Raw genomic sequence first — 54,850 nt, 5'->3', positions numbered from 1 at the left:
TCGCAGGTGGTCGGCACGATCGACTTCGACGAGTCGGTGGACGCCGCCGCGGTCGCCAAGGCACTGCGTGCCAACGGCATCGTGGACACCGAGCCGTACCGCAAGCTCGGCCGCAACCAGCTGCGCATCGCGATGTTCCCGGCGATCGACCCGGCGGACGTCGAGGCGCTCACGCAGTGCATCGACTACGTGGTCGAGGCGCTCTAGCACCCGGCACACCGACGACGAGAGGGCCACCGCACGCGTGCGGTGGCCCTCTCGTCATTGCCGCGTGGCTGCTGCCGGAGTGTTGCAAGGGTGCCGCCGGAGTGCCGCCGGACTGCCCCCGGCGGGAGGCCCGCCGGGGTGCCGCCGCTACCGGTTGACCAGCGAGCCGACCAGGACGACGACCAGCAGGAGCACCAGGGTGCCGGTCACGATGCGCATGCGAGTCTTGGGATCCACGGTCAACGAGCGTACCTCCGGCTCACCCCCGGCTAGACGCCGAGTCCGGCCCCGCCGGTGGCGTCGATGTTCTGGCCGGTGACCCACCGGGAGTCGGCGGAGGCCAGGAAGGCCACGATGTCGGCGATGTCCGACACCTCGGCGACCCGCTTGAGCACCGACTGCCCGGCCGTCCGCTCCCGCGCCGCCGGGTCCTCCAGCCACGGGTTGACGTCGGTCGGGACGACGCCGGGCCGCACCGCGTTCACGGTGATCCCGCGCGGCCCGAGCTCCTCGGCCAGGGCCAGGGTGAAGGTCTCCAGCGCGCCCTTGGTCATCGCGTAGGCGATGGCCGACGGGAAGGCCACCCGGGTCACGGCGGACGAGACGTTGACGATCCGCCCGCCGTCCCGCAGGCGCTCCAGGCCTCGCTGGACGACGAAGAACGGCGCCTTGGCGTTCACCGCGAACACCTCGTCGTAGCCCGTCTCGGCCAGCTCGTGGACCCTCCCGAACAGGCCCATGCCCGCGTTGTTGACCAGGACGTCCAGCCCCTCGGCTCCCCCGCCGTGGCCGGCCCCGTGCTCGGCGCCGTACGCCGCCAGCCCCTGGTCGAAGGCCGCCCACAGCGCGTCGGCGTCGCCGGGCACGCCCAGCTCGGCGCCGATGGCGAAGGCCCGTCCGCCCGCCGCCTCGATCGTCCGCACGACCTCCTCGGCGGCCTTCCCGTTGCGGCCGTAGTGCACGGCGACCAGCGCGCCGTCCCGGCCGAGCCGCTCGGCGATGCCCCGCCCGATGCCCCGGCTGCCACCCGTCACCAGTGCCGTCTTCCCTGCCAGCGCGCCCATGGCCACGCCCCCTCACTCCGGTCGACTCCTGCAGCGATCTGTTTCTGTAGTGATCGCTAATGAATGGAACCGTAGCACGGCTTCTGTAGCGCTCGATATAAAATCTGGCCATGACCAGCACGACGCGCGGGCGCCCCCGCTCCTTCGACCGCGAGGCCGCCCTCGAACAGGCCCTGCGGCTCTTCTGGGAGCGCGGCTACGAGGCCACCTCGGTCGCCGACCTCACCGCCGCCATGGGCATCCGCCCGCCGAGCCTGTACGCGGCCTTCGGCGACAAGCGGACGCTCTTCGCCGAGGTCGTGGCCCGCTACCAGGAGACGTACGGCATCCACACGGCGCGCGCCTTCGCGGAGGAGCCGACCACCAGGGCCGGCGTCGACCGGATGCTGCGCGAAGCCGCCGCCGTGCTCACCGACCCGGCCCACCCCTGGGGCTGCCTGCTGGTCGGCTCGACGGTCAACTGCACCTCGCCCGACGTCGTGCAGGCCGTCCGCGAGCAGCGCGAGGCCAACGTGCGCGACCTGGAGTCCCGGATCCGCGCCGACGTCGCCGCCGGCCTGGAGCCGGCCGGCACCGACCCGGCCGCGCTGGCGCAGTTCATCGCGACCGTCGTCCACGGCATGACGCTGCGCGCCCGCGACGGCGCGAGCCGGGCGGAGCTGGAGCAGGTCGCGGCCGTCGCGATGCGCGCCTGGCCGTGATCAGTCGACCGCCCAGCGCGCCAACGGCCAGGCGCGGACGGTCTCGTAGTGCGCGAAGCCGCCGTCCAGGTCGCTCTTCATCAGGCGCAGTTCGGCGGCCTCCCACTCCGGCCCCCGGTAGTCGGCCAGCGCGGCGGCCAGTCCCTCCAGCTCGGCCGCCGCGACCCGCTGGACGGCCCTCCGGTGCCCGCGCGACGAACCGGCCCGGGCGAGCGTGAGGTGCGGATGGAAGGCGAACGCGTCCACCTCGCCGGTGACGTCCGCGGTGGCCTCGTTCACGGCCTCGGCGAGCCTGCGCAGCGCCCAGGCCTGCCCCTCGACCCCCGCCCAGAGCACCCGGTCGCCGAACCGGCCCGCACCCGCGAGCCGCAGCCGGTGCGCCGGGTGGGCCTCGGCGACGGCGGCCAGGGCCGTCTCCAGCTCCGGCAACCGGTCCTCCGGCACCTGCCCGAGGAAGGCCAGCGTCAGGTGCCAGCCGTCGACCGTGGTCCAGCGCAGCCGGTCCGCCCCGGGCAGCCCGCGCACCGGCGCCACCGCGTCGGAGAGCCCCTGCAACGCCTCGACCGGCGGGAGCACCGCCACGAACAATCTCATGGTCTTATCTTCCGCCCTTCCGCCGAGCCGTCGTCTGCACTAGAACTTTCTCCATGAAGATCCGCAACGGGGGCCCCGAAGACGTGCCCGACCTGCTCGCCCTGCTCGACGACGCCGTGGCCTGGCTGGCCGGCCAGGGCCGCACCGGCCAGTGGGGCGACCAGCCCTTCTCCACCCTCCCGGCCCGGGTGGAGCACGTCGAGAAGTACGGCCGCGAGCCGTTCCTGATGCGCCTGGCCGTGGACGACGAGGGCCGCACCGTCGGCGCGTGCGTCCTGTCCGAGGAGCGGGGGCAGTACATCCCCGCCGTGGACGAGCGCGAGCTGTACGTCCGCAACCTGGTGACCGACCGTACGCGCAAGGGCTCGGGCATCGGCGCCGCGCTGATCGCCGACGCGCTCGACGAGACCCGCCGGCGCGGCATCGGCCTGCTCCGGGTGGACTGCTACGGCGGCAACGACCGCAAGCTCGTCGGCCAGTACCGGGCCCTCGGCTTCACCGAGACCGAGTCCTTCGAGGTCGAGCAGCCGAACGGCGTGTGGGTCGGCCAGGTCCTGGAGATCCGGCTCTAGGGACAGCGTCCGGGTACACCTCAGGCCTCGGGGGCGTCGCCGCACCCGAGGCCTGACGATTCGTCAGCAGGCCGGAGCCAGCTGGGACTTGGAGGTGGCACGGGTCCGCGGCACGACGGCCACCACCCGGCCGCCGCGGCCCGGGTGCAGGTCGAAGCGCACCTTCAGGTCCGCGCTGCGGGCGAGCACCAGGCCCACCGCACCGGCCGCCAGCGCGGACACCAGCCCGCAGGCCAGCAACCCGAGCCGGGGCCCGTACGAGGCGGTGACCCAGCCCACGATCGGCGCGCCGATCGGCGTGCCGCCGGTGAAGACCAGCACCAGCAGGCCCATCACCCGGCCCCGCATCTCGGGGTCGGTGGCCAGCTGCAGCATCGAGTTGACCGAGGTGTTGAAGCTCAGCCCGAACACCCCGATCAGCGTCAGCAGCGCCGCGAAGGTCCAGTAGTCGGGCGCGAACGCGGCCACGACCTCCAGCGCGCCGAAGCCCAGCGCCGCCGCCACCAGCCGGCGCAGGCGCGGCGCGCCCCGGCGGGCCGCGAGCAGCGCTCCGGCCAGCGAGCCGACCGCCATCGCGGTGTTCAGCAGGCCGTACTGCCCGGCGCCCACCTTGAAGGTGTCGTGCGCGAAACCGGCCAGCAGCGTCGGGAAGTTGAAGCCGAAGGTGCCGATGAACCCGGCGAGCACCATCGGCCAGAGCAGCTCGGGCCGCTCCTTCACGTACCGCAGTCCCTCGCGCAGCTGCCCCTTCTCGCGGGCGATCGGCTCGGTCGGGCGCAGCTCGCTCTCCCGCATCGCGAGCAGTCCGCCGATCACGGCGGCGAAGGACAGCGCGTTGACGGCGAACGCCCAGCCGCTGCCGACCGCGGCGATCAGCAGGCCCGCGACGGCGGGGCCGACCAGGCGCGCGGTCTGGAAGTTGGCGGCGTTGAGGCTGACCGCGTTGGCGAGGTCCTTCGGGCCGACCATCTCGGACACGAAGGCCTGCCGGGTGGGGTTGTCCACCACGGTGACCAGGCCGAGGAGCAGGGCGAACGCGTACACGTAGTACGGCGTCACGATGCCGCCGACGGTCATCACGGCGAGGCCCGCGGCGAGCAGGCCCATCGCGCCCTGGGTGTAGATCAGCAGTCGGCGCTTGGGCATCCGGTCGGCGAGGACGCCGCCGAACAGGCCCAGCAGCAGCATCGGCAGGAACTGCATCGCGGTGGTGATGCCGACGGCGAGCGGGCTGCCGGTGAGGCTGAGCACCAGCCAGTCCTGGGCGATCCGCTGCATCCAGGTACCGGTGTTGGACACCACCTGGCCGGCGAAGTAGTAGCGGTAGTTGCGAACGCGCAGTGAGGAGAACATCCCCCGGGGCCGCGTGAAGGTGGCACCGGTCGGGGATGCGGCCGCGTGGCTGCGGCCAGGAGCGGCGGGGTCGTCCGCCGCGGTGCGTTCGTCGGGGTCGTCGTCGCCGTTGCCCGGCAGCCCCGTGGGGGCGGGTGCCTGGCTGTCGGCGGCCGCGGCGGTGGCCGCGGCGGGGTCGGTGGTCGGCTCGTCGGTACGGATGGCGGCGGCGGCTGCGGCCGGCGGTGTCACGGTGTTCTCCCCTCGCGGCGCGACGGCCCGTACAACGGCCGTCGCGCTCCTGGTGTTCGTGGTCGGTCCTGCGGTGATGCGGTGCTCCTTCTTCTCCGACTGGCAGGTCGGACTGGGCGTGCCTAGAGGTGTGCGAGCTTGTAGAGCACGGGCGCGGCCTCCCGGAGGACGGCCCATTCCTCCTCGTCGAGCCCTTCGGCGAGCTCGGCAAGCCAGGCGTTGCGACGCCGGCGGCTCTCCGCCAGGATCGCCTCGGCCTGCTCGGTGCTGCTGACGACCACCTGGCGGCGGTCCTCGGGGTGCGGCTCGCGCCGCACGAGCCCCTTCTCCTCCAGCATCGCGACGATCCTGGTCATCGAAGGGGGCTGCACGTGCTCCTTCCGGGCGAGCTCACCCGGCGTGGCCTTTCCGCACCGGGCGAGGGTGCCCAGCACCCCCATCTCGGTAGGGCTCAGCGACTCCTCGACCCGCTGGTGTTTGAGCCGGCGGGAGAGGCGCATCGTGGACGATCGCAGCTGGTTGACCGCTGCGAGGTCCTGCTCGGACATCTCGGGCATGGTCGTTAGCTTACGTCATTACTCTCGCTAACGAAAATTGGTTACCGCCCTCCCCACCCTCCCCGCGGTCCACCGCCGCGCCGGAAGATCGCCCCGGTGCCATATTGGACATAGGTCTCGACTCCCAGAAGGGCCGACCAGACATGTCCGACCTCGCCGCCGACCAGGCCGCCCCGAACGGCACCGGCTTCGCCCGGCTCGCCCTGGTCACCATCGACTGCGCCGACCCGGTCGCGCTGGCCGGGTTCTACGGCGAACTGCTCGGCTGGGAGACCCGCCACGCGGACGAGCACTTCGCGATCCTCGACAACCCCGAGGGCGGCAGCCCGCTGGCCTTCGGACGGGTCACCGGCTACCGCCCGGAGCCCTGGACGGAACCGGACGGCGGCAAGCACTTCCACCTCGACTTCTACGTCGACGACCTCGACGAGGCCATCGGCCGGGCCCTGGAGCTCGGCGCCACCGAGCCGACGTACCAGCACGGCCGCACGCTCAAGGTGCTGATCGACCCAGCCGGCCACCCGTTCGGGCTAGCCCCCCTGGACTAACCCACGAACGGGCCCGGCGGACCTGCGCAGAGGGTGTCAGGGATTGGTGCCAAGATCATGCAGGCCCCGTAAAGGCCCACGCTGACCTGGGACTTCACGAAAACGCCGAACCTTGTGCGGCCGCCGGGCAGTGGTTACTGTCCCGGTTGTCAGGGCCCCGTTGTCAGGGGCACCACATGTCAGGGGCACCATGCCAGGTCTCCCCCCGGCGGACCCCGTCCGTGCCCACTGCGCACGCCTTCCCACGCGCCCCACCGGCCGTCCCGTTCCTCCCGGCAGTCCCGCGTCCGCCCGAGCCCTGGCGCCCTCTTCCCCCCTCATCCGTCCAGGGAGCTGTCATTGGGTGAGATCCACCATGCCGACCACGGCTGGATAACACCGGCGGTCTCGTACTTCGTCGCCTGCCTCGGCTCGTTCGTCGCCCTGCGCAGCGCCCGCTGGGCGCTCGTCTCCCAGGGCCGCACCCGGGTCAACTGGCTGCTCTTCGCCGCCACTTCGCTCGGCGCCGGAATCTGGTCCATGCACTTCATCGCGATGCTCGGCTTCTCCGTCAGCGGCGTCGACATCACCTACCGGCCCGGGCCGACGGTGCTCAGCCTCGTGGTCGCGATCGTCGTCGTCGGCGTCGGCCTGTTCACCGTCGGGTACAGCAGGCGCCCGGTGCTGTCGCTGCTCGCCGGCGGCCTGACCACGGGCCTCGGGGTCGCGGCGATGCACTACCTCGGCATGGCCGCGATGGTCCTGCCCGGGCACGTGCACTACGACCGCACGACGGTCGGGCTGTCCATCGGCATCGCGGTGTTCGCGGCGACGGCCGCGCTCTGGGCCGCGCTGAACATCCGCGGCACGCTGGCCGTCCTGGCGGCGGCGCCGGTGATGGGCGTCGCCGTGTGCGCGATGCACTACACGGGCATGTCGGCGCTCTCCGTCGAACTCGACTTCTCGCAGAACACCCAGGGCGGCGTGATGGCGCTGGAGTTCATCTTCCCGCTCGGGGTCGGGCTCGGCTGCTACGTGTTCTTCGGCGCGCTCGCCTTCGCGGTGTCGCCGAGCAAGAGCGTCACCCAGCCCGTCGTCGTCGGCCACGCCGCACCACTGGCCGCACGCCGGCGCTGAGCGCTCGCCGGCTCTGAGTGCTCGCCGACACTCAGCGCACGCACGGCGGAGGCCGGGCCCGAACCCACCGGGCCCGGCCTCCGCTTTCGCGTCCCGCTACTCGGGCCCGCCGAGCAGCCCGGTCAGGTGCTCCGGCGTGGCCACCGGGCACACCTTGCGGACGAAGTCCCGCCGCAGCCCGTGGTACGGCTCGCCCGCGCGGTAGAAGTTGGCGTGCATGCGCCGGAGCTCCTCCGCCCGGCAGTCGGCGAGCGGGCGCTCCTCGTCGTCCGCGGCCAGCCGGCGCTTCTTGTCGACCAGCCGCGCGGTGAGCTCCGGCGAGGCGGCGAGGCGGGCCGCCTCACGGACCGTCCAGCGGCGGAAACCGGCCGCGTCCCCGCCCTCCGTGCGGTCCACCAGGCCGATCCGGCGGGCCTGCTCGGCCCCGACCGGCAGCGCCTCGGTGGTCAGCCGCTCCGCCCACTCGGCGCCGACCCGGCGCGGCAGGGTGTACGTCCAGTACTCGGAGCCGTACAGGCCCATCAGCCGGTAGTGCGGGTTGAGCACCGCCGACTCGCGGCACCACACCTCGTCGGCGGCGATCGCCAGCATCAGCCCGCCCGCGGCGGCGTTCCCGGCGAGCGCCGAGACGGTCAGCTTGTCGGTCGTGGTGAGGATCGCCGTGACCAGGTCGTCCATCGCGTTGATGTTCTCCCACGACTCCAGCGCCGGGAAGGACGCGCCCTCGATGACGTTGAGGTGGATGCCGTTGGAGTAGAAGTCCCGGGCCGCGCCGAGCACCAGCACCGAGGTGGGCCGGTCGGCGGCCGCGCGGTAGGCGGTGAGCAGGCGGCGGCACTGCTCGGTGCTCATCGCCCCGCCGGTGTGGGCGAATTCGAGGAAGCCGACGTCGCCGTCCTCGTGGTAGCGCAGCTCCGACCAGGTGTCGCGGCGGGCCGCCTCGGCCGGGGTCACCGGCACCTCGCGGACGCGGTGCAGCTCGTCGGCGAGCACCGTCGCGGCGGGCAGCTTGAAGGTGGCGGGCCCGCCCGGGGTGCGGCGCGGGCGCAGCTGCGGGATCCACACCGCGCCGTCCACGGTGGCCCGGCAGATCGCGCCGTCGCGGGTCGCGAGCACCTCGCCGGGCACGGGGCCGCGCAGCTCGTCCTCGGGGTGGCCGCCGTGCAGGAAGAAATCGCGGCCGTACAGCTCGTCGAGCACGCCGGGCTGGGAGTCGGCGGCGCGGAGCTTGCGGAGCACGGTGGCGGTGTCGTCGGCGGACCAGTCGATCCGGCGCGCGTCCTGCCGCAGGAACGGGCGCAGCCGGCCGCGCACGTCGGGCCGGTCGTAGTCGAGCGGTTCGGGGGTGAACAGCCCGCCCTCGTGACGCTGGACGGCCAGCAGGACGGCCTCGACGGCGGCGTCGGCCACCTCGTTGCGGTACAGCTCGCTCTTGCCGCACGCGGGGACGGTGAACTCGACCGACGCCCAGATGTCGCCCGCGTCCATCTCCCCGACGGCCTGCAGGACGGTGACGCCCCAGCGCTCGGCGCCCTCGGTGATCGCCCAGTCCAGCGAGGACGGGCCGCGGTCGCCCTTGGGGCCGGGGTGCACGATGAGGACGGTCCGGGCACGCCAGACGTCCTCCGGGACGGCCTTGGTGAGCATCGGGCAGACGATCAGCTCGGGATCGGTCCGGTCCACCGCGGCCCGCACCTGTTCGTCGCCGAGGGCGAGCTGGACGGCGACCTGGTGGCCGCGCCCGCGCAGTTCGGTGTGGACGCGCTGGGTCAGGCTGTTGAACGCACTGGCGATCAGGAGAATGCGCAAGGGGGCCTCCGACGGGGACTGGGGGTCGCGCGCGGAGGCGATGAAACCAGGGCATGGACACGTAATGATTACGGTCGGCCCGTCCCCGCCCGACCCTCACGCACCCTGCACACCTGTGGCCCCGGCATGGCGCACGCTTCGCGGGATCTCCCCAGCCCCTCCCCGGAGTTGACCTCCCGCGTTCGCCTCCGTCGGGTTAGCGGGGAAAGGCCCGGCGGGCCCGCCAGGTGGTGTGCTCGCGGGAGACCGCGTCCTCGGCCTCGGCGGCCAGGCGGGCCCAGCGGGTCTCCGCGTCCGGCGCCCGGGGGTCGAGGTCGGACAGCTGGTTGCCGACGTTCTCCAGCTCGCGGGCGGCCAGCTGGTAGGCGGCGGCCAGCGGGCGGAGCTGCTTGAGCTGCGTCCAGGCGATGATCGACGCGGCCGCGGCGGAGCTGGCGCCGAAGACGTGCACCTGCAGCGCGCCGGTCGCCTGCGCGATGGCCGCCGCCGCGCCGATGATGATCAGCACCGCGATGCCGAGCCCCCACGACACGGCCTGCGACTCGCACGCCTCGGCCCGGGAGCGGTACCAGGTGCGCTGACTCTCGACCCGGGTGCGCAGGTAGAGCGTCCGCCGGGCGGTCAGCGAGCCGGCCCTGGCCAGCCGCATCTCGGGGGTGATCTCGGGGACGGTGCCGGGCGGCACGATCTCCGGGTCCTCGAAGGCCCGCATCACGTCTTCGAGCTGCAGCAGGTAGCCGCGGTCCACGTCGGGCGAGTCCGCCTCGCCGTCGAACGGGCGGGCGCGCACCGAGTACTTCCAGGCGAGCGTCTTCACCGACTCGGCCGCGGCCCTGGCCTCGTACCAGCGGCCCTGCGGGTTGCTGCGGCGCAGCCGGGACCAGAAGTAGCCGGCGACCAGGAAGGCCACCACCGAGAAGAGCGGCGCGATGTCGCCGTCGCCCGCCTTGTCCGGGCCCGGGAACGAGCCGATCACGGCGGCGATCACCAGCATCGCGATCAGCCCGCGGTACCACCGGAGCGTCTCGCGCTGTCCGTCCAGCGAGGCCTTGTCCGCCGTCCAGAACAGGTCCGGCAGCAGCTTGGCCTCGTCTCCCCCGGGCGGATCCTGTTGCACCATCGGTCGAGCCCCCTCCCCGTCGCCCCGTCCAGGCAGTATGCCCCCGGCCAACTCCGGTACACAGTCACATTTTTGACACCTTTCCCACGCGTCCGATTGTCTCCCTCGACCGGTAACCGATATAACCGGTTACATGCCGCTGCACTGGAAACTCGTCGTCGACTGCGCCGATCCGCTCCGCCAGGCCGCCTTCTGGGCCGCCGCCCTCGACTACGCGGTCGAGGACAACAGCGCCCTGGTCACCCGCCTCCTCGCGGCCGGCGCCCTCCCCGCGGAGGCCGTGACCGAGTTCGAGGGCCGCCCCGCCTTCCGCGCCCTGCTCGCCGTCCGCCACCCGGACGACCCGTTCGACCCGGCCACCGGCACCGGCCTGGGCCGCCGCATCCTCTTCCAGGCCGTCCCCGAGCCCAAGGAGACGAAGAACCGCCTCCACCTCGATCTCCACCCCGGCCCCGGAGCCCGCGAGGCCACCGTCACCCGCCTGCGGTCCCTCGGCGCCACCGTCCTGCGCCACGTGAAGGAGAACGGCGGCGAATGGACGACGATGGCCGACCCCGAGGGCAACGAGTTCTGCGTCCAGTAGCCCGGCCGAAACACACCGCGGCCCCGCCCTCCACGGAGGAGGGCGGGGCCGCGTGCGGGGCGTACCGCGCTCAGAGCAGGCCGAGGGCCGGCATCAGGTAGTTCAGTCGGCCGTACCGCCCGGCACGACCCAGCGAGTGGGCTGCCCGGTGATGGACGCGATCATGTCGTAGTCGCCGTCGTAGTGCAGGACCGTGACCCCGTGCCGTTCCGCCGTCGCGGCGATCAGCAGGTCGGCCATCGACAGGGCGCGATGGTTCCCGCGGAACAGCGCACGACGCTGGATGTCCTTCGCCCGGTCCCAGACCTCATCGGTGCACGGCAGGTAGTCGAACCCCCGGAGCAGGTGGCTCAGCCGGTCCGCTTCCGCCGCACTCCGGGCGCTGTGCAGGACCTCCATCTCGACCGCGGCGCTCACCGCGAGGAGCGCCCGCTGCGAGAGATCGTCGAGAACCGGCCGCACCGCCGGTTTGCCCCAGCGCGCCAGGGCCGACTTGTCGATCAGGTAGCGCTCTCGGGTCACGCGGCAGCCGACTTGCCCGGCTCCCCGAGGAGGTCGAACTCCCCGTTGGCGATGGCATCGGCCAGCTCTATCCGCCTGGCCAGCTTCACGGCCTCCAACAGCGCCGCATTGACCGTGGCGACCTTCGTCGTCGTGCCGAACAAGCGCTGCGCCTCGGCGAGAAGGTCATCGTCGAGATCGATCACCGTGCGAGCCATGGCCTTCTCCCTCGATCGACAACAAGAAAACGATATCAGTCCAGGAACATTCTCGATATCGAACACGGCCCCGCACCCAAGGGGTGCGGGGCCGTCGGAAACCCGGCGAAGCAGGCTCAGAGCAGGCCGAGGGCCGGCATCAGGTAGTAGAAGGCGAAGACGCCCGCGACCGCGTACATCGGGATCGGGACCTCGCGGCCGCGGCCCGCGGCGATGCGCAGGATGCAGAAGGCGACGAAGCCGAAGCCGATGCCATTGGTGATGCTGTAGGTGAAGGGCATCATCACGATCGTCAGGAACGCCGGGATCGCGATCGTGTAGTCGGCCCAGTCGATCTCCTTGATCGAGTTGGCCAGGATCAGGAAGCCGACGGTGACCAGGGCCGGGGTGGCGGCCTGCGCGGGGACCATGGTGGCGAGCGGGGTGAGGAAGAGCGCCACCACGAAGAGCAGGCCCGTGACGATCGAGGCGAAGCCGGTCCTGGCGCCCTCGCCGACGCCGGCCGTGGACTCGACGAAGCAGGTGTTCGCGGACGCGGAGGTGGCGCCGCCGGCCGCCGTGGCGATGCCGTCGACCATGAGGATCCGGTTGATGCCCGGCAGGTCGCCCTTCTCGTCGAGCAGGTGGGCCTCGTCGGCGACGCCGAGGATGGTGCCCATCGCGTCGAAGAAGCACGACATCAGCACGGTGAAGACGAACAGCGCGCCGGTCAGCACGCCGACCTTCTCGAAGCCGCCGAACAGGCTGACCTTGCCGACCAGGCCGAAGTCCGGGGCCGCGACCGGGTTGCCGGGCCACGCCGGGACGGTCAGGCCCCACTTGAGCGCCGGGATGTCGGCGAACTTATCGATCACGACGGCGACGGCGGTGCTGACCGCGATGCTGATGAGGATCGCGCCGGGCACCTTGCGGATCACCAGGACGAGGGTGAGCAGCAGGCCGACGACGAACACCAGGACCGGCCAGCCGAGCAGGTGGCCGCTGCCGCCGAGCTGGAGCGGCACGGTGGTGTGGGCGGCGTCCGGGATGCGGCTGACGAAGCCGGAGTCGACCAGCCCGACGAGGCTGATGAACAGGCCGATGCCGATCGCGATGGCCTTGCGCAGCCCGAGCGGCACGGCGTTCATGACCCGCTCGCGCAGCCCGGTGGCGACCAGCAGCATGATCGCGAAGCCGGCCAGGACGACCATGCCCATCGCGTCCGGCCAGGTCATCCTGGGCGCGAGCTGGAGCGCCACGATGGTGTTGACGCCGAGGCCGGCGGCCAGGCCGATCGGCACATTGCCGATGACGCCCATCAGCAGGGTGGTGAGACCCGCGGTGAGGGCGGTCGCGGTGACCAGCTGGGCGCTGTCCAGGTGGGTCCCGTTCAGGTCCGTGGCGCTGGCCAGGATGATCGGGTTGAGCACCAGGATGTAGGCCATGGTGAAGAACGTGGCCACGCCGCCGCGGATCTCGCGCGGCAGGGTGGAGCCGCGCTCGCTGATCCGGAAGTAGCGGTCCAGGGCGCCGGAGGGCGGCTCGGGCGCGGTGTCGGCGGGCTCGGGCGACTCGGTGGTCGGCTGGACCACAGGCATGCGTGCGTCCTCTGTGGGGGGCGGAGGAGGGGGGTGAACGCCCTGGTCGACGGTGGCCGGGCGCAGAACTAAAAGTATGGTTTCCGGATCGAACCCGCGCTATCTTCGCGCGTAGAGCCGCACGCGGCCCCGAGCGGACGCCGGATGGCCCCCGCCGGACCCGCGCCCCGTACGCTAGGCCCCATGCCCAAGACCCCGCTGCACCCCTCCCCTCCGCCGCTGGAGGCCAACGACGTCGCGATCGTCGGCGGCGGCACGGTGCTGTGGTTCGTCGCCTTCCTGGTGCTGCTGCCGTTCCAGGGCACCCTCTCCGACCACGGCCACGGCACCTGGCCCTGGGTCTGCCTGTCCGGCGGACTGCTCGGCCTGATCGGCCTCTGGTACTGCCGCGCCCGCCGGGACGCGATCGCCCGCAGCCGCGCCGCCGAGGCCGCGGCTGCCGCGCACCCCGAAGGGACGGGCCCGGACGGGGCCGCGTAGACCCCGGCCACCCGGTCGGACCGAATAGGCCTTTAGTAGCACGCATCGGACATAAGGCACCCGTAGAGTCGGTGCCATGACGCAGCCTGCCCACTCCGCGGAAGAGCAGCCCGGCGACGGCGACCGCCCCGACGGTGCGCACCCCCTCGGCCTGCTGCCCGGCCGGCGCGGCGGGCTGAGCGGCGCGGAGGTGGCCGAGCGGGTCGCGCGCGGACAGGTCAACGACGTCCCGGTGCGCTCCAGCCGCTCCGCCAAGGAGATCGTCCGGGCCAACGTCTTCACCCGGTTCAACGCGATCATCGGCGTGATGTTCGGGATCATCCTGGTCGTCGGCCCCATCCAGGACGGCCTGTTCGGCCTGGTCATCGTCGCCAACACGGCGATCGGCATCATCCAGGAGCTGCGCGCCAAGAAGACCCTGGACAGCCTGGCCCTGATCGGCGAGGCCCGCCCGCAGGTGCGCCGGGACGGCACCGTCCAGCAGATCGGCGTCGGCGAGATCGTGCTCGACGACACCGTGCTGCTCGGCATCGGCGACAAGGTGATCGTCGACGGCGAGGTCACCGAGGCGGACGGCCTGGAGATCGACGAGTCGCTGCTGACCGGCGAGCCCGACCCCGTCCTCAAACAGCCCGGCGACCAGGTGATGTCCGGCAGCTTCGTGGTGGCCGGCGCGGGCGCGTTCACCGCGACGAAGGTCGGGCGCGAGGCGTACGCGGCGCAACTGGCCGAGGAGGCGAGCCGGTTCACGCTGGTGAAGTCGGAGCTGCGCACCGGCATCAACAGCATCCTGCGGTTCATCACCTACCTGCTGGTCCCGACCGCGATCGGCCTGATCATCAGCCAGCTGGCCGTCGAGGGCCGGGACTGGCGCGAGGCGGTGCGCCGCATGGTGGCCGGCATCGTGCCGATGGTCCCGGAGGGCCTGGTGCTGCTCACCTCGGTCGCCTTCGCGATCGGCGTGATCCGGCTCGGGCGCAAGCAGTGCCTGGTGCAGGAGCTGCCCGCGATCGAAGGGCTGGCCCGGGTCGACACGGTGTGCCTGGACAAGACCGGCACGCTCACCGAGGGCGGCATGGACGTGATCGACCTGCGCGTGATCTCCGACGGCGTGCCCGGGGCGGTCGGGCCGCGGACGATCGAGCACGCGCTCGGCGTGATGGCCGGGGCCGACGCGCGGCCGAACCCGTCCATGCAGGCCGTCATCGCCGCCTACGGGGACGGCTCGCGGACCATGACCGGGGCCGCGGGCGGTGCGAACGGCTGGCGCGTGATCGAGGCCATGCCGTTCTCCTCCGCCCGCAAGTGGAGCGGCGTGCAGCTGCTGGAGCCGCAGGGCGGCGAGGCCACCTGGCTGCTCGGCGCCCCCGACGTCCTGCTGCCGGCCGGCCACCCGGCGCTCGCCGAGGTGGACGAGCTGGGCGCCAAGGGCCTGCGGGTGCTGCTGATCGGGCGCAATCCCGTCCCGCTGGACTCCCCGGACCCGGCGGCGGGCCTCACGCCGCTCGCCCTGGTGGTGCTGCAGCAGCGGCTGCGCGAGGACGCGGCGGCCACGCTGCGGTACTTCGAGGGGCAGCAGGTCCGGGCGAAGGTGATCTCCGGCGACGCCGCGGTCTCGGTCGGCGCGGTCGCCGCCCACCTCGGCCTGCCCGGCGCGGACCAGCCGCTGGACGCCCGCACGCTGCCGACCGAGCCGGAGGCGCTCGCCGACGCCGCCGATCGCACGAGCGTGTTCGGCCGCGTCACCCCGCAGCAGAAGCGCGAGCTGGTCGGCGCGCTGCAGTCGCGCGGGCACACGGTGGCCATGACGGGCGACGGCGTCAACGACGTGCTCGCGCTCAAGGACGCGGACATCGGCGTGGCGATGGGCACCGGCAGCGACGCGACCAAGGCGGTCGCCCAGATCGTGCTGCTGAACGACTCCTTCGCGACGCTCCCCTCGGTGGTGGCCGAGGGCCGCCGGGTGATCGGCAACATCGAGCGCGTCGCCGGGCTGTTCCTGGTCAAGACCGTGTACTCGGTCCTGCTGGCGCTGCTGGTGATCTTCACCCACTCGCCGTACCCGTTCCTGCCCCGGCACTCGACCGTGCTGTCCACGCTCACCATCGGCGTGCCGGCCTTCTTCCTCGCGCTCGCCCCCAACAACGAGCGCGCCCGCACCGGCTTCGTCAAACGCGTGCTGCGGCTGGCGATCCCGGGCGGCGCCATCGCGGGCACCGGGACGTTCGTGGCCTACGCGCTGGCCAGGGCGAACCACGCGACGGACCTCAAGGCCGACACCAGCGTGGCCACGCTGACGCTGTTCCTGATCGCCATCTGGGTGCTCGCCATCGTCGCCCGCCCGTACAACTGGTGGCGCCTGCTGCTGATCGGCACGATGGGCGGCGCGTTCTCGCTGGTGCTGCTGGTCCCGTGGCTGTCCGACTTCTTCCAGCTCCGCCTGGTCGGCATCCGCGACCCGTGGACGGGCGTCGGCATCGCGGTGATCTGCTGCATGGCCCTGGAAATCGCCTGGCGCTTCATGAAACGCCGCGGCTACGAGTGACGCGGCGTCCTCGTCCGGCCTAACATGCCCCCGAGAGGGGGTGCCGGATGGCGCGCAGGGGTGGGGAGTTGGAGGCGTTCATCGCCTTCCTGGGCGGGCTGCTGGCGGTCACGCCGCCGGCCCTGGCGATGACGGTCCTGCACGTGCTGCCGAGGTCCGAGCCGTCGCTGCGGGCCGCCGGGATGCTGACGCTCGGCGTGGTCTGGCTGACCGTCACCGTCACGCTCTACCTGCGGCTGCGGGCCCGCCCCGACGGACGGACCCGCTGACACCGGACAACGGACTCGGCCGTGCCCGGCCCGCTCGGCCTGCCCGCCCCGCTCAGCCCTCGAAGTCCCGTGCCGCGGACAGCTCGTAGGCCCGGTCCGGCTCGCTGAGCGCGGCCAGCACCTCGAACCGCCGGTGCCACTGCCCGACCGACCAGGCCAGCCCGGCCGCCAGCCCCTCGGGGGTGGCCGCGTGCAGCAGGCCCGGCACCGGCGGCACCTCGAACTCGTCGTCCTCGTCGCCGGCCTCGGCCGTGTCCGGGTCGTACGGCGGCTCGGGCGCGTCCGCCCCGCGGTCCAGGCGCCAGTCCACCGCGGCCTCGTTGCCGTCCGGGCCGACGACGAGCAGCTCCTCGTGCTCCTCGTACGCCACCGGGCAGCCGGGCAGCAGCTCCCGCACCACGGCCGGCACCCGGTGCAGCACGCCCTCGGAGAGCACCCGCCCGCCCGCCACCTCGCTGGCCAGCGACACGTGCAGGCGCTCGGCGAGGTCCGCCGCGAGCGCCGGGGCGACCGGCAGCAGCGGGTGGGAGTGCAGGAGCTGGACGAGGTCGGGGGCGTCCGCGACGACCGCCTCGGTGGCGTCGACGACCACCGTGTGCGCCGGGCGGCGGCCGGTCTCCGGGTCCAGCGGCGGCAACGCCCGTACGACGTCCAGGGCTTCGATCCGCCCGGCGTCGACCCGGGCCAGCGCGCTGTGGATGCCGTGCAGCTGGCGGTGGCCGACCTCGGCGTCCGGGTCGGTGAGCCGGTCCAGGACCTCGTCCGGCCCGTGCGGTTCGGCGAGCAGCGCGGCGAGCGTCGTCCGCACGCCGAGGGCGTGCAGGAACTGCTCGTCCAGCGTGGTGCGGGCCTCGTCGTACAGGCCGCGCAGCAGCGGGTCCGCCCCGGCGGCGCGCAGGCCGGCCGGCTCGCGGCCGTCCAGCACCGGGTGGTCGCGCAGCCACCACGCGGTGTACGGCGGCAGGTCGGCGTACGAGCTGTTCGGCAGCAGGGTGCGGACGGGGTTGACGACGGCGTCCCGGTACGGCGGGCGGGCGAGCGCGGCGAGCGCCTCGGGCCAGGCGTCGTCGTCGATCAGGTCAAGGTCGCGGACGGCCAGCAGCTCAGCGGCCACCGGCGGCACGCCCACGGTGTCGCCGTCGTCGGCGTGCAGGGCGTCGAGCGCGTCCTCGGCCCACTCGGCGAGCCCGTCCGGTGCCTCGTCGAGCAGGCCGGTGGGGTGGCCGCCGGCCGCGCGGTCGGCCGGGACGGTCGGGTCGAGGCGCTCCAGGTCGTCCGGGTCGAGCACGACGTCCTCGGCCCGGACCAGGACGAAGTCGGCCAGCACGCCGACCGCGCCGAGCACGTCGGGGCCCCAGCGCTCCAGCAGGTCGTCGTCCACCCAGCCGGCGTCCTCCTCGCGCGCGAGGGCCGCGAACGGGCTGCCGGGGAGCACGAGTTCGCCGGCCCGGGCGGGCTCGCCCTCGTCGTCGAGCAGCGCCAGCCGGGCCAGCCACGGGTGCTCGCCGACGGCCGGGGCTGCGGCCCTGACCAGCGCCAGGACGGCGTCGGCCAGTTCGAGGGCGGCGTCGAGGTCGTCCTCGGCCACCTCGAAGGAGCGGGCGACGGCGGCCCGCACCTCGGGCGTGTCCAGCACGCCGGCCGGGGTCGCGGTGCCGGCGCCCAGCTTGGCCAGCAGCGGGTGCGACGCCTCCGGGTGGGCGAGCCGCAGGTCGAGCGCGGCGAGCGCCCCGGCCAGCGACTCGGGGTAGCCGGGGAAGGCCGCCCAGTCGGCGGCGTCGGAGGGCAGCAGGACGCGCCGCGGCCCGGTGACCGTCCGGCCGTCGGCGAGCGGGACGGGCAGCGCGCCGAGCGCCTCCGGGTCGGCCGCGCCGAGCGCCGCGTACAGGTTGCACCACCAGGCGGGCTCGCGGTCCAGGCCGCCGAGCTGGTCGACCACCTCGGCGAGCGGCACCCGGCGCACGTTCAGCACGCGCAGCTCGGTGCGGCGCTCCAGGCCGGCCGGCAGCAGACCGGGGAAGATCGGCGCCAGCGCCTCGACCACCGAGCCGTCCGCGCCCTCCAGCAGCGTCGCGTCCCGGGGCCGCAGCGCGGGCGTGCCCTCTTCGACCGGCGCCGGGTGCGGCAGGAACGGCGTGCCGGGCAGCCGCTGGAGGATCGCCCCGCGCAGCTCGTTGTCCAGCGCGCCGTCGCCGAGCGGACCGGGCACCAGGCCGAGCGAGCCCAGGTCGCCGCCGCGGGCGCGCAGCAGGTCGGCGTAGCTGTCGGCGGCGCGCTCGGTCAGGAAGGCGGCGAGCGGTCCCGGGGCGACGTGCCGGCGGGTGGAGTCCAGCGGGTACGAGGCGATGAGCAGCGCGGGCAGGCCGACCGGCTCGTCGCTCGGCGTCGGCGCGTGCAGGACGGGCAGGACGCCGGGCAGCTGCGGGGTGCCGTCCTCGGCCACCGGGACGGCCCAGGTGACCGTCCAGTACGGGCGGGCGCGCTCCTCGGTGGGGCGGTCGACGAGCAGCTCGGGATCGAGCCGGCCGGAGGCGCCGACGGTCTGCCAGAGCGTCTGCCGGGGGCGGCCGCCCTCGTCGTCCGTGACGGTCACCTCGGTGACGCCGTCGGGGCGCGGCTCGGAGGCGGTGCGGGTGAGCGTGCGGGTGCCGTCCGGGGTCTCCACGACGATCTCGGCGAGGCCGGGGAGGGTGAGCAGCAGCGCGTCGTCGACGGCGAGCAGCAGGCGGCGCGTCAGGTCCTCGGCGGCGGCGTCGCGCAGCGGCAGCACGACCACCGTGTCGTAGCCCTCGGGGGCCGGGCCCTCGGCCGCGAACGGCAGCCGCAGCAGCGGGACGTGACCGTCGCGGCGGCGCAGCTCGTCGGCGAGCGAGGGCTGAGCCTCGGCGAGCGCGCGGGCCTCGCCGAGCGACCAGCGGACGCCGCCCGCGGCGCCGAGCACGGCGGGCTCATCGGTGACGGCGAGGACGGCGGCGAAGCCGACGCCGAACCGGCCGACGCTGGGCGCCTCGCCGCGCTTGGAGGAGGCGCGCAGGGTGGACAGCGACTCGACGGCGGCGGCGTCGAGCGGGGCGCCGGTGTTGGCGGCGGCGAGCACGCCGTCGGCGAGGGTCAGCCGCAGCCGGCCGGGGCCGCGCCCGGCGCGGACGGCGGCGTCGGCGGCGTTCTGCGCCAACTCGACGACCAGCCGGTCGCGGTAGCCGCCGAGGGCGAGCTCCTCCTCGGCGTTGGCGTCCTCCCGGAACCGGGCCGGCGAGGCGGCCCAGGCGTCCAGCACGCGTCGGCGCAGCACGGCACTCCCGAAGGGGTCCGCGAGGTGCTCGTCCGTGCCGCTGCCGATGATCCGAGGTTCCACTGGACCTGCCGCCTTCCGCCGCCCTGTACGTCGTAGGGCATTCTTCCCTGCCCCACCGACTGCTCCCGACCACGGCCCGCGCCACCCCGGGCCCGGACCCTGCCCGCACCCCCACCAGAGGCGCCCCGGAAGACACCTCGGCCCGCCCCCGCGCAGGGCCCACACCACCTCAAACCCCCGCCCACCCCGCCGGAGGCACCCCCACCCCAAACCCCCGCCCACACCCCCGCCGGAGGCGTCCAGAAGACACCACGGCCCGCCCCGCCGGTGCGGCGGGACGGGCCGGAGCGGCACGCGTCAGGAGTGGCCGAGCTCCTCGGCCGGGGCGTCCGGCTCGACGGAGCCGGAGGCGCGGTCCGGGTGGAGCTGCATCGGCTCGACCACCAGCTCGTCCAGGATCAGCTCGGACGGCGCCGGCGGAGCCGGGATCACGGCCGCCTCGGAGTGCCCGCCGCAGCCGTACGCGAAGGAGACGATCTGCCCGTCGGCCGGTCCGAACTCGTTGCCGCACACGCCGAAGGCCTGCCCGAGCGAGCCGCCGATCGGGATCAGGAAGCCGCAGCTGTTGCACGAGGCGGGCGCGGCCTGCGCCATCGGGGTCTGCGGGCCGTGCGCCTTCTCCCAGCGGTCGGCGGCCAGGTGCAGGCCGAGCCGGGAGAGCACCCGGCTGCGGCCCATGCCGAGCTCCTCGGCGACGGCGTTGATCTGCGCGCGGACCGGGGCCGGCTGGACGCCGGTGTCGCTGACGACGACGTCCTCCTCGGCGGCCTGCGCCACCGCGGAGTTCGGCGCGGGCTCGTCCTCGCCGGTCCAGCCGGGCTCCAGGCGCAGGTCGTCGGCGTCGGTGGGGAGCAGGTCGCCGGGTCCCATGTCGCCGGGCCGCAGGCGCTCGCTCCACGGCACCCACTGGGGGGCGAGGACGGCGTCGGGGCCCGGCAGCAGGACGACCTCGTCGAGGGTGACGTTCTTGGCGCGCGGGGCGCGGGCGACGGTGACCGCCCAGTGCCAGCCGCGGTAGGCCGCGTCGAGGCACTCGAAGCTGTGGGTGACGACACGGTCGGCGTCCGCCTGGACACCCAGGTGCGTCCCGACGGCTTCCGCTCCGACCGCCTCTTCGGCGGCCTGGCGGGCGAGTTCGACGGCCTCTGCACAGAGCCGATCGGGGGTACGGCTTCGCATCGCAGCACTCACGGCGTCGATTCTCTCCCAGTTCTTCTGTCGCCCACGGCGTGTTGCCTGTTCCGTCGCGGCTCGGGGTACCTCGTCCATTCTGCGCGACCGGAGGCCGCCGCGGGTACCGACCGCGCCGCTCGTCCGGGCCTGCCGGCGCCGTGGGACCCGGGCGGGCGGACCTTGGGCAGGCTACCCGTCGGTCGGCGCCCCGGCACAGTCCGGGGCTCCGGCGGACCTCCGGGGGCCGCGCCGAGCGGAGCGGAATCCCGCGTCGCAGAAGCGAATCTGGGGCAGGATGGCCTTGTGGCGGACGAAAACCCGTCGCAGCACGCACTGCGCGCCTCGCAGGCCGACGGCCCGGACGAGACGAACGCGGTGCCGCGACAGCAGCCCCCGGTCCACCCTGCGGGCGAACCGCAGCCGGCGGACGGTTCCGGGACGTCCGCGCCCGTCCGGGTCGACCTCACGAAGCACGGCGACGGCCCGGTCACCGGGCACCCGGGCGAGGACCCCGACGCGGACGTGGAGGAGCCCCCCGGCCCCCACCGCAACTTCCTCGTCCGCGGCGCCTCCGCCGCCGGCGCCCGCACCGGCCGGGTGGTGCACGGCACCGGCCGCCGGATCCGCCGGGCCACGTCGGCCGAGGGCGCGGGCGAGTCGGGCCTCGCGAAGCTGATCGAGCTGCACGCGCTGAACTCCTTCGGCGACATGCTGATCACCATCGCCCTGGCCTCGACGATCTTCTTCTCCGTCCCGACCGGCGAGGCGCGCGGCCGGGTGGCGCTCTACCTGCTGATCACGATGGCCCCGTTCGCCGTCCTCGCCCCCGTGGTCGGCCCGTTGCTGGACCGCCTGCCGCACGGCCGCCGCGCCGCCATGGCGATGTCGATGCTGGCCCGGGCGGTCCTGGCCTGGACGATGGCCGGGGTGATCTCGGGCGGCGGCATCGCGCTGTACCCCGAGGCGCTCGGCGTGCTGGTGGCGTCCAAGGCGTACGGCGTGGTGCGCAGCGTCGTGGTGCCCCGGCTGCTGCCGCACCGGCTGTCCCTGGTGAAGGCGAACTCCCGGGTCACCCTGGCCGGTCTGCTGGCCACCGGCGTGGCCGCCGCGGTGGGCGGGCTGCTGCACCTGATCGGGCCCGGCTGGCCGCTGCGCGGGGCGTTCCTGGTCTTCGTGATCGGCACCCTGATGGCCTTCCACCTGCCGCACACGGTGGACTCGGCGAAGGGCGAGCAGCGGGCCGTGCTGCACGCCGAGGTGCACACCGAGGGCTCGCACCTGATCCACCACAAGCCGCCGCCGGTCAAGACCTCGCTGCGCACGGTCGGCCCTTCGGTGGTGCTGGCGCTGCGGGCGATGGCGGCGATGAAGTGGCTGGTCGGCTTCCTGGTGATGTTCCTGGCGTTCCTGCTGCGCGAGGAGCCGATCGGCGGCCTGCGGCCCACGCTGGCGCTGGGCCTGGTCGCCCTGGCGGCGGGCACGGGCAACGCACTGGGTTCCGTCCTGGGCTCGTGGCTGCGCACGCGCGGCCCGGAGGCGACGGTCACCGCGATGCTGCTGCTCGCGACGTGCGCGACGGCGGCCTCGGCCCTCTGGTACGGCGTCGTGACGGTGATCATGATCGCCGGGACGGCCGGCATGGCGGCCTCGCTCGGCAAGCTGGCGCTGGACGCGCTGATCCAGCGGGACGTCCCGGAGGCGGTCCGGACCTCGGCGTTCGCCCGTTCGGAGACGCTGATGCAGCTGTCCTGGGTGGCCGGCGGCGCGGTCGGCATCCTGCTGCCGCTCAACGGCGAGCTGGGGCTCTCGGTGGCCGCCTCGGTGGTCGGCCTGGTGCTGCTGTGGACGATCCGTTCGCTGTTCCGGGTGGGCCTGCGCCGGCACCCGACGGCGCCCCGGGTCGCCTGACCGGTGCCCGGCCGGCGGGTGAGCGGCGCGGGCGGCAACACGCGGTTGCCGACCCCCGCGTAGCGTGATCGGCGAAGCCCGGTAGATTCTGACCCATGAGCCTCGATACCCGTGTCATCGCCGCCCTCGGCGCCGTCGTCGTGATCGGCGCCGGCACGGTCGGCGGGTCCATCGCCTACGCGTCCGGCCAGACCGCGCACAACAGCCACCGCGCCACCCTGACCGTGGGCAACTCCTCGCTCGCCGCGGACCCGCTGTGCTGGAACGACGGCAACCCGCTGACCGAGGACGACCAGCAGAAGTGCCAGGAGACGGCCACCCAGGCCCTCAAGGACGGCACGCTCCCGACCTCGGACGTCGTCGTCAGCGACAACGTCGGCGTCGGCGTCTCGCCGAACGTGGCCGACAAGGGCTGGTGGGCCTTCACCAACGGCGGCACGCAGGCCCAGGGCGGGCGCTACAGCCTGTTCTCCTACGCCAAGAACGCGACCTACTCGGGCTCGCAGTCGGCCGGCAAGCTGCTGAACGCCTCCGGCAAGACGCTGGTGACCGTGGTCGAGGGCGACAAGAACTCGGACAACCCGACCGCCGTCTGGTACTTCCAGCTGAACACCCAGGACAACTGACGGTCCTGCGATGACCGCGCGCGCCGTCGCCGACGGGCACAGCGAGCAGTCGGGCCCCGAGCGGGCCCGGCTGCTCGTCGTCGTCGCGGTGCCCGCCGAGGCCGAGGCGGTCCTGCGGGGCCTGCCGGGCGGGGCGCACGCGCTGCCGCTGCCGCTGCCGGGCGGGGAGCTGCACCGCGCCGGGGCCGTGGACGTCCTGGCGGGCGGGGTCGGTCCGGCCGCCGCTGCGGCCGGCGCCGCAGCTGCCCTCTCGGCGCACCGCTACGGGCTGGTCGTGTCGGCCGGCATCGCGGGCGGGTTCGCCCCGCACGCCCCGGTGGGCGCGACCGTGGTGGCCGACGCGATCGTCGCCGCCGACCTGGGCGCCGAGACCCCCGAGGGCTTCGCCGACGTCGCCGAGCTCGGCTTCGGCACCACCCGGCACACGCCTCCCCCGGCCGCCGTCGCGCTCGCCGCACGGGCGCTGGGGGCCGTCACCGGGCCCGTCCTGACCGTCTCCACCGTCACCGGCAGCGCCGAGCGGGCCGCCGCCCTGACCGCCCGCCACCCGGGCGCCGCGGCCGAGGCGATGGAGGGCTTCGGCGTGGCCGAGGCCGCCGCCCGGTTCGGCGTGCCGGCCTTCGAGCTGCGGACGGTCTCCAACCCGGTGGGCCCGCGCGACCGGGCCGCCTGGCGGATCGGCGACGCCCTGGCCGCGCTGGAGCGGGCCTTCGCCGCGCTGCCCGTCCCCGCACTCGTCGAGACCCTCGCCGAGGCACTCACCGAGGAGGCCGGCCGTGGCTGAACGGCTCAGCATCGCGTACTCGCCCTGCCCGAACGACACCTTCGTCTTCCACGCCTGGGCGCACGGCCTGGTGCCCGGCGCCGACGCCCCCGAGGTGACGTTCGCGGACATCGACGTCACGAACGGGCTGGCCGAGCGCGGCGAGCTGGACGTCCTGAAGATCAGCTACGGCGCCCTGCCGTGGGTCCTGGCGGAGTACACGCTGCTGCCCTGCGGCGGCGCGCTCGGCCGCGGCTGCGGCCCGCTGGTGCTCACCCGGCCGGGCGTGGCGGCCCCCGGGGACCTCACCGGCAAGACCGTGGCGGTGCCGTCCGAGCGGTCCACCGCCTACCTGCTGTTCCGGCTCTGGGCCGCGAAGGCCGTGCCGGGGGGCTTCGGCGAGATCGTCGTCCTGCCGTTCCACGAGATCATGCCCGCCGTCCGGGACGGCCGGGTGGACGCCGGCCTGGTGATCCACGAGGCGCGCTTCACCTACCGGCAGTACGGGCTGCACAGCCTCGCCGACATGGGCGAGGCCTGGGAGCGGGAGACCGGCCTGCCAATCCCGCTCGGCGCGATCGTCGCGAAGCGCTCGCTGGGCGCCGAGCGGCTGCGCGCGCTCACCGACGCGATCCGCGCGTCCGTCCGGCAGGCCTGGGCGGACCCGGCGGCCAGCCGGGAGTACGTGCTCGCGCACGCCCAGGAGATGGACCCGGCCGTCGCCGACCAGCACATCGGGCTCTACGTGAACGAGTTCACCGCGGACCTCGGCGAGGAGGGCTACGCGGCCGTCCGCGCGCTGCTCACCCGGGCCGCCGCCGAGGGGCTGGTACCCCCGCTCGACCCGGGTGCGCTCGCGTTCTGACGCCCCTCGGGGCCCTGCTCAGAGGTCGAACTGGTCGGCCACCGCGCGCAGCAGGCCGGCCAGCTTCTGACCCGTCGGCTTCGCCGGGTAGCGGCCGTGCTGCAGGCCGGGGAGCACCGCGTCCAGCGTGGTGATCAGGTCCTGGACGATGGGCGCCATGTCGTCGGCGCTGCGGCGCTGGGCGGCGGCCACCGAGGGCAGGGCCTCCAGCAGCTGCACGGCCATCGCCTGGTCGCCGCGGTGGCCCGCGACCACGCCGAACTCGACCCGCTGGCCCGGCTTCAGACTCGTGACACCGGTGGGCAGCGCCTTGGTGTGGACGAAGACGTCGCCGCCGTCGTCGCGCGACAGGAAGCCGAAGCCCTTCGTCTCGTTGAACCACTTGACCTGGCCGGTGGGCATCTCGAACAGTCCTCGAATGGGTGTGAGGGATCCCGGCCCTGGCCGGGGATCACTGGGTGGTGGAAAGCGCGGGCCGACCTCGGCTCGGCGCCCGTGGGCGCTCATGGTCAGCACGCTGTCAGGAGCAGACTAACGGTCCGTCACTGCCTCATCCGCGTTCCGCGAAAGTTCCGCGGTCCGGCGACTCGGGCACCTGGGCCCGTGGGGCTCTCGCGATCACGGGAGAGCCGGTACTGGTGCGCCCTGGGCGCGGCTCAGCGCTGTCCATGCGGCTCACACCTCCGGCTCCGGGGAAGTCGGGGCGCGCCACTCGCACCCCTAGGCAACCCGTGCATACCCCCGCTCAGCAGGGATCGAAACTCCCAGCTTCCGGGAAACTGCGCAACGTGACCGAACCGCTCGTCTGCGAAGCGGTGCGGCGGGAGCCGGGCCGGGAGCACCCCGCCCGGCTCTGCCAGACTGGAGTGCCCCGGCGCGACCCCTCGCGCCCGGAACGCCCCCGGACACCGGGGGCACGTCCGAAGGCACCCCCGAGCACCCCGAAGCGCCCCCGAGCACCTCCCGAGGAGCAAGCAGAAGTGAGCAGCCAGAGCGCCGACCGCGGCGACGCCTACGTCCGGGCCGGAGCGATCGTCTTCGGCGTGGGCGCGCTCGCCACCCTGGTCACCTTCGTCCCGCTGTTCCTGCACCTCACGCCGCTGCCGACGGCCGCGTACTGGCTCAGCATGCTGATGCCGGCGGGCTTCCTGCTCGCGCTGGTCGGGCTGTTCGTGAACGCGCGCGCCCAGAAGCGCCGCGCGGCCTCGCAGGCGTGACGCGCCCTACGCGCCCAGGTGCCCGGCGAGCCAGGCCGGGAACCCGGTGAGGTCGGCGAGCACCACGTCCGCGCCGGCCGCCCGCAGCTCGTCCGCGCCGTACGGCCCGGTGGCCACGCCCACCGCGACGGCGTCCGCGCGGCGGGCCCCGACGATGTCGCCGAGGTGGTCGCCGACGTAGACCGTCGCGCCGTGCTCGCGCAGCGCGTCGCCCTTGGTCTCCGCCCAGAGGTCGCCGACCAGCGCGTCCGCGTGCAGCTTGGCGTGCTCCAGGTGGAGGCGGGCGTTCGGCTCGTACTTGCCGGTGATCACGGCGACCCGGCCGCCGTGCGCGCGGACGGCCTCGACCGCCGCGTGCGCGCCGGGCAGGGCGACGGTCGGGGCGAAGGCGTACTCCCGGTACAGCTCGCGGTAGCGGGCGGCGGCGCGCTCGACCTCGTCCTCGGGGAACCAGTTGCGGATCTCGTCCAGCAGCGGCGGGCCGAGCCGGGTGACGACGAGGTCGGCGTCGATGGGGGTACCGGTCTCGGCCGACAGCGCCAGGTACGTGGCGCGGATCCCCGGCCGGGTGTCCAGCAGCGTCATGTCGAGGTCGAAGCCGACGGTGAGCGGGGTGGCGGAAGTCGCGGGCATGGCGCCAGGCTATCCAACGGCCGGTGCGGGGACGAGGCGATTTGCCGGGGCTTCGCGGCGGAACTTAGGTTTACCTGAGTTGTCTGCGGAAGAGGGCCCATGACCGACACCACCGCCGCGCCGCCGCCCGGCCGGCGACGGACCTCCCACCGCCGCATACCGTGGCTCGTCGCCGCGCTGGCCGTCCTGGCCGGCGCGGTGCTGCTGAGCCTCTCGGCCGGCAGCCGCACGATCCCCTTCTCCGAGACGCTCGACGCCCTGCTGCACGGCGGCGACACCGCCGACGCCGTCGTCGTCCGCGAGCTGCGGGTGCCGCGCACGGTCGTCGGCGTCGCCGTCGGCGCGGCGCTCGGCCTCGCCGGGGCCGTCATGCAGGGCCTCACCCGCAACCCGATCGCCGACCCCGGCATCCTCGGCGTCTCCCAGGGCGCGGCGGCCGGCGTGGTCGTGGCGATCTCCGGCTTCGGGGTCTCGACGCTGACCGGGTACGTCTGGTTCGGGTTCGCGGGCGCCGTGATCGCCACCGTGCTCGTGTACGGCCTCGCCGGGCGCGGGCGCGGCGGCGCGACACCGGTCAAGCTGGCGCTGGCCGGCTCGGCGATCTCCGCGTTCATCGCGTCGCTGAACACGCTGGTGCTCACGACGGACGCCGCGACGATGGACCGGTTCCGGTTCTGGCACGTCGGCTCGCTGTCCGGGCGGACCTCCGACGTGGCCTGGCAGCTGCTGCCCTTCCTGCTGGTCGGGACGGTGCTCGTGGTCGCGGTGGCGCGCGGGCTGGACGCGCTCGCGCTCGGCGAGGACACCGCGAAGGGGCTCGGCGCGAAGACGGGCCTCGTCCGGGCGGTGGGCGCCCTCGGGGCCACCGTGCTGACCGGCTCCGCGGTCGCGGCGGCGGGCCCGATCGCGTTCGTCGGCCTGGCCGTCCCGCACGCGGCGCGCGCCGTCGCGGGGGCCGACAACCGGTGGGTGCTCGCCTTCTCCGCCGTGCTCGGCCCGGCGCTGCTGCTCCTCGCGGACACGCTCGGGCGGGTGCTCTTCCCGCCGTCGGAGGTCCCGGCCGGGGTGATGACGGCGCTCGTGGGCGTCCCGGTGCTGGTCGCGCTGGTGCGGCGGCGCAAGGTGGTGGCGGCGTGACGTCGGTTTCCCTGCGCGGCTACACCGTCGTCCGGGCCGGACGGGCGTCGTTCCTGCTGCACCGGCGCTCGGCCTTCGTCGCGCTCGGGCTGCTGGCGGCACTGGCCGGCACCGTGATCGCCTCGCTGTGCCTCGGCGAGTCCACCGTGTCGCCGGTCGACGTCGTCGAGGTCGTGCTCGGGAAGCCGAACCCGAACGAGCTGGTGGTGGGCGAGTTCCGGCTGCCCCGCATCGTCGTCGGCCTGCTGGTCGGCACCGCGCTCGGGCTGGCCGGGGCACTCGTCCAGACCGTCGCCCGCAATCCGCTCGCCAGCCCCGACGTCGTCGGCGTCACGTGGGGCGCCACCGCGACCGTCGTCGGCCTCATGGCGTACGGCGTCGTCGGCTCCACCGGCCAGGCCCCGTACGCGGCCGTCCTCGGCGGCCTCGTCGCCGGAGTGCTCGTCTACGCGCTCGCCTGGCGGCGCGGGCTGCACGCGCAGCGCTTCGTCCTCATCGGCATCGGGATCAGCGTCGCGCTCTCCTCGCTGACCTCCGTCTTCCTCACCAAGGGCGACGGCTTCCAGGCACAGGCCGCCAAGGTCTGGATGACGGGCAGCCTCAACGGCTCCGGCTACGACCAGGCCGGCCGGCTCGCCTGGGTGCTGCTCTCCGCCGCGCCCGTCGCCCTGTGGGCGGCGCGGGCGCAGCGCTCGATCTCCTTCGACGACGCGACCGCCGTCGGCCTCGGCCTGCGGCTGGACCGGATCCGGCTCGGCATGGCGCTGCTCGGCACCGTCCTCGCCTCGTGCGCGGCGGGCGCGGCCGGCCCGGTGGACTTCGTCGCCCTGATGGCCCCGCAGATCGCCCTGCGGCTCGCCCGCTCCGCGCAGGTCCCGCTGCTGTGCTCGGCGCTGACCGGCGCCCTGATCGTCGTCCTCGCCGACCTGATCGCCCGGCGCCTGCTCGCCCCGACCGAACTGCCGGTGGGCGTCGTGACCGGCCTGGTCGGCGCGCCCTACCTGATGTGGTTGCTCGTCCGATCCCGCCGTGGAGGTGCCTGATGGCCGTGCTGGAAGCCCGTGACCTGACCCTCGCCTACGAGGCGCGCACGGTCGTCGAGGGCCTGGACGTCACGGTGCCGGAGGGCCGGGTCACGGTGATCGTCGGCCCGAACGCGTGCGGCAAGTCCACGCTGCTGCGCGCCCTCGGCCGCCTCCTGAAGCCCGCCCGCGGCGCGGTCCTGCTCGACGGCGAGGAGCTGGCGCGCATCCCGACCAAGCGGGTCGCCCAGCGCCTCGGCCTGCTCCCGCAGTCCCCGACCGCCCCCGAGGGCATCTCGGTCGCCGACCTCGTCGCCCGCGGCCGCCAGCCGCACCAGAGCTGGTGGCAGCAGTGGTCCCCGGAGGACGAGGCCGCCGTCGCCGAGGCCCTGGAGCGCACCTCCACGGCCGACCTGGCCGAGCGCAGCATGGACGAGCTCTCCGGCGGCCAGCGCCAGCGCGCCTGGATCGCGATGGCCCTCGCCCAGGGCACCGACGTCCTGCTCCTCGACGAGCCGACGACCTACCTCGACATCGCCCACCAGGTCGAGGTCCTCGACCTGGTCCGCCGCCTCAACGCCGAACGCGCCCGCACGGTCGTCGCCGTCCTCCACGACCTCAACCAGGCCGCCCGCTACGCCGACCATCTGGTGGCCATGCGCGAGGGCCGCATCGTCGCCCAGGGCACCCCGGCGGAGGTCGTGACGGCCGACCTGGTCCGCGAGGTCTTCGGCCTCGACTCGGTCGTCGTCCCCGACCCGGTCACCGGCACCCCCCTGGTGGTCCCCGGCGCCCCGTGGACGGCGGCCTGACGGCGAACGGACCGCGCCACGTCCTTCCGGGGCCGGGCGGCGCGGGCGGGTGTCGGGTGGCAATTCGGACATAATCGGCAGGGTTCGTCTCCCCCGTCGTCCGACCGTCCGAGGAATCGCCGATGCACCGGATCACCCGTCGCGCGCTGCTGGTCGGGCTGGGTGGGGCCGCCCTTGCCGGGTGTACGACGAATCGGGCGGGGGGCTCGGGGACGGACGGGGTCCCGGCGGGCGGGTCGGGTGCGGCGGTGCCTCCGGTGACGGTGAATACCGCGGTCGGGCCGGTGGTCGTGCCGGGTGTGCCGCTGCGGGTCGTCGCGCTCGACACGGACGTGTTCGACTCGGCGCTCACGCTCGGGATCGCGCCGATCGGGGCCGCGCGGCCCGCGTTGGACGCGCACTACCCGGAGTACTGGCCGCAGTCCCGGACGGCCGCGATCGCGTACGTCGGGCCGGCCGGGGCGCCCGACCTCGCGACGATCCGGTCGCTGCGGCCGGACCTGATCCTGTCCAACCAGATGCGGGACGGCGACCGCTACGACGCCCTGCGGGAGCTGGCGCCCACCGTGCTCACCCAGACCACGGGCGCCCCCTGGAAGGCCAACTTCCAGCTGCACGCCCAGGCGTTGAGCCGGCAGGCGGCCGCCGCGGCCTTCGTCGGCTCGTACCAGCGGCACGTCTCGCAGGTGACGGCCGCGCTCTCGGACGCGAAGGTGTCCGGGCGGAAGGTGAGCCTCGTGCGGTTCGTCGAGGGCGGCGGGATCCGGCTGTACGGCAAGCAGAGCTTCCCGGGGGTGGTGCTGTCGGACGCGGGCATCGGGCGGCCGGACGCGCAGAACGTCGACCAGTCCGACTTCGAGGTCCCGCTCGACCAGATCGCCAGGGCGGACGGCGACCTCCTGCTCTACGGGACGTACGGCGATCCGGAGCGGTCCGGCGCCGGCACCGTTCTGGCGAGCTCCGCGTGGCAGGCGCTCGGCGCCGTGAAGGCGCACCGGGCGTTCCCCGTCGACGACCAGCTGTGGTTCGAGGGCATCGGGTACACGGGTGCCAACTACATGCTGGACGAGTTGCAGCGCTTCCTGGGGGCGTGACGTCCGGGTCACGAACCGCCGAGTGCCGCACGGAGCTTGGCCCGCAGCAGCCGTACGGCCGGCGAGTGCCGGTCACGACGGGCGACGAGGCCCAGGCGGGCGTGAACGGCCGCGTCCTTGAGGGGAATGACGCGCAGCGTCGGGACGCCGACGGCGGACGACGGGCTCAGGACGGCCACGCCCGCGCCGCGTTCGGCGAGGCGCAGGAGCGTCGTCGGCGAGCCGGCCTCGATGTCCACGCGGGGCTCCAGGCCGAGTTGGAGGCACGAGCGGTCGTAGGCGGCGCGGATCCCGGTACCCCTGGTCAGGCCGAGGATCTTCTCGCCGGTTCGGAGGTCGGCGAGGCGGACGGTCTTGCGGTCGAGCGGGTGCCCGATCGGCACGACGGCGGCGATCGGCTCGTCGACGAAGACGCTCGCGTCGAGCTCGGGGTCGGCCTCGCCCGCGAATCCGATCAGCGCGAGGTCGAGGGTGCGGGCGAGGACGTGGGACTGGAGGAGCTCGGAGTCGTCCTCGTGCAGGCTGAGTTCGATCCCGGGGTGCGTGCGGCCGAGGTCGGCGACGACGTCGAGGAACGGCGGGATCGAGCAGCCCGTGATCATGCCCAGGCGCACGCGCCCGCGCACGGCCTCCGCGAACTCGGCGGCGGTGTGCTGGATGTCGTCGAGCGTGGCGAGGGCGTTCTTGGCCAGCGGGAGGATCGCCTCGCCGGCGGGGGTGAGGCGGATGCCTCCCCGGCTGGCGCGTTCGAGGAGTTGCTGGCCCAACTCGCGTTCCAGCTTGCCGACTTGGGTGCTGATGCCGGACTGGCTCACATGCAGGCGAGCAGCGGCAGCGGTGAAGGAGCCCTCGTCGACGACGGCGGCGAAGTAGCGCAGCTGGTGCATCTCCATAACTGATGATGATAGCTGGCATTCGATCTATCTGTTGGACGGATGGGTGGATACCGGCGGACCATGGAGGCATGACGACGACGAAGAGTGCACGCGAGATCGCCGAGACCTACTTCGCCTCCTGGGAGGCCGGCGACTTCGAGGCGGTGCGGGAACTGCTGGCGGAGGACGTGGACTTCGTGGGCGCGCTCGGCACCGCCTCAGGGGTCGAGGAGGCCCTGGGCGGACTGAAGGGTCTCGGGCAGGTGCTGGAGAAGATCGACGTCCAGGTCCGGGTGGCCGACGGCGACGACGTGATCACCTGGTACGACCTGCACACGAGCATTGCCCCGGCGACGCCCACGGTGAACTGGATGCACATCGAGAACGGCAGGATCACGCGGATCCGCGTGACCTTCGACCCGCGCGAACTGCTGGCGGGCTTCGCGAAGTAGGCGGCTGCGGGAAGTCGGCCTCACCGACTTCCCGCGCCGAACAACTCCTCCAGGTGGTACTCCAGGATCGCCACCGCCTCCTCCCCGCCGCGCTGGCCGCCCAGCACGCTCGACCCCAGCCCGTTGACCATGGCCAGCAGCCCGGCGGCCGTCACCGCCGCATCTTTCCCCACCCCGATCTCCCCCGCCTCCTGCGCCGCGCGGATCTGCTTCGCCAGGAAGCCCTCCAGCAGATCCGGCTGGAGCGGGCCTTTCTTCTCCATGGCCCCCGGATCGCTCAGCACGAGCGTGTAGTACGCCGCATACGTCCGCGTGATGCGCCGGCTCTCGGCGTCCGTCGGCAGGATGCACGCCAGGATCGCCGTCACGATGCTCCGCGGCGTGGGCGGCGACCCGGCCTCCTTGATCCACCGCTCCATCCGGGCCTGGAGCTGGACCCCGAGCCTCGCCAGGGCATCCAGCAGCAGCCCGTCCTTCGTCGTGAAGTAGTACTGCACCAGCCGCAGCGACACCCCGGCCTCCGCCGCGACCGCCCGCATGCTCGCCGCCTGCAGGCCCTGGGTGTCGGCGATGCGCAGCAGGGCCTCGGCGATCTGCCGGCGCCGTTCCTCGTGGTCGGCCTTCTCCGCCATCCCGCGAACTTCCTCTCCACCGATCCTGGTACACCCGTATCATGCCTGTGATACACATGTACCATGCGAATCAGCGAGTTCAGGAACGCCCGGGCCGAGTCCCGCTTCCGCGCCGCGCCGGCCTCACGCTCCTCGACCCGGCGGGCATGGCCGACCTCGGGTGGCGCTTCTACGCCTGGGTGATCGCCGGCGGCCTCGCCGGCCTCGCCCCGAGGGCACTTCGCCCCCGCCTGGCACGAGTGGTCGGGAACAGCACCATCCTCGAAACGGAACTGATGGCCCTGATGAAGGCCACCATGGGCTTCCGCCGCCGGCTCCCCCTCGCCCACACCTTCACCGACGAAGAACTGGGACGCCTGCACACCCCGACCCACGTCCTCCTCGGTGAGCGCAGCGCCCTGCACGACTCCCGGGCCGTATCGGCCCGCCTCCGCGAGTTGCTGCCCACGGCCCGCATCGAACTCGTCCCCGACGCCGGACACGCCCTGACCACCGACCAGCCGGAGCTGATCACGGCCCGGATCCTCGACGCCCCGGCGCACAAGAACGGTGCGACCCCCCGCTCCGGTGCGTGAGCGAGGGGCCGGGTCGGCTACGCCGCCGCCACGGCGGCTTCGCGCCAGGTGGCGATGAGGTGGGCCGCCTTGGCCTCGAAGGCCGGGTCGCGCCAGGCGCCCGGCATGCCGATCACGGCCGGCAGCTTGAAGTCGCCGCGGTCCCGGTGGGTGACCCGCACGACGTCCCCGGAATCGGGGCGGTTGCGGTTCTTCACGACCTCGACGCTGGTGACGTCCGCCCAGGCGAACCTCTTGCGGGAGCCCAGTACACCGGTCCACCGGATCTCACGCTCGTCGAAGCTCACGCTGGTGAAGACGCCGTTCACCTGGAGGAGTCCACCGGTGATCAGGAGAACGCCGAAGGCCATGCCGACGGCGGTCCGGGCGGACAACGGGAAGAGCGAACCGCGGTACACCAGGTAGGCACCGCCGGCCAGGAAGAGCGTCGAGAAGATCCACTGACGGCGCAGCTGCGCCGGGGGAAGACGGTACGTCACGTGTTTCACCAGCGGATCTTGGCAGGCCCGGCCGACCTGAGGAAGCGTCACCAGCCTGCCTTCCCCACCTCAATCGCCCGAGCGGATCGGCTCCCCCGTGCGGTGCAGGTGGGCGAGGATCTCGCGGTACGAGCGGAACAGGCCCACCTCGTAGTACGGGATGCCCTTCTCCGCGCAGAACGCGCGGGTGATCCGCGCCGCCCGTCCGAGCGCGGGCGTCGGCATGCTGGGGAAGAGGTGGTGCTCCACCTGGTAGTTGAGGCCGCCCATCACGGCGTCGACGGCGAGGCCGCCACGGACGTTGCGCGAGGTGAGCACCTGGCGGCGCAGGAAGTCGAGCCGCATCTCCGGTGTGACCATCAGCATGCCCTTGTGGTTCGGGGCGAACACGCCGCCCAGGTAGACGCCGAGCAGCGCCTGGTGGACGGCGAGGAACGCCACCGCCTTGCCCACCGGGAGCGCGGCGAGGACGAGCCCGAAGTAGCCGGCGAAGTGGGCCACCAGCAGCGCACCCTCCAGCCACGGCCGCTTGACCGCGGGACCGCGCAGCGCACGGAAGCTGTTGAAGCTGAGGTTGAGGCCCTCCAGCAGGAGCAGCGGGAAGAACAGGAACGCCTGCCGGCGCCCGATGAACCGGGCGAGCCCGCTCGCCTGCCGGGCCTGCCGCTGGGACCAGACGACGAGGTCGGGGGCGACGTCCGGGTCGCGCTCCTCGTGGTTGGGGTTGGCGTGGTGGCGGGTGTGCTTGTTCATCCACCAGCCGTAGCTCATCCCCATCAGCAGGTTCGCGGCGATCCGGCCGCCGATCTCGCTCGGCACGCGCCGGGAGAACACCTGCCGGTGCGCCAGGTCGTGGGACAGCAGGCCGATCTGGGCGAACACGACGGACATCGCCGCCGCCAGACCGAGCTGCCACCAGGTGTCGCCCAGCGCGAACAGGGCGCACCAGCCGCCGACGAACGCGGCGAGCACCAGTGCGGCGCGGGCGGCGTAGTAACCGTGCCGCCGGGCGAGCAGGCCCTCGGCGGCGATCCGGCGGCTCAACTGGGCGAAGTCGCTGCCGCCGGTCTCCGGCTGCGGGGCGAGGGCCTCGGGCGCGACCGTCATCGTCGCGGGCTGTGTGGGCATGCCCCGAGTCTGGTTCTCAGGAGCGCCCCGGAGAACGGGGAAATCACCCGTCCTGTACGGGTGTTAACCCCCCTGCCCTCACCCGGGACAGCCTCACCCCTCCTCCGTCTGGTGGCGAAGAGAGCCTCGAAGGTGTCGCCGCAGCACCACTCGATCGCCAGGACGGCCGTACTCCTCGCGTGGCAGCGGCCGGTTGGCGCGCAGGCGGATCGAAGCCGAGGCCCGCCCAGAGGGGCGTCGTCCCCCTTGGATACAGTTCGCGCACGCGTCGGCCGTATGTTCCACACTCGGACACCAAGCGGACCGGCGTGCTCCGCACAACTGATGGGGGACCAAGCAGTGCCCAGAAAGCGTCGGGTCGGCCTCGCCGCCGCACTCGTGAGCTCGACCGCCGTCGTGGCCGGGCTGCCGGCCGTGGCCGCGCACGCCGACACCGAGTTCCTGTACGTGATCAAGACTCACAAGGCCTGCTCGGACAGCGGACCGGGGACGCAGAACCAACCGTTCTGCAGCATCCAGGCCGCCGCCGACGTGGTGCAGCCTGGTCAGACCGTGCTCGTCTCCGGCACCGACTACACGGAACAGGTCACGCTGAAGCGATCGGGCACCGCGGACCACCCGATCGTCTTCCAGGGCGAGAAGCGCGCCAACCCCAAGGAGCCGCGCACCCGGATCCGCCCGGGCGGGTACCCCTCGACGGCGAAGGCCCCCCACGCCTTCCTGGCGTCCGGGGTGCACGACATCGCGATCAGGAACTTCTCCATCGACCAGCCCGCGGACGAGGCGGTGCTCGTCCAGGACTCCGAGCGGATCACGGTCGACGGCAACAGCGTGCTGTGGGCGGGGATGCAGATCACGGGCGGGGCGCCGGGCGCCCCGGCCGGCTACACGCCGGGCATCCGCCTCACCGGGAAGACCCGCGACGTCACGATCAGCCGCAACCAGATCGCCGGCAGCGGCCGGGCGGGCGTGGCCGTCGACCCCGGGGTGACCGGGAGTATCATCACCACCAACGCGTTCACCGGAATCGGCCCCGCGGCGGGCTCGAACGTGATCGTCGCCGACGGCGCACCCGGCACGGTCGTCAACAGCAACACGATCGGCGGCACCTGCGGCACCGGCATCACGCTCAGCGGCGGCTCCACCGGCTCGACGGTGGTGAACAACATCGTCAAGATCTTCCGGAAGTGCGACCCCAACGTCGGGATCGGACTCGCCGTGTCCCCGGAGTCCGTCGCCGGCACCAGGGCCGACTACAACGTGGTGTACGCGGACGGCCCGGCCGACTACGTCTACGACTGGAACGGCATCTTCTACAAGACGCCCGCCGACTTCGCCGCGGGCACCGGCCAGGCCAAGCACGACCTGGCGGTCGACCCCAAGATCTTCACCGCCCCCGCCTCCCTGGAGGACCTGACCCCCACCGCCGACACCGCGGCGATGGACTCGGCCGACGCCACCGCGCCCGGCCAGCTGGACACGGACATCTACGGCAACCCGCGCGTCGACGACCCGCTCGTGCCCAACACCGGCACCGGCGTGGGCTACCACGACCGTGGAGCGGTCGAGTACCAGAACCCGTTCGCCGTCTCGCTGACCCTCACGACCGGCCAGTACGGACACCCCCTGGACGCCGAGTTCGGCGGCGGCACGACCTCGCCCTGGTCCCCCGCCACCACCACGCTGGACTTCGGGGACGGCAGCCCGGTCGTGACCGCGCCGGCCTTCCCGCTGACGCACACCTACGCCGAGGGCCACCACACCGCCACCCTCACCGCGACCGACGGCAACGGCACCGTCAAGACGACCACCAGGGACGTCGACACGACGATCGGCCCGCTCACCGCCGGAATCGGGGCCTCCCACTCGGCGACGGACCCCAGGAACGCCTGGGCGTACCTCTCCTTCAACAGCCAGTGGACGGTGACCGGTTACAGCGTCGACTGGGGCGACGGCACCATCGAGACCACCCCGGGGGCGCCTTACCCCGGTGGCATGGTCCGGCACAACTACACCAAGCCCGGCCGTTACCTCGTGCGGTTCACCATCAACGACGACCACGGCCGCACCGCGAAGGCCGACGGCCTCATCAGCGTCAACGTCCCCGATCCGGGTGACCGGGCGATCGCCGGCCGCTGGACCACCGGCAAGCCCGCCGCCAACGGCCTGTTCAACAACGGCACCTGGGCACTTCGCTCCACCGGCGACTGCTGCAAGGCCGACATCACCCAGGTCTCCTTCGGCCAGGCCGGCGACCTCCCCGCCACCGCCGACTGGGACGGCCTCGGCCACGACCAGCTCGGCATCTACCGCAACGGCACCTTCGCCCTGCGCCACGACAACGGCACCGTCACCGCCATCCCCTTCGGCGACACCGGCGACCTCCCCGTCCCCGGCTACTGGGACGGCAACGGCCACGCCCAACTCGCCCTCTACCGGCCCGGCATCGCCACCTTCATCGTCCGCCACGACGACGGCACCCTCACCACCGCCGCCTTCGGCCAGCCCGGAGACACCCCCGTCGCCGGCGACTGGGACGCCACCGGCCACTTCCAGCTCGGCATCTACCGGGCAGGCACCTTCGCCCTGCGCCACGACGACGCCACCGTCTCCACCGCCACCTGGGGCAACCCCGGCGACCAGCCCATCGTCGGCGACTGGTACGCCAAGGGCCGCATGACCTACGGCATCTTCCGCCCCACCGACCCCTCCTACGCCCTCAGCGGCGCATACACCGGCATCTACGGCTACGCCGGCCAGGTCTACTAACCCACACAAACACGGCGGCCCTGCACCCCACCCAAGGGTGCAGGGCCGCTCTGGCTCGCAGCCTCACACCGGAGGGGCGGGGCTGCCGGGCTGTTCGAACCGGCCCCCACCGCAGGGTGGTGTCCGCCGCCTTGGATATCGTTCGCGCTCGCGCCGGTCGAACGTTCCACGCCCGAACACAGGCGGCGGCCCGGCGCGCTCCGCACACCCCAGGGGGATCAAGCAGTGCCCAGCAGACGTCGCGTCGGCCTCGCCGCCGCACTCGTGAGCTCGACCGTCATCGTGAGCGCGCTGCCGGCCATGGCCGCGCATGCCGACTCCGAATTCCTGTTCGTGTCCAGCCGCTCCACTACGTGTTCGGACAGCGGCCCGGGCACCGACATGCACCGGCCGTTCTGCAGCATTCAGGCCGCCGCCGACGCGGCGCAGCCGGGCCAGACCATCCGGGTCGGCGGCACCTACACCGAATACACGGAACAGGTCACGCTGAAGCGGTCCGGCACGCCGGGGCACCCGATCACCATCCGGGGCGAAGGCATGCCTGCAGGCCACCGGACGGGCACCGAGTTCCACCCCGGCGGGTGGCCGTCGACCACGAAGTCGCAGCACGCCTTCGTCGCGTCCGGGGTGCACGACATCACGATCAAGAACTTCTGGATCACCCAATCCCCGCAGGAAGCGGTGCTCATCACCGACTCCCAGCGCATCACGCTCGACGGCAACCAGGTGGAGGACGCGGGCCATCAGGCCACGGAGCCGCCGCCCCACAACCTGGACAACGACACGTCGGCCATCCGCCTCACCGGGAAGACCAGCGACGTCACGATCAGCCGCAACCAGATCGTCGACAGCGGCCGGGCGGGCGTCGCCATCGAGCCCGGGGTGACCGGGACCATCGTCACCACCAACGCCTTCTCCAGGGTCTACGGCTTCCGCGCCTCGAACATCATCGTCGCCGACAGCGCGCCCGGCACGGTGGTGAACAGCAACACCATCAGCGCTACCTGCGGCACCGGCATCATCCTCAACGGCAGTTCCACCGGTTCGACCGTGGTGAACAACATCGTCCAGGTCCACCGGAACTGCGAAGCGAGCGTCGGCGTCGGCGTGATGGTGGCATCCGGTTCCGTCCCCGGCACCAGGTCCGACTACAACGTGCTGTACACCGACAGCCCGGACACCCACGCCTACTACTGGGACGGGACTCTCTACAAGACTCCCGCCGACCTCACCACCGCCACCGGCCAGGGGCAGCACGACCTGACGGTGGACCCGAAGCTCTCCGACGGCAGCGGGCTCGGCGAGGACGTCACCCCCACCACCGAGACCGCGGCGTTGGACTCCGCCGACGCCACCGCGCCCGGCCAGCTGGACACCGACGTCTACGGCAACCCGCGCGTCGACGACCCGCTCGTGCCCAACACCGGTACTGGCGTGGGCTACCACGACCGCGGGGCGGCCGAGTACCAGAACCCGTTCAAGGTCTCGCTGACCACCGGCGCGTACATGCCCGACCAGCCGATGGCCGTCAAGTTCCTCGGCGGGACGACCTCGCCCTGGTACCCGGCCACCACGACCCTGGACTTCGGGGACGGCAGCCCGGTCGTGACCGCGCCGACCTTCCCGCTGACGCACACCTACGCCGCAGCGGGGCGGTACACCGCCACGCTGACCGCGACCGACAGCAACGGCACCGTCAAGAAGACCACCGTGCAAGCCGATGTGGCGAGCGGGCCGATCACCGCCGCCGTCCAGGTCCACGGCTCGGCGCTGACCCCCAAGAGCATCTCGGTCACCGGAAGCTCCAACAGCCCCTGGCCGGTCTGGCAGTACGCCGTCGACTTCGGCGACGGCCAGGAGCAATGGTTCCGGTCGCTGCCCGCCGACCCGGTCCCGCACGACTACGCCAAGCCCGGCCGCTACACCGTACGGCTGACCGTGACGGACGATCACGGCCGCTCCGCCACGGCCGACGGCTTCGCCCACATCAACGTCCCCGATCCGGGTGACCGGGCGATCGCCGGCCGTTGGACCACCGGCAAGCCCGCCGCCAACGGCCTGTTCAACAACGGCACCTGGGCACTTCGCTCCACCGGCGACTGCTGCAAGGCCGACATCACCCAGGTCGCCTTCGGCCAGGCCGGCGACCTCCCCGCCACCGCCGACTGGGACGGCCTCGGCCACGACCAGCTCGGCATCTACCGCAACGGCACCTTCGCCCTGCGCCACGACAACGGCACCGTCACCGCCATCCCCTTCGGCGACACCGGCGACCTCCCCGTCCCCGGCTACTGGGACGGCAACGGCCACGCCCAACTCGCCCTCTACCGCCCCGGCACCGCCACCTTCATCGTCCGCCACGACGACGGCACCCTCACCACCGCCGCCTTCGGCCAGCCCGGAGACACCCCCGTCGCCGGCGACTGGGACGCCACCGGCCACTTCCAGCTCGGCATCTACCGGGCAGGCACCTTCGCCCTGCGCCACGACGACGCCACCGTCTCCACCGCCACCTGGGGCAACCCCGGAGACCAGCCCATCGTCGGCGACTGGTACGCCAAGGGCCGCATGACCTACGGCATCTTCCGCCCCACCGACCCCTCCTACGCCCTCAGCGGCGCATACACCGGCATCTACGGCTACGCCGGCCAGGTCTACTAACCAGAACACAGAAGCGGCCCTGCACCCCACCCAAGGGTGCAGGGCCGCCGTGTTGCTGCGAGGTGTCACCCTTCCTGCTGCGGCTTGCGGCGCAGAGCCATGAGCAGCAGGAACGCCGCCGTCAGGGCCGCCGAGAGGCGCAGTACGCCCGGGGCGGACGCCCAGGTCATCTGCCCGAGCTGCGAGCCTGGTCCGGCTCCCGCCTGGCCGTGCTGGGTCTGGCGCATCTGGTAGAGGGTGGACGCGCTCATCGTGATCAGCGGGATGCCGAAGATCGCGAACTTGCGGGTGAGGTCCTTGAGTTGGCTGGAGAGGTAGCCGAGGCCCCAGCCCGCCAGCATGGCCGGGAAGAAACCGGTCCAGGCGCCGCCCGCGAGGAGGGCGGAGGCGAGCAGGAGCAGCGGGGACGGGCGGCGGCCGGCGAGTGCGCTCTTCTTCGGAGGCTTCGAGGACTTCGGGGACTGCCCTGGCTTCGCGGAACCGGCGGCTCTGGCGGCCTTCTTCTCCTTCCGTGCCTTCTTCGGCTTCGCCCCGGCCGCCGACTGCGGCCCAGTCGGCTGCGCGGGCGGCTCGTCGCCCTCCGCCGCCCGCTGCTCGGGGATCTGCTTCGGCGGGGCCGCCGGCGCGTCCGAGAAGTTGAGCATCACGAGGTCCCAGCCGCCCCCGCCGGAGTGGATCACCTGCGGCGGCGGTACGGCGTCCGGGTCGGCCTCCTCCGCGGGCTCGCGCGGCGGGTCGAGCGGCACGGCTGACATGCCCGGCACGCCGGGCGCAGTGGCGGCGTCGTACACGCTGTCGTCGGAGCCGTCGTGGGAGCCGTCCCGGGCACCGTCGCGGGTCCCGGCGGACTCACCGCCCGACCGCGCGCTCCACGGCCCGCTCTTGCGCCACCACTCGCCGTCCGTCATCCCCGACACCCCGCCTCGCCCGTACCCTGCCCGACCCACCGAACCGCCCTCGGCGTGACGCTACCCACCAGTCCCCCACCCACGCGAGTCCCGACCCCGGGTCCACCGGCGCCGCACCCGACTAACCTAGGTCGAATGACCACACAGCAGGGCCCCCAACGCTCCGGCAGGTCCGCCGCCGGCCCACGCACGCTCGCCGAGGAGCTGCGCGCCCGCCCGGACGACGGTCTGGCCGCCCTGCTCCGCGCCCGCCCGGACCTGCTCAACCCGGTGCCCGGCGACCTCACCCAGCTGTCCGCCCGGCTGTCGTCGCGCGCCTCCGCGCTGCGCGCCCTGGAGCGGCTCGACCGGTTCACCCTGCAGGTCGCCGAGGCGCTGGCCACCGCACCGGACGGCACCACGCTCACCACCGTCCGCACGCTGCTGACCGGCCCCGCGAAGGTCAAGCCGCACCCGGGCGCCACCCCGCTCACCCCGGCCGACCGGTCCGCCGTGGCCGCCGCGCTGCCCCGGGCGATCGCCACCCTGCGCGACCGCGCCCTGCTGTGGGGTCCGGACAACGGGCTGCGCCTGGTCCTCGCCGTCCGCGAGGCGCTCGCGCCGACCGCCGCCAATCCCGGACGCACCGGCCTCGGCCCGACGCTCGCCGACGCCACCATGGGCATGTCCCCGGCCCGGCTGCAGCAGCTGCTCGCCTCCGCCGGCCGGCCCGCGACGCCGGACCCGGTCACCGCCGTCGCCGCGCTCACCGCGCTGCTCGCCGACCGCGCCCGCTGCGACGCCCTGCTCGCCACCGCCCCCGAGCCGGCGCTGCGGCTGCTGGAGCGCCTCGTCTGGGGCCCGCCCACCGGCACCGTCCCGGACGCGGCCCGCCCGGTCACCGCCGAGGACGCGCAGAGCCCCGTCGAGTGGCTGCTCGCCCGCGGCCTGCTGCTGCCGAGCGGCCCCGGCAGCGTCGTCCTGCCGCGCGAACTCGCCCTGCACCTGCGCGGCGGGCGCACCCACCGCACCGTCGAGCCCGCCCAGCCCGAGCCCCGGCCCGCCGCTCCACCGCGCGATCCACAGGCTGTGGACAGCGCCGCCGCCGGCCAGGCCCACACCGCCGTCAAGACCGTCGAGGAGCTGCTCGACCTGTGGGGCCTCACCCCGCCGCCCACCCTGCGCGCGGGCGGCCTCGGCGTGCGCGACCTCAAGCGCACCGCCCAGGCCCTGGAGACCACCGAGCAGCAGACCCCCTTCTGGCTCGAACTCGCCTACACCGCTGGCCTGCTGGCCCCGGACGGCGAGGCCGACGAGTGCTGGGCCCCGACCCCGGCGTACGACACCTGGCTCCAGCAGGACACCGCCGAGCGCTGGTCCGTCCTCGCCACCGCCTGGCTCGCGGCCACCCGCGTGCCCGGCCTCACCGGCACCCCGGACGGCAAGGGCAAGCCGCGCGCCGCCCTCGGCCCCGAACTCGACCGCACGCTCGCCCCGTCCGTCCGCCGCGCCGCCCTCGCGCTGCTCGCCGAACTCCCGCCCGGCACCCCCGCCACCGCCGCCGAACTGCTGCCCACCCTGCGCTGGCAGCGCCCGCTGCGCGGCGGCCCGACCGGCCCGGGCGGCCACGAACTGCGCGACGACCTCGCCGGCTGGGCCCTCGCCGAGGCCGAACTCCTGGGGATCACCGGCCGCGGCGCCCTCGCCGCCCCCGCCCGCGCGCTGCTCACCGCCGAGGCCGACCCGGCCGAGGTGCTGGCCCCGCTGCTGCCCCGGCCGCTCGACCACGTCATCCTGCAGCCCGACCTCACCGCGATCGCCCCGGGTCCGCTGCTCACCCCGCTCGCCCAGGCGCTCGCGCTCTGCGCCGACATCGAGTCCAAGGGCGGCGCCACCGTCTACCGGTTCACCCCGGCGTCCGTGCGCCGCGCCCTCGACGCCGGACGCACCGCCGCCGACCTGCGGGCCTTCCTGGAGCAGCACTCGCGCACGCCCGTCCCGCAGCCGCTGACGTACCTGATCGACGACGTCGCCCGCCGGCACGGCGTCCTGCGGGTCGGCGCCGCGTCCTCGTACCTGCGCTGCGACGACACCTCGCTGCTCGGCGAGGTCCTCGCCGACCGCCGCTCCGCCGACCTGCGGCTGCGGCTGCTCGCCCCCACCGTCCTCGCCTCCCAGGCCGCCCCGGACGTCCTGCTCGCGACGCTGCGCACGATGGGCTACGCCCCGGCCGCCGAGTCCGCCGAGGGCGACGTGCTGATCACCCGCCCGGACAGCCACCGCACCCCGCCGCGCACCGCGCCGACGCCCGTCCCGGACGGCCCCCCGAGCCCCGACGACACCCTGCTCGCCGCCGCCATCAAGGCCATCCGGGCCGGCGACCGCGCCGCGACCGCCACCCGCCGCGAGCCGGCCCCCGACCCGCGCAAGCTGCCGCGCACGGCCGCCGCCGAGACGCTGGCCACCCTCCAGACCGCCGTCCTGCTCGGCGAGCGGATGTGGATCGGCTACCTCAACGCCGAGGGCATCGCCAGCCAGCGGATCATCGACCCGGTCAAGGTCGAGGGCGGCTTCGTCACCGCCTTCGACCACCACGCCGACGAGCTGCGCACCTTCGCCCTGCACCGCATCACGGGCGTGGCCGAACTGGAGGACTGAACGGGCTCAGTGCCCCTGCGACTCCTTCATCTTCTCCTTGACCGCCTGGTCCGCCAGGGTGCCGATCTGCCCCTGCCCGACCGGCAGTTCGCCCCCGGTGACGGTGTCCGCCAGCAGGAACCCGGGCGCGGCAAGCAGCCCGCCCGGCCCCTCCCCGATGCCCGCGAGGGCGTGCGCCGAGCCGGCGGAGGAGGCGGTGGCGGCGAAGGCCGTCCCCATGAGCGCGAGGGCGGTGAGAACACGCTTCGACTTGTTCATGCCCGGCCCAACGAGCGACACCCGCCGTGGTCACCACGCGGTTGCGGCCCGGGCGCACCCGGCGTAGTCCGGAGACAGGGGCACCCGACAAGGAGGCATCCACCATGCTCGGCGATCGGATAGCGGAGTTCACCACCACGGAGAGCGGCCGGCGGGTCCTCGCCACGGTCGGCAGCCCCGCACTGGAAGTCTCGATGACCGGCACCGGCCAGGTCCTCGGCCACCCCGCCCGGGAGTTCGTCACCTACGAGGCCGAGCTCCGCCCCGACGGCTCGCTGTTCGGCGAGGGCCAGGGCATCGGCATGTCCGACAAGGGCGAGGCCTACAGCTGGCACGGCAGCGGCATCGGCCACTTCACCGAGGGCGGCGCCGTCCGCTGGCGCGGCAGCATCTACTTCGAGAGCTCCGCGGACGCCTTCCTGCGCCTCAACGACCTGGTCGGCCTGTTCGAGTTCGAGAACGACCCCCAGGGCAACGGCAAGGCCGTCCTGTACGAGTGGAAGTAGCCCACCCACGTTCACCGCGGAATGAGCGACACTGGAGGGTCTGCGTCAAACCACCCTGTCAGCCAGTGGAGGGCTCCCCCGCGTGAACGACGGACCGCTCATCGTCCAGAGCGACAAAACTCTTCTCCTGGAGATCGACCACCCCAAGGCCTCCGACTGCCGCCGCGCCATCGCGCCGTTCGCCGAACTGGAGCGGGCGCCCGAGCACGTGCACACGTACCGGGTGACGCCGCTCGGGCTGTGGAACGCGCGGGCCGCCGGGCACGACGCGGAGCAGGTGGTCGACGCCCTGGTGACGTACTCGCGCTACCCGGTGCCGCACGCGCTGCTGGTGGACGTGGCCGACACCATGGCCCGTTACGGGCGCCTCCAGCTCAACAAGCACCCCGTCCACGGGCTCGTGCTCACCACCACCGACCGGCCGGTCCTGGAGGAGGTGCTGCGCTCCAAGAAGATCGTCCCGCTGGTCGGCGCCCGGGTCGACCCGGACAGCGTGGTCGTGCACCCCTCCGAGCGCGGCCAGATCAAGCAGGTGCTGCTCAAACTCGGCTGGCCCGCCGAGGACTTCGCCGGGTACGTGGACGGCGAGGCGCACCCCATCGACCTGGAGCAGGACGGCTGGCAGCTGCGCCCGTACCAGGCGCAGGCCGTCGAGGGCTTCTGGCACGGCGGCTCCGGCGTCGTCGTGCTGCCCTGCGGCGCCGGCAAGACGCTGGTCGGCGCCGCCGCGATGGCGGAGGCGAAGTCGACCACGCTGATCCTGGTCACCAACACCGTCTCGGCCCGGCAGTGGAAGCACGAGCTGGTCAAGCGCACCTCGCTCACCGAGGACGAGATCGGCGAGTACAGCGGCACGAAGAAGGAGATCCGCCCGGTCACCATCGCCACCTACCAGGTGATGACGACCAAGCGGAAGGGCGTGTACGCGCACCTGGAGCTGTTCGACGCCCGCAACTGGGGCCTGGTCGTCTACGACGAGGTCCACCTGCTGCCCGCGCCGGTGTTCAAGTTCACCGCCGACCTCCAGGCCCGCCGGCGCCTCGGCCTGACCGCGACGCTCGTGCGCGAGGACGGCCGCGAGGGCGACGTGTTCAGCCTCATCGGCCCCAAGCGCTTCGACGCGCCGTGGAAGGAGATCGAGGCGCAGGGCTACATCGCGCCCGCCGACTGCTGCGAGGTGCGGGTCACCCTGACCGACTCCGAGCGCCTCGCCTACGCGACCGCCGAACCGGAGGAGCGCTACCGCTTCTGCGCCACGACGGCGACCAAGCGGCGGGTGGTGGAGGCGCTGGTCAGGAAGCACGAGAAGGACCAGACGCTGATCATCGGCCAGTACATCGACCAGCTGGACGAGCTCGGGGAGGCGCTCGACGCGCCGGTGATCAAGGGCGAGACCAGCAACGCGCAGCGCGAGAAACTGTTCGACGCGTTCCGGAACAAGGAGATCGGCGTCCTCGTGGTCTCCAAGGTCGCGAACTTCTCGATCGACCTGCCCGAGGCCACGGTGGCCATCCAGGTCTCCGGGACCTTCGGCTCCCGCCAGGAGGAAGCTCAGCGCCTCGGCCGCGTCCTGCGCCCGAAGGCGGACGGCCACGCGGCCCACTTCTACTCCGTGGTCGCCCGGGACACCGTGGACCAGGACTTCGCCGCGCACCGGCAGCGCTTCCTGGCCGAGCAGGGCTACGCCTACCGCATCATCGACGCGGACGACGTGCTCTAGCGGGGTTCAGTACCGGACACCGTCGCGCCCGAGGAAGATCACGCGCGCGGCGGTGTCCAGGGCGATCCCGACGTTGCGGACGGCGGTGGCGAGCGGGTTGCGGTGGCGGCCCGGGAGGGCGGTGGCACCGGCCGGGGCTGTGCTGGGGTTCCGTGTGCTCATGTCTTCAACGGTAGGCACCCGACCGGCCGAAGGCATCACTCCAAAGGCCGCATCCGCCGGGCCGGACCTCGTCCTCCGGGTGTATGCGCACCCCTGAGAGCTGCGGGGCTGGAACCCCGAGACGGACAGGTCTAAGATCGTCCGTCTGCCCCCTCCCGAACCGTGGTACCTGCTGAAGTCCCGCAGGCAGCCGGGGGAGGCGCCGACCGCACGGCAACCGGCCGGCCGTACCCACCGTGAGCTCCATCGATCCGCTGCGCCCGCCACCGGGGCAGCCGGGAAGGTTCGCTGTGCCCGCCACCCCCACCACTGACCCCCTCCAGCGCGAACGCGACCACCTGGCCGCGTCCCGGTCCGCGCTGCGAGCGATGCGCGAGGACGTCCAGTCGCTGGACCTGCGCGACGTGACCGGCACCTGGGTGTCCGCCGCCGTCCTCCAGAACCAGATCGAGGCCAGGATCGCCGCCCTGGCCGACCTCGCCGACACCCCGCTGTTCTTCGGCCGCCTCGACTACCTGCACGCGATCAGCGAGGAGCTGTCCGAGGGCGGCGGAGGAGAGAACTTCTACATCGGCCGCCGCCACGTGCACGACGCCGACGGCGACCCGATGGTGATCGACTGGCGCGCGCCGGTCTCCCAGCCGTTCTACCGGGCCAGCCGCACCGAGCCGATGGACGTCGAGCGCCGCCGCCGCTTCGGCTACACCGGCGGCGAGCTCACCGCGTACGAGGACGAGCACCTCACCGACCCCGAGGAGACGGAAACCTCCTCCGCCCTCCTCGCCGCCGAGATCGAGAAGCCCCGCGTCGGCCCGATGCGCGACATCGTCGCCACCATCCAGCCCGAGCAGGACGAGATCGTCCGCTCCGACGTCACGGGCACCATCTGCGTCCAGGGCGCCCCCGGCACCGGCAAGACCGCCGTCGGCCTGCACCGCGTCGCGTACCTGCTGTACGCGCACCGCGAGCGCCTCGCCCGCACCGGCACTCTGGTGATCGGCCCGAACAACGCGTTCCTCTCCTACATCGAGCAGGTCCTGCCCGCCCTCGGGGAGCTCGACGTCGCGCAGGCCACCGTGCAGCAGCTGGTCGGGCACGTCGAGGTCAGGGGCGAGGACACCCCCGAGTCGGCCCGGCTGAAGGGCGACGCCCGGATGGCCGAGGTGCTGCGCCGGGCCGTCCGCTCGGGCATCGCGCTGCCCACCGAGCCCTGCGTGGTGGTCCGCGGCTCTCGCCGCTGGCGCGTCCCCGTCCACGAACTGGCGGAGATCATCGAGGAGTTGAAGGGCCGCGACACCCGCTACGGCGCCGCCGGCGAGGCCCTGCCGCAGCGCATCGCGCACACCGTGCTGCTGAAGATGGAGCAGTCCGGCGAGGCCCCGGACGACCGGGTGCAGGACGCGGTGGCCCGCAACTCCGCGGTCAAGGCCGTCGTCAAGCAGTGCTGGCCGCCGGTCGACCCGGCCAAGCTGGTGCTGCGGCTGCTCTCCGACCCGGAGTTCCTGGCCGCGTGCGCCGAGGGCGTGCTCACCGCCGAGGAGCAGCGGGCGGTGCTGTGGCCCAAGCCCGGCCGCTCGGTGAAGACGGCCCGCTGGACGGCGGCGGACGCCGTCCTGGTCGACGAGGCCGGCGACCTGGTCCAGCGCACGCCCTCGCTCGGGCACGTGGTGCTGGACGAGGCCCAGGACCTCTCCCCGATGCAGTACCGCGCGGTCGGCCGCCGCTGCACCACCGGCTCGGCGACCGTCCTCGGCGACCTCGCCCAGGGCACCACCCCGTGGGCCACCGCGAGCTGGCCGGACGCCCTGCACCACCTAGGCAAGCCGGGCGCCCACGTCGAGGAGCTCACCAAGGGCTTCCGGGTGCCGGAGGAGGTCATCGCGTACGCCTCCCGGCTGCTGCCCGCGATCGCCCCCGGCCTGGCTCCGGCGACCTCGGTGCGCGACACCGCGGGGTCGCTGGCGATCCGCCGGGTCGCGGACGGGGAGCTGACGGAGGCGGTGGTCGAGGCCTGCCGGCGGGCCCTGGAGCACGAGGGTTCGACCGGCCTGATCGCCGCCGACGCGCGCGTCCCGCTGTTCGCCGAGGCGCTGGCCGCGGCCGGCCTGCCGCACCTCTCCCCCGGCGCCGAGACCAGCGCCGAGGCCCGGCTGACGCTCGTCCCGGCCTCACTGGCCAAGGGTCTGGAGTACGACTACGTGGTGCTGGACGAGCCGGCCGCCGTGATCGCCGGCGAACCGGACGAGCGCACCGGCCTGCGCCGCCTGTACGTGGCGCTCACCCGCGCCGTCTCGGGCCTGACCGTCCTGCACGCGGAGCCGCTGCCCGAACAGCTCGGATAGCGGCGGAGGGGCCGGCCCGCATCCGGACCGGCCCCTCCCGCGCGCGACGGACACCGGTCGACCGGCTGTCGGCGCTTCCACGCTCAGCCGTCGATCAGGGCCCGCCACTCGGCGACCTTCGCCGCGTCGACCGGCGCCTGCCACCCGCCGGCGCGGACGGCGCCGCCGACGTGGAAGGCGTCGAAGCCGGCCGCCCGCAGCTCCGGCACGTGCTCGGCCCGCAGGCCGCCGCCGATCAGGATCCGCTGCCCGTACCCGGGTTCGGCCTTCCTGGCCAGTTCCGCGAGGAGCACCTCGCGCCCGGCGTCCACGCCGCCCGGCGCGCCCGAGGTGAGGAAGGTGTCCAGTCCGGGCAGCGCGCCGACGGCCGCGCGGACGGCGGCCCGGTCGGCGCTGTGGTCGATCGCCCGGTGGAAGGTCCACCGGCAGCCGGCCACCGCGTCCGCGACCGCCGCGGTGGCGGCGAGGTCGACGGCGCCGTCCGCGTCGAGGAAGCCGAGGACGAACTCCTCGGCCCCCTCGGCGCGGAGCCCGGCGGCGCGGGCGCGCAGCTCGTCCAGGTCGCCCGGCGCGAAGCCGTCCCGGAGGCGGAGCATGACGCGCAGCGGCAGGTCGACGGCGGCCCGGATCCGGGCGAAGTCCTCGACGGACGGGGAGAGTCCGTCGGCAGCCATGTCCGTGACCAGTTCGAGCCGGTCGGCGCCGCCCGACTCGGCGGCCCGGGCGTCCTGGGGGGTCAGCGCGATGACTTCGAAAATTGGTCTAGACATATCCGTAGCCTGCCACATTCGCCCACCCCCGGCGAGCCCGCCGCCCGCTTCCGGTCACCGGCCCCGACGACCGGCTCGAGGTCACGCCGCGGCGCGCTCCTCGTCGACGTCGCCGCCGCCGGGGCCGCCCGTGCCGCCCCGCCCGATCCTGTGCATCGCCACCGCGGCGATCACCATCAGCCCGATCACCGGCAGCGCGACCGGCAGCAGCCGGGAGAACCCGCCCGACTCGCGCCAGATGTTGAACAGGCTCGCGAACGTCGTCAGCGACAGCACCGCGACGCCCACGGCGGCCGGGAACTCCTTGCCGCGCAGAGCGGTGAAGGTCAGCAGCACCGGCACGAGCAGCAGCACCGCGAACCACTGCGAGTCCAGCGGGAAGGTGGTGTCGTCCCAGCGCTGGAGCCACACCAGCCCGGCGCCACCGACCACCGAGGCCAGCACCACCCCGCGGGTGCGCCAACCCGGCTTCGGCAGCAGGTCCGTCGGCGCCGCGAGCAGCAGCACGGCGGCCAGCGCGGCCGGCAGGGTCGCCATGCCGACGTACCCGGCCCACCACAGGTCGAAGAACACCGGCCCGGTGAACGCCTGCGCCAGGACGGCCAGTCCGAGCACCGCCTGGATCGAGGCGATGACGCGCACGGCCGTCCACCGCCCGAGCAGCGCCGCGATCGCGAGCAGCAGCGCGGTCACCGGCGGCGCGAGGATCGTGGCCCACGTGGTGTACGAGTGGTCCCAGGTGAGCTTGAAGGAGGCCCCGTCCGGGTCGGTGACCCACGGGACCAGCCCCGAACCGGCCAGCGCGCCGGCCACCATCGGCGCGGCGAGCCCGAGCACCCGCCCGAGCATCCCGGAGCCGGTCAGCCCGAGCCGCACCCGCAGCCCGTACGCGGCCAGGTCGAAGACCTCCCGGGCGACGGCCGAGCGGTCGGCCTCGGCCGTGGCGTCGGCGAAGACGGCGGCGATCTCCTCGCCGCGCTCGCGGCGGTACCGGGACGGGTACAGCTGGAGAGCGGCCCGCAGCGCGCCCGAGGGCGCTCCGATCGTGGGTGTGGTCATGCGAAACTCCCCCTCGTCAAGGTCCGCAGCGCGGTCCCGGGCTTCCCCTTCAGCGCCGACCGGACGGTGGCCAGCCGGCGCTCCGCCTCGGCCGCGACCGACCGCAGCCGCTCCGCCTCGGTGGCGAGCGCCGTCCGGCCGGGGCCGGTCAGCGCGTAGGTGCGGCGGGCCCGGCCGTCCACGATCTCCTCGGCGGCGACCTCGATCAGGCCCTGCTGGAGCAGGCGGTCGAGGGCGCCGTAGAGGGTGCCGGTGCGCATCTTGACCCGGCCGTCGGAGATCTCGGAGATCTCCTGGATGAGCGCGTAACCGTGCCTGGGCGCGTCGGCCAGTGCGGTGAGCAGCAGCAGCGTCGGCTCCTGCATCGAGCGTTCTGTCATGCGTCTACATATATCGTCAACCGGCATATAGGTCCAGCACCGGTCCCCCCGGAGAGGCGTCCGTTACACGACCAGCACAATGGCGCCCATGCCGAACACCGAGGACCTGCTCGCCGACTGGACCGCCCTGCTGCACCGCTGCGGCACCACCGTCGACCCCGAGCCGTACGGGCGGGAGCTGCTCCGGCGCTGGGCCGAGCCGCAGCGCAGGTACCACACCGCCGACCACCTGCGCGCGGTCCTGCGGCACGTCGACGGCCTCGCCGCGCACGCCGCCGACCCGGACGCCGTCCGCCTCGCCGCCTGGTTCCACGACGCCGTCTACCGGCCCGACCGTTCCGAGAACGAGGAGCGCAGCGCGGCGCTCGCGGTCCGGGCCCTGACCGCCGCCGGTCTGCCCGCCGCGCGGACGGCCGAGGTCGAGCGCCTCGTCCTACTCACCGTCACCCACGACCCCGCTCCGGGCGACCGCGACGGCGAGGTGCTGTGCGACGCGGACCTCGCCGTGCTCGGCGGCACCCCCGAGGCGTACGCGGCCTACGCGGCCGCCGTCCGCGAGGAGTACGGCTTCGTGCCCGAGCCGGACTTCCGGGCGGGCCGGGCGGCCGTCCTGCGCCGACTCCTCGCCCTGCCCGCGCTCTACCGCACCCCGGCCGCCCACGAGCGCCTCACCGCGCCCGCGCGGGCCAACCTGGCGGCCGAACTCGAACTACTGGAGAACCAGGGCGTGTCCTAGACCAACTTGCCGACCGGCGCGACGGCGGCGCCCTGCTTGCCGCACACCCAGTGCGGGTCCGGCCCCAGCTCCGGCTCCACGCTCAGCGCGTGCGGGTCCCCGTCGGCCGCGCAGGCGGTGCACAGCGGCCAGCGCCCGTACGCCTCCAGCAGCGCGTCCTGGACGTCCTGGGCGACCAGCCCGAGCACGTACTCGGTGCCGTCCGGCCACTGCTCCAGCCACCACCGCCGGTGCGTGACGGCCTGCTCCACGAGCGAGACGACGGCGGCGTCCGCCACGTCCCGCGCGGTGAGGTCGGACAGGATCTGCGCACGGGCCTCGTGCAGGGCGGTCTCGATGTCAGCCATCCGTCGATTCTCCCAAACAACGCCGCGTGGGCGGCCCCCCGAAGGGAACCGCCCACGCGATCGGAACACCGATCCGGTCGTACGACCCGGATCAGAAGTCCATGTCACCGCCCGGCATGCCGCCGGCCGGGGCCGCGGCCTTCTCCGGCTTGTCGGCGATGACGGCCTCGGTGGTCAGGAACAGGGCCGCGATCGAGGCGGCGTTCTGCAGCGCCGAGCGGGTCACCTTGGCCGGGTCGATGATGCCCACGGCGATCAGGTCGACGTACTCGTTGGTGGCGGCGTTCAGGCCGTGACCGGCGGGGAGGTTGCGCACCTTCTCCACCACGACGCCGCCCTCGAGGCCGGCGTTGGTCGCGATCTGCTTGATCGGGGCCTCCAGCGCCACGCGGACGATGTTGGCACCGGTGGCCTCGTCGCCCTCGAGCTCCAGCTTGTCGAACGCGACGGCGGCCTGCAGCAGGGCGACGCCACCACCGGCGACGATGCCCTCCTCGACGGCGGCCTTGGCGTTGCGGACGGCGTCCTCGATGCGGTGCTTGCGCTCCTTGAGCTCCACCTCGGTGGCCGCACCGGCCTTGATGACGGCCACGCCGCCGGCCAGCTTGGCGAGGCGCTCCTGGAGCTTCTCGCGGTCGTAGTCCGAGTCGCTGTTCTCGATCTCGGCGCGGATCTGGTTCACGCGGCCCGCGACCATCTCGCTCTCGCCGGCACCGTCGACGATCGTGGTCTCGTCCTTGGTGATGACGACCTTGCGGGCGCCGCCCAGGAGGTCCAGACCGGCGTTCTCCAGCTTCAGGCCGACCTCCTCGGAGATCACGGTGCCGCCGGTGAGGGTGGCGATGTCCTGGAGCATGGCCTTGCGGCGGTCGCCGAAGCCCGGGGCCTTGACGGCGACGGACTTGAAGACGCCCTTGATCTTGTTGACGATCAGGGTCGAGAGGGCCTCGCCCTCGACGTCCTCGGCGATGATGACGAGCGGCTTGCCGCTCTGCATGACCTTCTCCAGCAGCGGGAGCAGGTCCTTGATGCCGCCGATCTTGGAGTTGGCGATGAGGATGTACGGGTCCTCGAACGTCGCCTCCATCCGCTCCAGGTCGGTGGCGAAGTAGGCGGAGATGTAGCCCTTGTCGAAGCGCATGCCCTCGGTGAGCTCGAGCTCCAGACCGAAGGTGTTGCTCTCCTCGACGGTGATGACGCCTTCCTTGCCGACCTTGTCCATGGCCTCGGCGATGAGCTCGCCGATCTGGGTGTCGGCGGCCGAGATGGAGGCGGTGGAGGCGATCTGCTCCTTGGTCTCCACGTCGGTGGCCTGGGCCAGGAGCTGGTCCGAGACGGCGGCGACGGCCTTCTCGATGCCGCGCTTCAGGGCCATCGGGTTGGCGCCGGCGGCGACGTTGCGCAGACCCTCGCGAACCAGGGCCTGGGCGAGCACGGTGGCGGTGGTGGTGCCGTCACCCGCGACGTCGTCCGTCTTCTTGGCGACCTCCTTGACGAGCTCCGCGCCGATCTTCTCGTACGGGTCCTCGAGCTCGATCTCCTTGGCGATGGAGACACCGTCGTTGGTGATCGTGGGGGCGCCCCACTTCTTCTCCAGCACGACGTTGCGACCCTTGGGGCCGAGCGTGACCTTCACTGCGTCGGCGAGCTGGTTCATGCCACGCTCAAGGCCGCGGCGAGCTTCCTCATCAAAGGCGATGATCTTGGCCATCTGAAGTGGTCCTCCGGGACACGGTCGACTGCTCGGACCAAGGGGTGCCCGCGACGGACGGCCAAGGTGTGCGGGGGTCTATTCCCCTACCGCTCCCAGGGCCTCACCGACCCGGTCCGCTGTCACTCTCAAGCTGTGAGTGCTAACGCCAATGATTAGCACTCCGGGTGGTCGAGTGCAAGCCCAATCGCCAAGCCGGGAGCCGCCGCGGGAACGCCGACGGGCCCGCACGACGCGTGTCGCGCGGGCCCGTCGAGAAGCGAGTGGTCACCAGCCGTGGGCCGCGCCGAGCTCCTGGAGCCGGAAGGGGTCAGACCGCGCGGACCATGTCCGCCTGCGGGCCCTTCTGTCCCTGGGAGATCTCGAACTCGACCCGCTGGCCCTCCTCGAGGGTGCGGTAGCCGTCCATCTGGATCGCGCTGTAGTGGACGAAGACGTCCGCACCACCGTCGACCGCGATGAAGCCGTAGCCCTTCTCCGCGTTGAACCACTTGACGGTGCCCTGAGCCATTCCGAACTCCCCTAGTGCTGTGCTGGCCCTTCACGGTCCCGCAGGTCGCGGGCCCGGGTTGGTTGTGAAGGCCGGCCCGGGGAACCCCCCCTGGGCGCAGCCGTGCACGCCGCGATCAACCGCCCCGAACGACATCCGTGAGCGGGTGATTGCGTCGACCGCGGCTGAATGTATCCGGATCGACGCCCTCTGCAACAGGGCCCTCCGCGGTGAATTCCGGGTCCGCATCAAGGGACAGGACGGGCCGAATCGGAAGGAACTCCGCAATTCACGCCGGACATAGCGGACGGATTACACAAATCCCCTGGAGAATTCTGACATCCGCGTGACATGTTTCCCGGACCCGGTCCCCGGGCGGTCTCAACGGACGGACGGCGGAGCGGCGGTTCGCACGGGGAGGGTGAGGGGGACCCCTGTTCCCGGCCGAGCGACACTCTACTCCCACTCGACCGGGAAATATTCCCGCCGAAATGCGAGCGGCCGCCCGCGCGCACGGAATGCGGAAAACGGGGGCGGCGGGGGGCGGGCGGGGGCGGGGCCGGGGCAGGACCCCCCCCGCACCCCCCGGAATATAGGAACGCG

53 protein-coding genes (1 of these 53 cut by a window edge) are annotated in these 54,850 nt (G+C 73.4%); 27 read left to right on the top strand and 26 right to left on the bottom strand.

Annotated elements, in window-relative coordinates; genetic code table 11:
- Positions 1-207: the end of a phosphoserine transaminase gene (gene serC, locus ACFVSN_RS43800; RefSeq protein ID WP_380435553.1), read on the top strand. 912 nt of this gene lie to the left of the window's left edge; the window shows 207 of its 1,119 coding nt (coding positions 913-1,119); its start codon lies off the left edge, out of view; the stop codon is at positions 205-207.
- A gap of 269 nt (positions 208-476) precedes the next feature.
- Here serC and ACFVSN_RS43795 read toward each other — a convergent pair whose 3' ends face one another.
- On the bottom strand, positions 477-1,271 hold the full coding sequence (locus ACFVSN_RS43795; RefSeq protein ID WP_387959097.1) for an SDR family oxidoreductase: 795 nt from the start codon (positions 1,269-1,271) through the stop codon (positions 477-479).
- A gap of 110 nt (positions 1,272-1,381) precedes the next feature.
- Between ACFVSN_RS43795 and ACFVSN_RS43790 the strand changes: the two genes are divergently transcribed.
- Positions 1,382-1,972 (top strand): TetR/AcrR family transcriptional regulator, encoded by a 591-nt coding sequence (locus ACFVSN_RS43790; RefSeq protein ID WP_380498372.1) that lies wholly within the window; start codon positions 1,382-1,384, stop codon positions 1,970-1,972.
- Here ACFVSN_RS43790 and thpR read toward each other — a convergent pair whose 3' ends face one another.
- Entirely contained in the window at positions 1,973-2,566 is a 594-nt protein-coding gene (gene thpR / locus ACFVSN_RS43785) for an RNA 2',3'-cyclic phosphodiesterase (protein WP_380502535.1), read from the bottom strand.
- A gap of 53 nt (positions 2,567-2,619) precedes the next feature.
- Between thpR and ACFVSN_RS43780 the strand changes: the two genes are divergently transcribed.
- On the top strand, positions 2,620-3,138 hold the full coding sequence (locus ACFVSN_RS43780) for a GNAT family N-acetyltransferase (RefSeq protein WP_380502538.1): 519 nt from the start codon (positions 2,620-2,622) through the stop codon (positions 3,136-3,138).
- Positions 3,139-3,201: 63 nt separating this feature from the next.
- Here the strand turns inward: ACFVSN_RS43780 and ACFVSN_RS43775 are convergent, their stop codons facing one another.
- A complete protein-coding gene (locus tag ACFVSN_RS43775; protein ID WP_380498369.1) occupies positions 3,202-4,722 on the bottom strand; it encodes an MFS transporter in 1,521 nt (506 codons plus the stop codon).
- A 122-nt stretch (positions 4,723-4,844) separates the two neighbouring features.
- On the bottom strand, positions 4,845-5,279 hold the full coding sequence (locus tag ACFVSN_RS43770) for a MarR family transcriptional regulator (RefSeq protein ID WP_359967692.1): 435 nt from the start codon (positions 5,277-5,279) through the stop codon (positions 4,845-4,847).
- Between the two features lie 143 nt (positions 5,280-5,422).
- On the opposite strand from ACFVSN_RS43770, the gene ACFVSN_RS43765 reads away from it, so the two are divergent.
- On the top strand, positions 5,423-5,827 hold the full coding sequence (locus ACFVSN_RS43765) for a VOC family protein (RefSeq protein WP_380435541.1): 405 nt from the start codon (positions 5,423-5,425) through the stop codon (positions 5,825-5,827).
- Between the two features lie 339 nt (positions 5,828-6,166).
- On the top strand, positions 6,167-6,943 hold the full coding sequence (locus tag ACFVSN_RS43760; protein ID WP_380435539.1) for an MHYT domain-containing protein: 777 nt from the start codon (positions 6,167-6,169) through the stop codon (positions 6,941-6,943).
- Positions 6,944-7,039: 96 nt separating this feature from the next.
- On the opposite strand, the gene ACFVSN_RS43755 is transcribed toward ACFVSN_RS43760, so the two are convergent.
- Together ACFVSN_RS43755 and ACFVSN_RS43750 are read right to left on the bottom strand one after the other, a co-directional pair.
- Positions 7,040-8,752, bottom strand: a complete 1,713-nt coding sequence (locus ACFVSN_RS43755; RefSeq protein ID WP_387959094.1) for an enoyl-CoA hydratase-related protein — start codon at positions 8,750-8,752, stop codon at positions 7,040-7,042.
- Positions 8,753-8,948: 196 nt separating this feature from the next.
- Positions 8,949-9,872: a DUF4231 domain-containing protein gene (locus ACFVSN_RS43750; RefSeq protein ID WP_380502550.1), complete on the bottom strand. Its 924-nt coding sequence runs from the start codon at positions 9,870-9,872 to the stop codon at positions 8,949-8,951.
- Between the two features lie 133 nt (positions 9,873-10,005).
- On the opposite strand from ACFVSN_RS43750, the gene ACFVSN_RS43745 reads away from it, so the two are divergent.
- A complete protein-coding gene (locus ACFVSN_RS43745) occupies positions 10,006-10,455 on the top strand; it encodes a VOC family protein (RefSeq protein ID WP_380498367.1) in 450 nt (149 codons plus the stop codon).
- A 102-nt stretch (positions 10,456-10,557) separates the two neighbouring features.
- On the opposite strand, the gene ACFVSN_RS43740 is transcribed toward ACFVSN_RS43745, so the two are convergent.
- The 3 genes from ACFVSN_RS43740 to ACFVSN_RS43730 all read right to left on the bottom strand — a co-directional run bounded on the left by ACFVSN_RS43740 (position 10,558) and on the right by ACFVSN_RS43730 (position 12,751).
- On the bottom strand, positions 10,558-10,977 hold the full coding sequence (locus tag ACFVSN_RS43740; protein WP_380502553.1) for a PIN domain nuclease: 420 nt from the start codon (positions 10,975-10,977) through the stop codon (positions 10,558-10,560).
- Entirely contained in the window at positions 10,974-11,174 is a 201-nt protein-coding gene (locus ACFVSN_RS43735; protein ID WP_380498365.1) for a type II toxin-antitoxin system VapB family antitoxin, read from the bottom strand. Before ACFVSN_RS43735 ends, ACFVSN_RS43740 begins: the two co-directional genes overlap by 4 nt.
- Before the next feature lie 116 nt (positions 11,175-11,290).
- Positions 11,291-12,751: an NCS2 family permease gene (locus tag ACFVSN_RS43730; RefSeq protein WP_380502556.1), complete on the bottom strand. Its 1,461-nt coding sequence runs from the start codon at positions 12,749-12,751 to the stop codon at positions 11,291-11,293.
- 183 nt (positions 12,752-12,934) lie between these two features.
- Between ACFVSN_RS43730 and ACFVSN_RS43725 the strand changes: the two genes are divergently transcribed.
- From ACFVSN_RS43725 to ACFVSN_RS43715, 3 genes are all read left to right on the top strand, one after another.
- Positions 12,935-13,231 (top strand): DUF2530 domain-containing protein, encoded by a 297-nt coding sequence (locus tag ACFVSN_RS43725; protein ID WP_380435529.1) that lies wholly within the window; start codon positions 12,935-12,937, stop codon positions 13,229-13,231.
- A 76-nt stretch (positions 13,232-13,307) separates the two neighbouring features.
- Entirely contained in the window at positions 13,308-15,776 is a 2,469-nt protein-coding gene (locus ACFVSN_RS43720; RefSeq protein WP_387959088.1) for an HAD-IC family P-type ATPase, read from the top strand.
- A 47-nt stretch (positions 15,777-15,823) separates the two neighbouring features.
- On the top strand, positions 15,824-16,045 hold the full coding sequence (locus tag ACFVSN_RS43715; protein WP_380435525.1) for a hypothetical protein: 222 nt from the start codon (positions 15,824-15,826) through the stop codon (positions 16,043-16,045).
- Between the two features lie 52 nt (positions 16,046-16,097).
- On the opposite strand, the gene ACFVSN_RS43710 is transcribed toward ACFVSN_RS43715, so the two are convergent.
- Both ACFVSN_RS43710 and ACFVSN_RS43705 read right to left on the bottom strand, forming a co-directional pair.
- Positions 16,098-19,400: a sacsin N-terminal ATP-binding-like domain-containing protein gene (locus tag ACFVSN_RS43710; RefSeq protein WP_387959086.1), complete on the bottom strand. Its 3,303-nt coding sequence runs from the start codon at positions 19,398-19,400 to the stop codon at positions 16,098-16,100.
- 297 nt (positions 19,401-19,697) lie between these two features.
- Entirely contained in the window at positions 19,698-20,579 is an 882-nt protein-coding gene (locus ACFVSN_RS43705; RefSeq protein WP_380435521.1) for a DUF3027 domain-containing protein, read from the bottom strand.
- 516 nt (positions 20,580-21,095) lie between these two features.
- Between ACFVSN_RS43705 and ACFVSN_RS43700 the strand changes: the two genes are divergently transcribed.
- The 4 genes from ACFVSN_RS43700 (at position 21,096) to ACFVSN_RS43685 (ending at position 24,735) form a co-directional block, all read left to right on the top strand.
- Positions 21,096-22,481: an MFS transporter gene (locus ACFVSN_RS43700; RefSeq protein ID WP_380498378.1), complete on the top strand. Its 1,386-nt coding sequence runs from the start codon at positions 21,096-21,098 to the stop codon at positions 22,479-22,481.
- Positions 22,482-22,576: 95 nt separating this feature from the next.
- Positions 22,577-23,107 (top strand): hypothetical protein, encoded by a 531-nt coding sequence (locus tag ACFVSN_RS43695; protein WP_380435519.1) that lies wholly within the window; start codon positions 22,577-22,579, stop codon positions 23,105-23,107.
- 10 nt (positions 23,108-23,117) lie between these two features.
- Complete coding sequence (locus tag ACFVSN_RS43690; protein WP_380498362.1) at positions 23,118-23,891, top strand: futalosine hydrolase; 774 nt, start codon at positions 23,118-23,120, stop codon at positions 23,889-23,891.
- Positions 23,884-24,735 (top strand): 1,4-dihydroxy-6-naphthoate synthase, encoded by an 852-nt coding sequence (locus ACFVSN_RS43685; protein ID WP_380502567.1) that lies wholly within the window; start codon positions 23,884-23,886, stop codon positions 24,733-24,735. The genes ACFVSN_RS43690 and ACFVSN_RS43685 overlap by 8 nt, the downstream gene beginning before the upstream one ends.
- An 18-nt stretch (positions 24,736-24,753) precedes the next feature.
- Here the strand turns inward: ACFVSN_RS43685 and ACFVSN_RS43680 are convergent, their stop codons facing one another.
- Entirely contained in the window at positions 24,754-25,137 is a 384-nt protein-coding gene (locus ACFVSN_RS43680) for a cold-shock protein (RefSeq protein WP_359967648.1), read from the bottom strand.
- Positions 25,138-25,715: 578 nt separating this feature from the next.
- On the opposite strand from ACFVSN_RS43680, the gene ACFVSN_RS43675 reads away from it, so the two are divergent.
- The gene (locus tag ACFVSN_RS43675; RefSeq protein ID WP_359967645.1) at positions 25,716-25,952 is read left to right on the top strand and encodes a hypothetical protein; all 237 of its coding nucleotides are present in this window, start codon (positions 25,716-25,718) and stop codon (positions 25,950-25,952) included.
- A gap of 6 nt (positions 25,953-25,958) precedes the next feature.
- On the opposite strand, the gene ACFVSN_RS43670 is transcribed toward ACFVSN_RS43675, so the two are convergent.
- On the bottom strand, positions 25,959-26,585 hold the full coding sequence (locus ACFVSN_RS43670) for an HAD family hydrolase (protein ID WP_387959083.1): 627 nt from the start codon (positions 26,583-26,585) through the stop codon (positions 25,959-25,961).
- A gap of 99 nt (positions 26,586-26,684) precedes the next feature.
- Between ACFVSN_RS43670 and ACFVSN_RS43665 the strand changes: the two genes are divergently transcribed.
- The 4 genes from ACFVSN_RS43665 (at position 26,685) to ACFVSN_RS43650 (ending at position 30,650) form a co-directional block, all read left to right on the top strand.
- Positions 26,685-27,722, top strand: a complete 1,038-nt coding sequence (locus ACFVSN_RS43665) for a FecCD family ABC transporter permease (protein WP_380435510.1) — start codon at positions 26,685-26,687, stop codon at positions 27,720-27,722.
- The gene (locus ACFVSN_RS43660) at positions 27,719-28,765 is read left to right on the top strand and encodes a FecCD family ABC transporter permease (RefSeq protein WP_387959080.1); all 1,047 of its coding nucleotides are present in this window, start codon (positions 27,719-27,721) and stop codon (positions 28,763-28,765) included. The genes ACFVSN_RS43665 and ACFVSN_RS43660 overlap by 4 nt, the downstream gene beginning before the upstream one ends.
- A complete protein-coding gene (locus ACFVSN_RS43655) occupies positions 28,765-29,556 on the top strand; it encodes an ABC transporter ATP-binding protein (RefSeq protein ID WP_380435506.1) in 792 nt (263 codons plus the stop codon). Before ACFVSN_RS43660 ends, ACFVSN_RS43655 begins: the two co-directional genes overlap by 1 nt.
- Positions 29,557-29,813: 257 nt before the next feature.
- A complete protein-coding gene (locus ACFVSN_RS43650; RefSeq protein WP_380502579.1) occupies positions 29,814-30,650 on the top strand; it encodes an ABC transporter substrate-binding protein in 837 nt (278 codons plus the stop codon).
- Positions 30,651-30,658: 8 nt separating this feature from the next.
- Here ACFVSN_RS43650 and ACFVSN_RS43645 read toward each other — a convergent pair whose 3' ends face one another.
- Entirely contained in the window at positions 30,659-31,543 is an 885-nt protein-coding gene (locus tag ACFVSN_RS43645) for a LysR family transcriptional regulator (protein WP_387959077.1), read from the bottom strand.
- A gap of 71 nt (positions 31,544-31,614) precedes the next feature.
- Between ACFVSN_RS43645 and ACFVSN_RS43640 the strand changes: the two genes are divergently transcribed.
- Positions 31,615-31,977, top strand: coding sequence for a nuclear transport factor 2 family protein (locus ACFVSN_RS43640; RefSeq protein ID WP_380435500.1), 363 nt, complete (start codon positions 31,615-31,617; stop codon positions 31,975-31,977).
- Positions 31,978-31,997: 20 nt separating this feature from the next.
- Here ACFVSN_RS43640 and ACFVSN_RS43635 read toward each other — a convergent pair whose 3' ends face one another.
- Positions 31,998-32,609 carry a TetR/AcrR family transcriptional regulator gene (locus tag ACFVSN_RS43635; protein ID WP_387959075.1) on the bottom strand — a complete coding sequence of 204 codons (612 nt, stop codon included), beginning with the start codon at positions 32,607-32,609 and terminating at the stop codon, positions 31,998-32,000.
- A gap of 146 nt (positions 32,610-32,755) precedes the next feature.
- Here ACFVSN_RS43635 and ACFVSN_RS43630 point away from each other — a divergent pair, with 146 nt between their 5' ends.
- Positions 32,756-33,184, top strand: coding sequence for an alpha/beta fold hydrolase (locus ACFVSN_RS43630; RefSeq protein WP_387959073.1), 429 nt, complete (start codon positions 32,756-32,758; stop codon positions 33,182-33,184).
- Positions 33,185-33,201: 17 nt separating this feature from the next.
- Here ACFVSN_RS43630 and ACFVSN_RS43625 read toward each other — a convergent pair whose 3' ends face one another.
- On the bottom strand, positions 33,202-33,672 hold the full coding sequence (locus ACFVSN_RS43625; RefSeq protein WP_387959071.1) for a hypothetical protein: 471 nt from the start codon (positions 33,670-33,672) through the stop codon (positions 33,202-33,204).
- A gap of 60 nt (positions 33,673-33,732) precedes the next feature.
- Entirely contained in the window at positions 33,733-34,770 is a 1,038-nt protein-coding gene (locus ACFVSN_RS43620; RefSeq protein WP_387959103.1) for a fatty acid desaturase family protein, read from the bottom strand.
- A gap of 360 nt (positions 34,771-35,130) precedes the next feature.
- Between ACFVSN_RS43620 and ACFVSN_RS43615 the strand changes: the two genes are divergently transcribed.
- Complete coding sequence (locus ACFVSN_RS43615) at positions 35,131-37,560, top strand: PKD domain-containing protein (RefSeq protein WP_387959069.1); 2,430 nt, start codon at positions 35,131-35,133, stop codon at positions 37,558-37,560.
- A gap of 225 nt (positions 37,561-37,785) precedes the next feature.
- On the top strand, positions 37,786-40,221 hold the full coding sequence (locus tag ACFVSN_RS43610) for a PKD domain-containing protein (RefSeq protein ID WP_387959066.1): 2,436 nt from the start codon (positions 37,786-37,788) through the stop codon (positions 40,219-40,221).
- A 65-nt stretch (positions 40,222-40,286) separates the two neighbouring features.
- On the opposite strand, the gene ACFVSN_RS43605 is transcribed toward ACFVSN_RS43610, so the two are convergent.
- Positions 40,287-41,129, bottom strand: coding sequence for a hypothetical protein (locus ACFVSN_RS43605; RefSeq protein WP_387959065.1), 843 nt, complete (start codon positions 41,127-41,129; stop codon positions 40,287-40,289).
- Between the two features lie 135 nt (positions 41,130-41,264).
- Here ACFVSN_RS43605 and ACFVSN_RS43600 point away from each other — a divergent pair, with 135 nt between their 5' ends.
- The gene (locus ACFVSN_RS43600) at positions 41,265-43,766 is read left to right on the top strand and encodes a helicase-associated domain-containing protein (RefSeq protein WP_387959062.1); all 2,502 of its coding nucleotides are present in this window, start codon (positions 41,265-41,267) and stop codon (positions 43,764-43,766) included.
- Positions 43,767-43,772: 6 nt separating this feature from the next.
- Here ACFVSN_RS43600 and ACFVSN_RS43595 read toward each other — a convergent pair whose 3' ends face one another.
- Positions 43,773-44,024: a hypothetical protein gene (locus ACFVSN_RS43595; RefSeq protein WP_380435486.1), complete on the bottom strand. Its 252-nt coding sequence runs from the start codon at positions 44,022-44,024 to the stop codon at positions 43,773-43,775.
- A gap of 104 nt (positions 44,025-44,128) precedes the next feature.
- On the opposite strand from ACFVSN_RS43595, the gene ACFVSN_RS43590 reads away from it, so the two are divergent.
- Positions 44,129-44,530, top strand: a complete 402-nt coding sequence (locus ACFVSN_RS43590) for a hypothetical protein (RefSeq protein ID WP_380435484.1) — start codon at positions 44,129-44,131, stop codon at positions 44,528-44,530.
- A gap of 82 nt (positions 44,531-44,612) precedes the next feature.
- Positions 44,613-46,250 carry a DNA repair helicase XPB gene (locus ACFVSN_RS43585; protein ID WP_380435482.1) on the top strand — a complete coding sequence of 546 codons (1,638 nt, stop codon included), beginning with the start codon at positions 44,613-44,615 and terminating at the stop codon, positions 46,248-46,250.
- A gap of 6 nt (positions 46,251-46,256) precedes the next feature.
- Here the strand turns inward: ACFVSN_RS43585 and ACFVSN_RS43580 are convergent, their stop codons facing one another.
- On the bottom strand, positions 46,257-46,412 hold the full coding sequence (locus ACFVSN_RS43580) for a hypothetical protein (protein ID WP_380435480.1): 156 nt from the start codon (positions 46,410-46,412) through the stop codon (positions 46,257-46,259).
- Between the two features lie 290 nt (positions 46,413-46,702).
- Between ACFVSN_RS43580 and ACFVSN_RS43575 the strand changes: the two genes are divergently transcribed.
- Complete coding sequence (locus ACFVSN_RS43575) at positions 46,703-48,754, top strand: HelD family protein (RefSeq protein WP_380509638.1); 2,052 nt, start codon at positions 46,703-46,705, stop codon at positions 48,752-48,754.
- 83 nt (positions 48,755-48,837) lie between these two features.
- Here ACFVSN_RS43575 and ACFVSN_RS43570 read toward each other — a convergent pair whose 3' ends face one another.
- The 3 genes from ACFVSN_RS43570 to ACFVSN_RS43560 form a co-directional block, all read right to left on the bottom strand.
- The gene (locus ACFVSN_RS43570) at positions 48,838-49,524 is read right to left on the bottom strand and encodes a copper homeostasis protein CutC (protein WP_380435476.1); all 687 of its coding nucleotides are present in this window, start codon (positions 49,522-49,524) and stop codon (positions 48,838-48,840) included.
- Positions 49,525-49,605: 81 nt separating this feature from the next.
- Positions 49,606-50,583 carry a hypothetical protein gene (locus ACFVSN_RS43565; RefSeq protein WP_380509635.1) on the bottom strand — a complete coding sequence of 326 codons (978 nt, stop codon included), beginning with the start codon at positions 50,581-50,583 and terminating at the stop codon, positions 49,606-49,608.
- Positions 50,580-50,963: a PadR family transcriptional regulator gene (locus ACFVSN_RS43560; RefSeq protein ID WP_380435472.1), complete on the bottom strand. Its 384-nt coding sequence runs from the start codon at positions 50,961-50,963 to the stop codon at positions 50,580-50,582. The genes ACFVSN_RS43565 and ACFVSN_RS43560 overlap by 4 nt, the downstream gene beginning before the upstream one ends.
- An 88-nt stretch (positions 50,964-51,051) precedes the next feature.
- Between ACFVSN_RS43560 and ACFVSN_RS43555 the strand changes: the two genes are divergently transcribed.
- Positions 51,052-51,699, top strand: a complete 648-nt coding sequence (locus ACFVSN_RS43555; protein ID WP_387959059.1) for a hypothetical protein — start codon at positions 51,052-51,054, stop codon at positions 51,697-51,699.
- Here the strand turns inward: ACFVSN_RS43555 and ACFVSN_RS43550 are convergent.
- The 3 genes from ACFVSN_RS43550 to ACFVSN_RS43540 form a co-directional block, all read right to left on the bottom strand.
- Positions 51,696-52,046, bottom strand: coding sequence for a hypothetical protein (locus ACFVSN_RS43550; protein ID WP_380509630.1), 351 nt, complete (start codon positions 52,044-52,046; stop codon positions 51,696-51,698). The two genes, ACFVSN_RS43555 and ACFVSN_RS43550, sit on opposite strands and share 4 nt — an antisense overlap.
- A gap of 91 nt (positions 52,047-52,137) precedes the next feature.
- Entirely contained in the window at positions 52,138-53,757 is a 1,620-nt protein-coding gene (groL, locus tag ACFVSN_RS43545; RefSeq protein ID WP_380435466.1) for a chaperonin GroEL, read from the bottom strand.
- 310 nt (positions 53,758-54,067) lie between these two features.
- On the bottom strand, positions 54,068-54,268 hold the full coding sequence (locus ACFVSN_RS43540) for a cold-shock protein (RefSeq protein WP_153461112.1): 201 nt from the start codon (positions 54,266-54,268) through the stop codon (positions 54,068-54,070).
- Between the last annotated feature and the right edge of the window lie 582 nt (positions 54,269-54,850).

This window comes from Kitasatospora sp. NPDC057904 (assembly GCF_042887925.1).
GTDB lineage: Bacteria > Actinomycetota > Actinomycetes > Streptomycetales > Streptomycetaceae > Kitasatospora.
Note: the sequence above shows the minus strand (reverse complement) of the source record. Positions and strands in the feature narration are given on the sequence as shown.

Excerpts from the sequence above, each read along its gene's own strand:
- ACFVSN_RS43795 (WP_387959097.1), bottom strand. The coding sequence starts at position 1,271 with ATGGGCGCGCTGGCAGGGAAGACGGCACTGGTGACGGGTGGCAGCCGG.
- ACFVSN_RS43790 (WP_380498372.1), top strand. The coding sequence starts at position 1,382 with ATGACCAGCACGACGCGCGGGCGCCCCCGCTCCTTCGACCGCGAGGCC.
- thpR (WP_380502535.1), bottom strand. The coding sequence starts at position 2,566 with ATGAGATTGTTCGTGGCGGTGCTCCCGCCGGTCGAGGCGTTGCAGGGG.
- ACFVSN_RS43780 (WP_380502538.1), top strand. The coding sequence starts at position 2,620 with ATGAAGATCCGCAACGGGGGCCCCGAAGACGTGCCCGACCTGCTCGCC.
- ACFVSN_RS43770 (WP_359967692.1), bottom strand. The coding sequence starts at position 5,279 with ATGCCCGAGATGTCCGAGCAGGACCTCGCAGCGGTCAACCAGCTGCGA.
- ACFVSN_RS43765 (WP_380435541.1), top strand. The coding sequence starts at position 5,423 with ATGTCCGACCTCGCCGCCGACCAGGCCGCCCCGAACGGCACCGGCTTC.
- ACFVSN_RS43750 (WP_380502550.1), bottom strand. The coding sequence starts at position 9,872 with ATGGTGCAACAGGATCCGCCCGGGGGAGACGAGGCCAAGCTGCTGCCG.
- ACFVSN_RS43745 (WP_380498367.1), top strand. The coding sequence starts at position 10,006 with ATGCCGCTGCACTGGAAACTCGTCGTCGACTGCGCCGATCCGCTCCGC.
- ACFVSN_RS43735 (WP_380498365.1), bottom strand. The coding sequence starts at position 11,174 with ATGGCTCGCACGGTGATCGATCTCGACGATGACCTTCTCGCCGAGGCG.
- ACFVSN_RS43730 (WP_380502556.1), bottom strand. The coding sequence starts at position 12,751 with ATGCCTGTGGTCCAGCCGACCACCGAGTCGCCCGAGCCCGCCGACACC.
- ACFVSN_RS43725 (WP_380435529.1), top strand. The coding sequence starts at position 12,935 with ATGCCCAAGACCCCGCTGCACCCCTCCCCTCCGCCGCTGGAGGCCAAC.
- ACFVSN_RS43720 (WP_387959088.1), top strand. The coding sequence starts at position 13,308 with ATGACGCAGCCTGCCCACTCCGCGGAAGAGCAGCCCGGCGACGGCGAC.
- ACFVSN_RS43715 (WP_380435525.1), top strand. The coding sequence starts at position 15,824 with ATGGCGCGCAGGGGTGGGGAGTTGGAGGCGTTCATCGCCTTCCTGGGC.
- ACFVSN_RS43705 (WP_380435521.1), bottom strand. The coding sequence starts at position 20,579 with ATGCGAAGCCGTACCCCCGATCGGCTCTGTGCAGAGGCCGTCGAACTC.
- ACFVSN_RS43695 (WP_380435519.1), top strand. The coding sequence starts at position 22,577 with ATGAGCCTCGATACCCGTGTCATCGCCGCCCTCGGCGCCGTCGTCGTG.
- ACFVSN_RS43690 (WP_380498362.1), top strand. The coding sequence starts at position 23,118 with ATGACCGCGCGCGCCGTCGCCGACGGGCACAGCGAGCAGTCGGGCCCC.
- ACFVSN_RS43680 (WP_359967648.1), bottom strand. The coding sequence starts at position 25,137 with ATGCCCACCGGCCAGGTCAAGTGGTTCAACGAGACGAAGGGCTTCGGC.
- ACFVSN_RS43670 (WP_387959083.1), bottom strand. The coding sequence starts at position 26,585 with ATGCCCGCGACTTCCGCCACCCCGCTCACCGTCGGCTTCGACCTCGAC.
- ACFVSN_RS43665 (WP_380435510.1), top strand. The coding sequence starts at position 26,685 with ATGACCGACACCACCGCCGCGCCGCCGCCCGGCCGGCGACGGACCTCC.
- ACFVSN_RS43655 (WP_380435506.1), top strand. The coding sequence starts at position 28,765 with ATGGCCGTGCTGGAAGCCCGTGACCTGACCCTCGCCTACGAGGCGCGC.
- ACFVSN_RS43645 (WP_387959077.1), bottom strand. The coding sequence starts at position 31,543 with ATGGAGATGCACCAGCTGCGCTACTTCGCCGCCGTCGTCGACGAGGGC.
- ACFVSN_RS43640 (WP_380435500.1), top strand. The coding sequence starts at position 31,615 with ATGACGACGACGAAGAGTGCACGCGAGATCGCCGAGACCTACTTCGCC.
- ACFVSN_RS43635 (WP_387959075.1), bottom strand. The coding sequence starts at position 32,609 with ATGGCGGAGAAGGCCGACCACGAGGAACGGCGCCGGCAGATCGCCGAG.
- ACFVSN_RS43630 (WP_387959073.1), top strand. The coding sequence starts at position 32,756 with ATGGCCGACCTCGGGTGGCGCTTCTACGCCTGGGTGATCGCCGGCGGC.
- ACFVSN_RS43620 (WP_387959103.1), bottom strand. The coding sequence starts at position 34,770 with ATGACGGTCGCGCCCGAGGCCCTCGCCCCGCAGCCGGAGACCGGCGGC.
- ACFVSN_RS43605 (WP_387959065.1), bottom strand. The coding sequence starts at position 41,129 with ATGACGGACGGCGAGTGGTGGCGCAAGAGCGGGCCGTGGAGCGCGCGG.
- ACFVSN_RS43600 (WP_387959062.1), top strand. The coding sequence starts at position 41,265 with ATGACCACACAGCAGGGCCCCCAACGCTCCGGCAGGTCCGCCGCCGGC.
- ACFVSN_RS43595 (WP_380435486.1), bottom strand. The coding sequence starts at position 44,024 with ATGAACAAGTCGAAGCGTGTTCTCACCGCCCTCGCGCTCATGGGGACG.
- ACFVSN_RS43590 (WP_380435484.1), top strand. The coding sequence starts at position 44,129 with ATGCTCGGCGATCGGATAGCGGAGTTCACCACCACGGAGAGCGGCCGG.
- ACFVSN_RS43580 (WP_380435480.1), bottom strand. The coding sequence starts at position 46,412 with ATGAGCACACGGAACCCCAGCACAGCCCCGGCCGGTGCCACCGCCCTC.
- ACFVSN_RS43570 (WP_380435476.1), bottom strand. The coding sequence starts at position 49,524 with ATGTCTAGACCAATTTTCGAAGTCATCGCGCTGACCCCCCAGGACGCC.
- ACFVSN_RS43565 (WP_380509635.1), bottom strand. The coding sequence starts at position 50,583 with ATGACCACACCCACGATCGGAGCGCCCTCGGGCGCGCTGCGGGCCGCT.
- ACFVSN_RS43560 (WP_380435472.1), bottom strand. The coding sequence starts at position 50,963 with ATGACAGAACGCTCGATGCAGGAGCCGACGCTGCTGCTGCTCACCGCA.
- ACFVSN_RS43555 (WP_387959059.1), top strand. The coding sequence starts at position 51,052 with ATGCCGAACACCGAGGACCTGCTCGCCGACTGGACCGCCCTGCTGCAC.
- ACFVSN_RS43550 (WP_380509630.1), bottom strand. The coding sequence starts at position 52,046 with ATGGCTGACATCGAGACCGCCCTGCACGAGGCCCGTGCGCAGATCCTG.
- groL (WP_380435466.1), bottom strand. The coding sequence starts at position 53,757 with ATGGCCAAGATCATCGCCTTTGATGAGGAAGCTCGCCGCGGCCTTGAG.
- ACFVSN_RS43540 (WP_153461112.1), bottom strand. The coding sequence starts at position 54,268 with ATGGCTCAGGGCACCGTCAAGTGGTTCAACGCGGAGAAGGGCTACGGC.